The sequence below is a fragment of the Pseudomonas sp. ICMP 3272 genome, assembly GCF_001466905.1.
Lineage (GTDB): Bacteria > Pseudomonadota > Gammaproteobacteria > Pseudomonadales > Pseudomonadaceae > Aquipseudomonas > Aquipseudomonas amygdali.
Genome location: NZ_LKEK01000086.1, coordinates 1 through 57671, shown reverse-complemented (window position 1 = coordinate 57671; position 57671 = coordinate 1). Strand labels below are relative to the sequence as shown.

Genomic DNA, 57671 nt, shown 5'->3' with positions numbered 1-57671 from the left:
TTGACCGGCACAATTTCGCCAGCCCATTGGCCGCCAAGCTGCGATTGCAGTGCGCGCTGATGGCTGAGCAATGCATAACCGTCGACGGCTTCACGGCTCAAGCCGTAACGGTTTGCAAGATTATCCGCCGTAGCGATCATGTCCATTGCCGGTGCCGGGTCGTACAACGCTTCCCAGAGAAAGTCCTTGAACTGCACGGCACCGCCCAGCGGGAAACCGTCGCGATGGGTATAGGCCGCAATCGGGTTGCGCGACATCGATTCGGCAGCAACGCACAGCGCCATCTGCCCGCCTTCGCTCACATGCTGAGCGGCCTGACGCAACAGTTCGAGACCTGTGGCGCAGATGCGTTGCACGCCCAGCGCCGGAACGCTTTGTGCGACGCCGCTGTACAGGCCGATATGCCGGGGCAGCAGGTACGCATCGAAACTGGCTTGCGCCATTGAGCCAGCCAGTACACCGTCGACCTGATCAGGATGAATGGCAGCACGCGCCAGAACCTCACGACCGACCTTTATACCCAGATCGATGGGTGAAATATGCCCCAGAGCGCCGCCCAGATCGACCCACGGCGTACGCACTGCGTCGACAATGGCCACGTCGCTGAACGCCAGGTATTGCCCGCCGCTGCTCATGCCGTCGGCTCGGCACTGAGTTTGTCCGGGGACTGATCACGATAAAGCGCTTCGACTGTTTCTGCCCGCCACTGCAGCACCGCACGCTGGTTGATCGAACCCTTATCGGTGATTTCGCCACGGTCAATAGACGCGGGTTCGTCAAGCAGCACGATCCATTCAAGACGGCTGGCATTGCCATTTGCACCTTGATTCAGGCGGGTCAGCCATTCGCCGAACCACGCACGTACCGGCGCACTGGCCAACACCTGCGCATCAGAAGCCTGTGCATCCAGCCCGGCCAATTGGCGACACTCATGCAACCTTGGAAACACCAGCGCACCCAGGCATTCGCGATCAGGCGCGGTTATGACCACATCCTGCACGTACGGCGAGCCTTCCAGCACTGCACGGTTGCGCATGGGTCCGACACTTACAAACACGCCGGACGACAGTTTGAAGTCCTCGGCAAGACGCCCGTCGAACATCAGGCCCAGCTCGGGCGCCGCAGGATCGGCGAGCTTGATCGCATCGCCGGAGCAATAAAAACCGTTTTCGTCGAACACGTCGGCAGTCTGCTGCGGCGAGCGCCAGTAGCCGGGCATGATGTGCGGACCGCGGAAACGGCCTTCCAGCTTGCCGTCCACCGGCACCAGACACACTTCGCAACCGGGCGCAGGCAAGCCGATATAGCCAGCCATCGACAGCGGTCCGGTGGTGAACGTGCAGGAAGGCGCAGCCTCGGTCATGCCCAACCCGGCCATCATGCGAATCCGTTCGCCACAATGCTGCTCGGCGACACGGTCAAGGCGATCCCAGATACTTTGCGACAGGCCGGCTGCGGCGAAGAAGAACAGTTTCATGCGCGAGAAGAATCGCTCACGCAGTTCGGCGTCCTGCTCCAGCGCGTTGACCAGCTCTTCCCAGCCTTTGGGCACGGTCAGGTAGGCCGTCGGCGAGATTTCCTTGAGGTTGCGCAGGGTTTCGGCAAAGCCCTGAACGGTCGGTTTGCCGTTGTCCAGATAGAACGTGCCACCGTTGTACAGCACGATACCGAGGTTATGGCTGCCGCCGAAGGTGTGATTCCACGGCAGCCAATCGACCAGCACGGGCGGCTCTTCGCCGAACACCGGAAATGTCTGCAGCAGCATTTGCTGATTGGCACACAGCATGCGCTGCGTGGTCACTACGGCCTTGGGCAGTTTGGTCGAGCCCGAGGTGAACAGGAACTTGGCGATACTGTCCGGCCCACTGGCCAGAAAGGCCGCCTCGGCTTCACGCCCGCCCGGCTGATCGAACAGGCTGGCGAAGCTCAGTGGGTGCCTGCCAGCGAGTTGCCCGCGCACAGTGATGATCGGCGTATCCGCTGGAATGACTGCGTCAATGGCGCGCTGAAACGGCGCGGCGTCGCTGACAAATACCAGCCCTGGCTGCAACACTTCGCAAACATGCCGTAGCTTGGCGAAATCCTGGGACATGACTGAATACGCTGGTGATACCGGGCAATAGGGAATACCCGCGTACATGGCACCCAGTGCAAGCTGCAAATGCTCGATGTCGTTACCCGAGAGCAGCGCCAACGGCCGTTCGGCGGACAACCCATACGCCAACAGGCTCTGCGCAATGGCGCGCACGTCTGTGAGCATGTCGGCGTAACTGACCTTGCGCCAGCCGCCACGGCTGTCGCGGGCGGCAATAAAGGTTTGCTGCGGACGGATGCTGGCCCAGTGCACCAATCGGTCGAGCAAGCGATCGGGCAATTGCGCCAGTGGTTCCAGGGCACGCATATGCAAAATGCCCTGCTCTTCCCGCACCTCGATGGGCGGGTGACCGATGGAGACCTGGCGATAGCGTGGTGAGCTATCTTCACTGTGCAGCGTTGATGATCTGATATCGGAACTCACGTGCGTTCTCTCCATCAAGGTACGCAGACACCCAACGGCTTGCAGCGGTTCGGGGCGAGCGTAGCAGCACAGGCTGCAGCCTTGTTATTGTTATGACTGACTTACCGGCGACACGGTTTTTTGCAACAGTTCGGCGACGCCGGCACCGGAGGATTCAGATCGGGTAGTGCCGCGGCCCGTTTTGCAAGGTCACCCAGCGCAACTGGGTAAAATGCTCGACAGAAGCCTTGCCGCCAAAACTGCCGTACCCGCTGGACTTGACCCCGCCAAAGGGCATTTGCGCCTCATCGTGCACAGTCGGTCCGTTGATGTGGCAGATCCCCGACTCGACTCGCTGCGCAAGCGCCAGAGCGCGGCTGGTGTCGCGACTGAAAATCGCCGCCGAGAGGCCGAACTCCGAATCATTGGCCAGCCGCAGCAACGCCTCGTCACCTTCGCCACGGATCACCACAGCCACCGGCCCGAAGGACTCTTCGCGATACAGGCGCATGCTGTCAGTCACGCCATCGAGCAGCGTCGGTTGCAGAATGCTGCCCTGTAACTGCCCGCCAATCACCAGCGTTGCGCCCAGCCCCACGGCGTCGTCGATGAACGCCTTGATGCGCGTGCCAGCCCCGACATCTACCAGCGACCCCAGCACCGACTCACTGTCATCCGGGTTGCCGGCACGCAATGTTTCGATCTTTGCTGTGAGTTTCGCAACAAAGGCATCCGCCACCTTCCGATCAATGATCAACCGTTCGGTGGACATGCAGATCTGGCCCTGATTGAAATAGGCCCCAAACGCGGCCGCTTCCACCGCCGCGTCCAGATCAGCGTCGTCCAGCACCAGAAACGGTGCCTTACCGCCCAGCTCAAGCAGTGCCGGTTTGAGATGGCGTGCCGAAAGCTCACCGACGATACGCCCCACATGGGTCGAACCGGTGAAATTGACTCGACGCACGGCCGGGTTGGCGATCAGACGCTCGACAATCGCCGCAGCATCGGCAGGCGCATTGCTGATCACGTTGACGACACCATCGCCCAGCCCGGCGTCCTGCAATACCTGACCGATCAGCCGATGCACCGCAGGGCTGAGCTCCGATGCCTTGAGCACCACGGTGTTACCGCAGGCAAGCGGCATGGCGATGGCGCGGGTAGCAAGAATCACCGGCGCATTCCACGGTGCGATGCCGAGCACCACGCCGCAGGGTTGGCGCAGCGCCATGGCAAAGCAGCCGGGCACATTGGAGGGAATGACTTCACCGTTAATCTGCGTGGTCATCGACGCGGCTTCGCGCAGCATGTTGGCGGCCAGCTGTACGTTGAAGCCATACCAGTTAGCCATTGCGCCGGTTTCGCCAGCGGCAGCGATAAATTCACCACTGCGCGCCTGCAACTGCTCGGCAGCCTTGAGCAGACGCGCTCGACGCTCGCCGGGTACCAGCGCCGCCCAGGCGGGGAACGCAGCCTGAGCAGCCGCGACTGCCGCATCGGCATCTTCCAGGGTCGCTGCGGCCACACGCGAAACCACTTCGCCTGTCACCGGGTTGCAGCGTTCAAATGTACGTCCATCACGGGCGGGGCACGACTGGCCGCCGATCAGCAGGGGCACGTCCAGCATGATCATTCCTCTTTGTTATTGTTGTTCAAGAGCAGCCTCAAACCTTGAAATACAAGCCTCAAGTCAAAGCCTCACGCTTGTAGCTTGTTACCGCTTATAAGCTTCCAGCCCTGGCTTGATGCTCTTGTCGTCGAGGAATTGCTTCATGCCTTGCTCGCGCCCGCCTTCCTTGTCCAGCAGTCGTGACTGATCGAGTTTGGCATACAGGTAGTCTTCGTTCTGCTCCCAGGTCAGTTCGCGGCAGCGCTTGAAGCCGTGCTTGGCGGCGCGCAGTACCACCGGGTTCTTTTCCAGCAGATTGAGGGCCAGGTCGATGGTCACCTGACGCAGTTGTGCCAGCGGCACGCTCTCATTGACGAGCCCCATTTCAGCGGCTTGCTTACCATCGAAGGTCTTGCCGGTCATGATGTAGTAAAGCGACTGGCGATGACCCACGGTATCGGCCATAGCCTTGCTCACCAGGTTGCCAGGCGGTATACCCCAGTTGATTTCCGACAGCCCGAAGGTCGCTTCATCGGCGCAGATCGCCAGGTCACATGCCACCAGCGGGCTGAAGCCCCCACCGAAACACCAGCCGTTGACCATTGCGATGGTCGGTTTGGCGTACATGCGCAACATCTTCCATTGCCACTGGGAGGCCTCGCGACGGATTTTTTCCTGAAGAATCTCCGGTCCGGCGTCCACCTCACGAAAGTACTCCTTGAGGTCCATGCCGGCAGTCCAGGCCTCGCCCGCACCGGTCAACACCAGAACACCTGCGTCGGGATCCTGCTCGAGTGTTTCCAGCACATCGATCATTTCACGGTTCAGGGTCGGGCTCATGGCATTGCGCTTTTCAGGCCGATTGAGGATGACCCACGCGATGCCTTGCTCGATCTCGACCTTGACGGTTTTCCAGCGACCTTCGTACTTGCTCATGGCGATACTCTCTTGTTCTTGGCTTGACGATAGCTCAAAGCTAAACGGCAAATATAGTTATGTCAATTAACTGTTATAGGTATTAATTAAAAAATCGGCACTCCGCCTGCATACACTGGTCACAGTGACGTATACCCCATAGCTATCGTTCGCTAACCTCGGCAAACTGATCGGCTGATTGACCCACCCCATCAAAAGGACTGCACTTTCAATGGCCAAGCCATCCGACATTGCCGACATTTGCCAGGCCTCCGCACAGGTTGCCGAAGCAGCTTTGCCAACGGATTCTGCGCTGGATGATCTGATCGGTTATGCCATGCGCCGGGCACAGCTCAAGCTGTTCCAGAACCTGATCGGACGTCTTTCCGCCCACGACCTGCGCCCGGCGCAGTTCTCGGCGCTGGCGATCATTGAGCAAAACCCCGGCCTCATGCAGGCGGATCTGGCCAAGGCTCTGGCAATCGAGCCACCCCAGGTCGTCCCCTTGCTGAACAAACTCGAGGAACGCGCGCTGGCCGTGCGGGTTCGTTGCAAGCCGGACAAACGCTCGTATGGCATCTTCCTCAGCAAGAGCGGCGAGACATTGCTGCGCGAACTGAAACAGATCGCCATCGACAGTGACCTCGATTCCACTTCAGCGCTGAATAACCAGGAACGTCAGGACCTTCTCAGGCTGCTGAAAAAGGTTTACCAATCGTAAAAATCCGTCATCGACGGCGATTTTTGCCGTCGATGACGGGCTGATTACCAGAGCGGCAAGCTGTACTGGACAATAAAGCGCGTCTGGTTTTCATCGCGAAAGGCGGCGCCTGCGGGGAAGTCGTTGCGATAGATCGACTTGCGCGCCAGCAGGCCTATATTCTTCAGCGGGCCGCTCTGAACGACGTAGCCCAATTCCATCTGAAACTCACGCTCCTTGCGATCATCGGCATTGAAAGCGGCCAGTTCGATGTTGTCGCCGCGCACATAACGCAGGCGACTGCGTAACCCGACAAGCCCCACGGCAGTGAAGTCATAGTCGTAAATGGCTTGCCAGGTACGCTCCCTGGCATTGAGAAAATCAGAACTCATGGTCATCTCGCTCAACCCCATCAGTTCGGTACCCGACACATAGGGTGTAGCGGTATCGCCGCTCGAATGCATATAGCCAAGGCTGACGCTGTGCCCTCCCCACTTGTAGCCCAGCAGCGCCGACAGGTTCTGGTTATCCACTTCTCCGGCTTTCGCGCTGCCCGTGTCGCTACTGAAAAAGCTGCGCAGATCAGTGGTCAGCACGCCATCGCCGATTGCCATTTTGTGCAATAGTGCGAGCGTGTTCTGAGTATAAAGATCAGCCACCTCAGCGTGATACGCGCGTATGCTGAGCTCCTTGTTGACCTGATAGTCGCCCCCGGCATAAACCATGTGCGATGACGTTGCTGCACCATTGAAGCGTCGGTTCGGCGACGCGATGGTCATCGCCTGATAGTTGCTGGAGTCGCGCTTGTTGACCCGGTCGATATAGCCGGCATTGAAGGTCAAGCCTTCGATGTCCTTTGAAGTCAGCGTCGTGCCCCGAAAGGTCTGTGGCAACAGGCGCGAGGGGCTGGCGAAAGCAAACGGCAGAAAAATCGACACGTCGCCCGTCTTGATTGTGGTTTCGCGGAATTTAAGCTTGCCGGTCAGCGCCAGTCGGGAATACTCGTCAGCAGCCCGTCCGTCGCTGACTGATACCGGCAATAGCTCGGTTCCGCTGCGGTCTGGCGAGGAATCAAGCTTTACACCCACCAGCGTTCGCGCATCAAGACCGAAGCCCACCGGCCCTTCTGTAAAGCCGGATTCGGCGTTGATAATGAACCCCTGTGCCCACTCCCGTGTGGCCGTTTTGGCGCCATCGTCCTTGTAATCACGGTCCATATAGTAATTGCGCAGCGTCAAGGTGCCGTGGCTGTCTTCCAGAAACCCTTGAGCCTGTGCGGGGTCAGGTATAGCGCTGACACCCAGCAGGCCCAGCGCAAGACCGCAATTTTTTCGACGGAAAAAGAGAGTTGACACAGCTCTTGCTGCACCACGAGTGAGCGTTGGCATGTTGGATGTCCACTTATTGTTGTTGTTTTTGGATTCGGTCCGGCGCTGGCCGCCGGCCCGTGGACGGAGAATTGGAGGATTTCGTATCGACGTCAATCCAGAGTGACCGATAATCGAACATTAATAATATTAACTACTTGACTGTTACTCTTTAAATCCCAACCTAACTCAATGTTTTAAAAAGAATAATTCCTGCTTTTATTGAAATTTATGGGCGGATTCATTTTTTAGTTATTTTTGTTACCTTGATCAGCACCTGTCACAACGCCGTCGTCGGCGCTCGGGAACAGGCTTTCTTCACAACAAAAACAACAATGAGGCTTGCCATGAACAGTCCGTTGCGTCGTTCGACGCTGACCATCGTCTTGTGTTTTATCGTCGCACTCATCGAAGGTTTCGACCTGCAGGCTGCCGGGACGGCGGCTGCGGGACTGCGTCAAAGCTTTGCCCTTGACCCGAAAATGATGGGCTGGGTGTTCAGTGCCGGGATCATCGGGCTGCTGCCGGGCGCTTTTTTTGGCGGCTGGATTGCGGATCGCATCGGCCGCAAGAAGATTCTAGTGAGCGCAGTACTGCTGTTTGGGGTCTTCTCGCTGAGCACCGCTTATGTCGAAAGCTTTTCTGCCCTGTTGCTGGTGCGCTTCATGACCGGCCTGGGGCTGGGGGCTGCGCTGCCCAACCTGATCGCCTTGTGCGCCGAAGCTGTCGGCGAACGCCATCGCGGGCTCGCCATCAGCGTCATGTACGCAGGCGTTCCGCTGGGCGGTGCTCTGGCTGCGGTGGTCGCGATGTTTAGCAGCGAGCACTGGCAGACAACTTTCATCATCGGCGGTCTGGTGCCGTTGCTGGTGGTCCCGCTGATGATCATGTTACTGCCCGAATCCAGCGCCTTTAAACAGCAGACCACTGCCAGCGCTGCGCGGCATTCAAGCGCCAGCGCACTGTTTGGCGAAGGCAGAGCCCGCACGACGCTGGCCTTGTGGGTCGGCTACTTTTTTACCCTGACCGTCATGTACATGCTGCTCAACTGGCTGCCGTCGCTGTTGATCGGCCAGGGTTTCAGCAAACCTCAGGCGGGCCTGGTGCAGATGCTGTTCAATATTGGCGGCGCGCTGGGCTCGCTACTGGGCGGGCTGTTGCTGGATCGCTGCAACGGCACCAAGGTCGTGCTGTTCGTCTACGCCGGTTTGCTGGCTGCGTTGGCGGGCGTGGGCGTGTCGGTCGGCATCGTGCCGATGGCAATTGCCGGGTTTGCTGCCGGGGTATTTGTCATGGCTGCGCAACTGGTGCTGTATGCGTTGGCTCCTCCTTCGTACCCGACTTCGGTACGTGCCACCGGTGTCGGCGCTGCGGTAGCCATCGGCCGCCTCGGCTCTGTGGCCGGCCCTTTGGCTGCCGGGCATCTGCTCGGAGCCGGTGCGGGAACTGCTGGCGTACTGTTGGCCACCTCACCCGGCCTGGTGATTGCCGCACTGGCGGCGATCACGGTGCTGTCCAGGTCGGTCGCCCTCGAGAAGCGTGAGCTCAAGGCTGCGGAGTCGAAATGATCTGGTCGCTATGTCCATCGTCATGCACAAGTCTTGAAGAGCCCGAAAACATAGCTGAAATCCCGGCAGTTCTCGTTCCCACGCTCCGCGTGGTAATGCATTTCGTGACGCTCTGCGTCACATTGCAGCCGTGATGCATCATTCAATCCGGCCCGAGATACAGGCAGCACCAAAGCCTGAGACTGCTTCGCCCTTGATACCGCGCAAGGCTGCAGATTTGTGACGCGGAGCGTCACCCAATGCATGCCAACGCGGAGCATTGGCACGATAGTCATCTGGATAACGCCGAGCACTCTGCGTAGCGCCAGGAACTGCACGCTACGCATTGGCCGATAGCTATAAGACGAGTAATGCCTTACAGCTTGTGCAGAAAATTCAGCACCAGCTTGTTGCCTTCGGTGCGGTTTTCCGCGCCCTGTTCGAAGTAGCTGTTGACCGTCAGGACGTTCTCCTTGCTGAAGGCATACAGGAAGCCGGGGCCGATGGCCCAGACTTTTTCCTTGCGGCCACTGACATCATGGCCATCCACCTGGGTGTCCGTGAACTGCTTGAGCCAGTAGCCATTGATACCCAGCGAAAGCTGTTCGGTCACTGCGTATTGCACGGTCAGGTTGGCATGCAGCGCCTGACCTGCCTGAGTGTCGGAGACATTGCCGAACCCGGCTTGCGGGTCGTCGTTCTTGCCGTTCCACAAGTACATGAAACGTCCGCTGGCCGACCATTTTGGGGAAAACCAGTAAGTCGCGGCGTAGTACGGGTTGAACGACCAGAAGTTGCTGCCAGGGTTGATCGAGCGATTGCGATTGTAGGCACCAACCGGGATCGCAATGTCCGCCTCGATACGCTGGGTCAACAGCGGGCTGCCGTCAGCACGAGTGATCGTCGGTAATTGCAGAAACGGGCCGATGATCACATCACCAAACCCTGCGCGCGAACTCAGCACGGTGTTATCCAGACCATCGTCCACGTCGGCATGCGCCAGCGACGTGTTGATTGCGGTAATACCCGGCATCGCGCCATTGGCCAAAGGCTGGCCGACGTAAATCAGCTGCGTGGTCACGGCCAGTACATCCACATCCTGCTTGGGAAGTTGCAGTTTGTCGCCATTCACGTCATTGAAGCGATCGGCCCTGGCGTAGTTAAGGTACTCCTCCAGATACCAGCCTGGCCCTGCCGGAGCTGGCGATCCGTCGTAGAAGCTGGTGTTGCCCAGATTAAGGCCGGGCAAGTCATAGGCATGGACGGTTGATGAAAGGCCGATGATTGATACGGTCGCAACGGTACGCAAGATAGACTTGGGCATCTTGTGATTCCTGTACTTATTGTTGTTGTTTTTCAATATCCCCGACGCCACGAGCGTGTCGTCGGGGTTGCACCGCTTGCAGCCATTACACGTAAGAAGCTGCCAGCCCTCCGTCTACCGGCAAGTTGACACCGTTGATCCAGCGCGATGCGTCGGAACACAAAAACGCAATCACCTCGGCCACCTCGTCGGCCAGCGCAGGACGCTTCATGTGCAAGCCGTCACGGGTAACCCGTTCCTGGCCGACCATGCTGACAAAATCCCCCAGAATAGGTGTGAACACCGGGCCCGGCGCGACGCAGTTGACACGCACCGACTGCTCGCGAAACCACTCTTGCGACTGCTGAAAGCTCCAGACAATCAGCGCCTCCTTGAAGTACTGGTAACAGGTCTCTTGAGCGACCGGATTGGCTGCCAGCCACGCCTGCCCTTCGCTGTAGCTTTCAGTGGCGGCCAGCGCCTTGTGCAACTCCAGCCGTTTAACCCATTGGTCACCAAGTATCGACGATACGTTGACGATACTGCCGCCCGGGGCCATGCGCGGCAGCAAACACTGGGTCAGATGGCGCAGCCCCAGGTAATTGACTCGGGCGACCGCCTGAACCGGCGCAGTGCCGGGCACGCCGGCGATGTTGCACAGGGCGTCGATCTGTCTGGGCAAGCGCTCGACCAGCGCATTGATACTGTCAGGATCAGCCAGGTCCGCCTGGAAGAATCCGTCCACGGTCAGTTGCGGTTCATGACGATCGATGCCAATCACTCTGGCACCTTGAAAGCGCGCCACCCTCGCCAGCTCAGCGCCAATTCCGGAGGACACACCCGTAATGATCAGTGTTTTATTATTCAGGTTCATAGTCACGCGCTCTTATTGTTGTTGGATCACGTTTTGTCGTTGCATCACATCACTATTTACAATAAAGCATGGAAGTCCAGGCACACTCAGAATGGATAGGTCGGCGCCTGATTCTTTACCGTCACCCACTGCCACTGGCTGTACTCCTCCCAGTCTGAAGGGCTGCCTGCGCTGCAGCCGTTGCCCGACGCTCCGCGCCCGCCGAACGAGTTGATGCACTCATCGGCCACGGTCTGGTCATTGATGTGCAGCATGCCGCACCGCAGTCGGTCGCCAATCGCCGTGGCGCGGCCCACATTCGGGGAAATAACGGCAGCGGCCAGACCATATTCAGAGCGATTGGCCAGTTCAATGGCTTCCTCATCGGTGGAAAAGCTGACCACAACGGCCACCGGGCCGAAAATCTCCTCCTCGAAGGCACGCATACCGGGCTTCACGCCGCTGAGCACTGTAGGGCGATAGAACAGGCCCTCATATTCGCCGCCGGTTTCCAGCTGCGCACCGGCTTGCAGGCTGTCGCTGACCACCTGGTGGACGTGCTGCAACTGGCGTTTATTGATCAGCGGCCCCAACGCAGCTTCCCCGCGTGCCGCATTACCGACCGTCAACGCCCGCGCCTTTTCTGCCAGCTTGCGGGTAAGATCGGCGACAATCGATTCGTGAACCAGAATCAGGCCGGTGGCCATGCAGATCTGCCCCTGATGGAGCCAGGCTCCGAACGCTGCATTGCTGGCAGCCAGATCAAGGTCGGCGTCTTCGAGAATGACCAGCGGGTTTTTGCCTCCCAATTCCAGCGACACTTTCTTCAGATTGCGCCCGGCAGCCTCGGCAACCTTGCGTCCGGCCGCAGTTGAACCGGTAAACGTGATCATCTGTACATTGGTGTCGCGGCACAGCGCTTCGCCCGCATCCGCCGCCCCCGGCAACACATGCAACAGCCCTTTGGGCAGCCCTGCTTCCTCGAACAGCCTGGCAATCAGAAAACCGCCACTGATCGGCGTCTGCGGGTCAGGCTTGAGCACCACGGCATTGCCAGCGGCAAGCGCAGGAGCAACCGAGCGCATGGACAGCACCAACGGAAAGTTGAACGGCGAAATCACCCCCACCACACCGTGTGCGACGCGCCGTGCATAAGACAGGCGACCGGCAGCGCTGGGCAGCATCAGACCGTGACCATGAGCCTGCGAAAGCATACCCGCGGCCTGGCGCAGCAACACAATGGCCTCATTCACTTCGTGCTGGCCCTTGTGCAGACTGCCGCCGCTCTCCCGAGCCACATACAAAGCCAGTTCATCGAACGCGCAGACCGCGTGATCAGCGGCCAAGAGAAATATTTCAGCCTTTTCACGAGGTCCCAGCGCCGCCCAGGCAGGCTGGGCAAGCGCAGCTTCCCGACAGGCAACGGCGATATCCGCCGCGTCAGCCATGGCAGTGTTCATCAACAGCTCGCCGGTCGCAGGCTCGATGACAGGCAATAACGGGGATGAGGAAGGAATCCAGTCGCCATTGAATACACATTCGGCTTCAATCGCGCGGTGCAACAGGGGGGTGCTATCAGACGCTGACATATTCAGACTCCGGCTTTTATGGTTGTAATCGCCTGCTCCACTCCAATGGACAGCACGCGCCGTAAACAGGCCTGAGCAAAGCCTGTGCCGGGATTGCAATCAGGTTGTCATATAGTCGCTAAACCGCTCTGGGACAAGGCTTTTCGGCAACCTCATTAACTGAGCAAACATCAAGGACCGGAAATCCTACGCGGCCGAGCTTGTTCATTTGATGAAGTTATGTTTATTAATCGAGTCATGATTTGATCATTTAGACCAATGCCGGGCCGAGGTACAAGAATGAGAATTCCTCACTGCGAGCTTCCCGACCACAGCGTCTCCACTGAGCACTTCCTGCCTCGCGGCGACAGTAGTCAGCCAGACGCCAGTGGCTCGCCCACCGCCGAGGAATTGACCGGTTGCCTGTTCTTCTCGCCTGACGATGGGCGCATCTGGCTCAACGATCAGCGCATGTTGCTGCTGCACACCTCATCGTTCGGCACCTTGCGCCGCGAGATCATCGAGCGTCTGGGGCAGGAGCAGGCACGCGGAATGTTCACCCGCGCCGGTTATCTGTCTGGCGCGCGCGACGCCCGGCTGATTCGCGAACGCTGGCCACTGGCTGATGCCACATCGGCGTTTCGTGCCGGTACGCACTTGCACACGCTGGAAGGCATGACCAAGGTCGAGCCGTTGCACTTCAAGTTCGACGCCGAGTCCGGGTTCTACGAAGGGGAGTTTCTCTGGCACCACTCCTGCGAAGCCGACGAGCATGTTGCGGCATATGGCATCGGGCAAGATTCGGTGTGCTGGACCGAAATCGGCTACGCCACCGGTTTTGTCAGCGGCCTGTTCGGGCAGATGGTGGTCTTCCGCGAAGTGGAGTGCCGCGGCATGGGCCACGCGAACTGCCGGGTCGTTGGCAAGACCGCGGAACAATGGGGCGACGTCGAACGCGACCTGGGCTACCTGAGCGTGGTCAAACCAACTGCCCCTGAACAAACTCCTCCACTGGCAAAAGCGAATCATGACACAAGTCCGCCCACCGGCACCGAGCAGCCGCTGATTGGTGCCAGCGCCGCATTCAACGCCGCCACCCAGGCACTGCAGCGTGTGGCAATGACCCCGGCAACGGTACTGATCAGCGGTGAATCCGGCGTCGGCAAGGAAATGTTCGCTCGCCAGTTGCACCAGCTCAGCCGCCACCGCGAAGGCCCGTTCGTGGCGCTCAACTGCGCAGCCATTCCCGATAACCTGATCGAAGCCGAGCTGTTCGGTGTCGAGCGTGGGGCATACACCGGGGCGACGCACTCAAGGCCCGGGCGTTTCGAGCGCGCCAATGGCGGCACGCTGTTTCTGGATGAAATTACCTCCCTGAGCCTGGCCGGGCAAAGCAAACTGCTGCGTGCCCTGCAGGAGCGGGAGATCGAACGCGTCGGGGGCGGCCACGGTATCAAGGTCAATGTTCGGGTGGTGGCGGCGACCAACGTCGACTTGCGCAAGGCGGTGGCCGATGGCGAGTTCCGCGAGGACCTGTTCTACCGCCTGAATGTTTACCCGATCACCCTGCCCCCATTACGCGAACGCCGTGATGACATTCCGTTGCTGATCAACGCCTTTCTCAAAAGATTCTGTCAGGAGTACGGCAGGACGCCGGCCGGCTTGACCATGCGAGCATTGAAGACGTTGCTGCGTTATGACTTCGCCGGGAATGTGCGCGAGCTGCAGAACCTGATCGAGCGTGGGCTGATTGCCAGCGACGAGGGCCAGGCCATTGATCTGGTGCATATCTTCCGCAACGAGTCGTTACCGGAGGACTCCTACTCGTTGAACCCCGAGGGCACTTTGCGGCAGACCTCTGTTTCAGAAACCCGGCAGTCCTCGACTGCCAGACTGCTGGACACTTTGGGGCAGTCAGGCCAGGCATTCTCCATCGACGACCTCGAACAGCGCCTGATCCACGAAGCGCTGGACGAGAGCGAGGGCAACCTGGCGGCCGCCTCGCGTTTACTGGGCCTGAGTCGCGCCCAGTTTGCCTATCGTCTGAAGAAACAGCAGCCAGGGGGCGCCTAGATCGGCAAGGTGCTCACCACACGCAGGGCAAGCCCTTCGTAGGCATCCAGCGTGATGGTGAACTCGCCCTGATCGGTCAGATCGCCCTCGACCCGCTCGTTGATGATATCGACCACCGGACCCGGCGCGATGCCAGGCAGGTGCAGCGTTTCGACAATAGTCTCTGAGCTGAAGTTGAGCGCGGTGATCTGCGTGCCCTTGCCGGCAGGCAACTCGTGCACCATGACCAACAGCCCTGGATGCTCGACGTCGGGAATCAGAATCTGGCGGCTTGCTGCAATGTCGTAGGCGCGGCGCACAGCAAGAATTTTCTTGAGCTGCGAGGCAAACGAATCGGGTCGCTGGAGCTGACTGACCAGGCTGCCATACAGCGTCTTCGGACGCGGCATGTCACCAGCAGAAAATTCAGCTTCCGGGTCCAGATCCACCAGATCGTAGGCACCCCGATGAATCCAGCGAGTATCACCGTCCTGCATCAGGTGGTCGACCTGCTCGGCCGGCAGCGTCAAGGCGCCGACCAGGTCCCAGCCCGACAAGGCAAACACTCCCGGCTGCATGGCGTTGTACATCACCAGCAGCAGGTGGATGTGCTGGATCTGCTGAATGTCTGCATCGCTGATCGTGCTCAGATCACGAATGCCCAGCGCCGCGGTGATGATGCTGGCCGTCGTGCAGGAGACACCATTGGTGACGAACTTGAGGTTGTACGGCGCGTGTTCACCGGACAACTTCTCGTACATCTCTTCACGGATGTGCTCGCGCAGGATATTGCCCGGGAACGTCTGCCCCTGGTAATGGAAGGTGTCATGGGCGTGCAGCGTCCAGAAATGCACCAGCTCCAGAGTCAGCTCATCGTGGTTCTGCAAGGCATGGATCAGCGATGCCGGATCGATGCCGTACGCATGCACCTGACGCAGCATCAAGCGCAGGAACTCGGTGGTGCCGGTCAACAGTGCATGCTGATAGGCCGGTCGCGTGATGAAGTCGTAGGACAGGTCAGCGCCGCCCTGCCCCATGGACGCGATGTCATCGATGGTCAGGTTGAGTTCCTGGAAGCTGAAACCGCCTGCCTTGCGGATCGCACCGGCCAGTAGCTGGTTACCGGTGATCGACAGCGGGTGGCTTTCCGACCAGGCAGTGCCTTCGGCGCGACGCTCGACACCAAGGAAGCCGTTGGCGTCCAGACGCAGTACTCGCGCGCCCATCACATCAATGGCATGCAGCGCGTCACCGATGATCATCTGCTGCGCGGCAAAACTTGGGTCCAGCCAGTTCAATGAAGGCTGGCCGTCCTTGAAATAATGCAGGTAGACCCAGCGGCGGGCCTTGCCATCGACGCCATGCACCACATCGGTGGCGCTCCAGTCGGTTTCCTTGACGCCAGGCTCGAAGAAAATCACCCGTTGCAACTGACCGACGATGTAATGCTTGTCGCGTAACTGATCGACCACATCGGGCATCAGGTTGACTGCGTCGCGACCGGTCGGCACTTCAGGTAACAGCGGCCAGTCTTCCTCACGGATCTCGACCATGTGGAACAGGCCTGGGTAATCCTCGTACGCCAGCTCGGCAAGACGGAAGTCTGCGCCCTTGCCGGTGTGCGACGGGATGATGTCATCGATGATCACCGCGTTGTGCGCTGCAGCGATGCGCGACAGGCTCAACAGTTGTGCTTCGGTGCCCAGATCAGGGTCGATGCCGAAACTGATGCGGTCGAAGTTGCCATCGATACTCGGAGTCCGCTCGCGGCCTTTCAGCCCGCCGGACAGCTTCAGCGGGCCGTTGTGAATGCCCTGAATGCCGATCTCCGACAGCGCGTGCCACAGGGTTTCATCACCCAGCGCTTCCAGCACCGAACCACCTTCGCGAGTGACGATAGAAGCCGGATAGGCGGTGAACCAGACTGACGCAATGGCGGATGCATCTCTGGGACGTGCAAGGGCGAAAGGACGCTGCCAGAGCCTGCCCTGCCCCGAATAGGTCTTGGCGCGCTGTCTTGCGGCATTAAGCATCGATTGCTCGACCAGCCAGTCCACGTACTGCTTGTCCGGTATCGTCATAGCGTCCAGTCTTCCTCTCGAATCGGCGACCTGAGACGCTCCGCAGGCGGAGCGCCCTGAATGTATTGCTTACGGATATGAGCCCACAGGGCCCGATTCGTTGCATTCATGTCGCGGTCTGACGCTCGCCGACCGTGCTATGACGAAGTTTTGCGGCATCAATAAGGTTGAGGGATGGCAACAGGAGGCTTTTTCAGTGCCTGAATCACCGCATTGGCGGCATTGGAAAGCAGCGAGGCCGGCCGCGCCACCACACTGATGTGCCGCATCACGGTCAGCGGCAGCGGGATCGACTCCAGCTCACGGAAGCGCCCGTTCAGCAACGCCCTGGGCAGAATCGAAATGCAATGGCGCTTGGCGACCAGATCCAGAAGTGTGTCCAGACAGGTCAGTTCGCCGCGTTGACTGAGCCGCACCTGCGCCGATGCCAGTTGCTGGTGCAAACGCTCGACCCCAGGATGCCGCCAGGCCACGTAACGTGACGCCTGCGAAAGCTCGGCGAAGCTTTGCGGCGTTACCTGTTTGCTGCGCGCCGCCACCAGCACGTAATGGTCCGACCAGCAATGATGCTCGAGATAATGCTCATCCAGGACAGTACCGGGCAGGATGAGGATGTCGGCTACTTCCTTTATCAACGCGTCCAGCGAGGGGTGTTGTTCGGAGCGGTGCAGCACGTTCAAGTGAATATCGGGGTAGTGATGGGCGAGAAAGTCCAGCGAGGCGCTCAGGCTGGTCTCGAGGATATGCGAGTGGTAATGAATGGTTACGCTGCCGCTGACCCCATTTTTTTTAGTTGTTCGAGTGTGGCCATGATGTTTCCGAGGGTCTGGTTGATGACCTTGCCTTCAGGGGTGAGGGTGCAGCCCGTACGGCTGCGAATGAACAGGCGTTTTTCAAAAAAATCTTCGACTTCCTTGATGGCATAGCTGATGTTCGACTGGCTGCAGCCCAGAATGGCTGCGGCCTCCGAGAACGAACCGTGCTGGGCAACGGTTTGAACGACTTTGAAGAAATGGGTTTTCATGTGTCCTGCACTCTGGTTTTGCAAAGGTGGGTGCGGCCCTGCCGCTGAGCCGAAGGCTCGGGAATACAGGAAACCCCCGCTGAAACACCGAACTGGCCGGGATATCGGCCGTTCGAATAAATGTCTCAAGCGGGGGTAAAGCGAACGCTGGCTATCAGGTTGAAGGCGTGGCTATGCACATTTCGGATGCACGGCGTCTTCAGGGGTATCCGCAGCGGAACTGAGTGGCTCAGTCGTTCTCGGTCCAGTCGAAATCCATTTGCAGCGCCGTGCGTTCGGCCAATTCACGACTGTGCAGGCGCTCTACCAGGTGAAGGCTCATGTCGATACCGGCGGAGATACCTGCCGATGTCACAAATGAGCCCTCGTCGACCCAGCGCAGGGTGCTGAGCACGTCTACCGAAGGGAACATTTCCTTGAGGTCGTCAATGTCTTCCCAGTGCGTGGTTACTTGCTTGCCTGCCAGCTTGCCGGTCCTGGCCAACAGAAAAGCACCGGTGCACACGGCAGCCACAACGCGCCCGGGTTCTGACTGATCGCTGATCCAGTGAATCACGTCGGGTTTTTCCAGTTCGGCAGTCACGACCCCGCCCGGGACGATCAGGCAGTCGATGGCCGGATGGTCGTTGATCGAAAAGTCCGGATCGACCTTGAGCCCGGCGCGGGCACGCACTGGTGCGGTGCTGCGCCCGATGGTGAACACATTGAACAACTGCCGGTCATCGCGGCTGTTGCGAGCATGCATGCGTGTTGCGGTGGTGAACACTTCGTAGGGGCCAGCGAAGTCGAGAACCTCGACGTCGTCATAAACGTAGATACCGATATTGAGTGGCACGAGTTGGCTCCAGGGCCTGCATGGCAGACCACTTGCATCATATTAAGGTTTAAGCAGTTTCAAGCGGTGACAGGGTGCAGATTACCCAGTAGCATCACGCCAAACTACTGGCTGAAATGCCAATATCCGGTAACATCGCGCCATGAAAAATCATCTCGTTGTCGCACTCATCTACAACCAGTTGTGCACCTTCGAATTTGGCTGCACGGTCGAAGTATTTGCGCTGAAAAGACCTGAACTGGGGGTCAACTGGTACGAATTCGCGACCTTCCCGGTCGACGATGGGCCAATCACCGCCGCCGGGGGCATTACCATCGTGCCAACGCCTGGCGAAGTACTGCTGGAGAATGCCGATACAATCATCGTGCCAGGCTGGCGCGGAGTGGAGTCCGCAGTTCCGCAGCGGCTCATCGAACAGCTCCAGGCTGCTCATGCACGCGGCGCGCGGATCTGCTCGATCTGTACAGGCGCTTTCGTTCTGGCCGCGGCCGGTTTGCTCGACGGGCACAAGGTCACCACCCACTGGCGCTACACCGACCTGCTGGCAACCATGTATCCGGGCCTGACCATTCAACCCAACGAACTGTATGTGGACCAAGGCACTATCGTGACAGCTGCGGGCTCGGCCGCAGGGCTGGACATGATGCTGCACCTGGTGCGCAACGATCACGGCTCGCGCGTTGCCAACATGGTGGCGCAGCGCATGGTCATCCCGCCTCATCGCGAAGGCGGGCAATCGCAATATGCGTCCCGGCAACTGGTGTCGGCCAGCGACGGGCCGATTTCTAACCTGATGGACTGGATCCGCAGCGATCTGCAGCGCCCTCACACCATCAAGGAAATGGCCTCAAGGGCGGCGCTCAGTACCCGCACCTTGCACCGCAGCTTTATGGAAAGTACCGGCCTTACGCCTTACGACTGGCTGCTCGGCGAGCGCATTGCCTACGCCAAGGAATTGCTGGAATCCTCGAAGCTGCGTCTCAACGAAGTGGTGGACCGCGCCGGTTTCGGCTCCGAAGAGTCTTTTCGCCGACACTTCCGCAATCTGGTGGGCATCAGCCCGAGCAGCTATCGCAAGCAGTTTGCCCGGGCGTGACCTCGGGCCTGGCGTAGACCGCATCGACAAGCGTATCGGCAAACTCACCCCACGCGCCCGCAACAGCCGTGTTGGTCAGGACGACCATGCTGAGCGCAGAAACCGGATCAACCCAGTAATGACTGCCATACAAGCCGCACCACGACCAGGTCCCGACACCCTGTTGCTGCCCCCGCACCGCAGCGGGATCGGCAAGGATCATCGGCCCCAGGCCGAACTTCCAGCCAGGCCCCCGACTGGCGATGGTCATGTTTCCAATCGCGTTATTCAGCAAGCGCTCGGTACCGAAGGCGCTCAATAACGGTGCGCCCCCCAGACGCAGGCACTCAAGCAGCCGAAGGTAGTCATCAGCCGTGCCCAGCATGCCTGCCCCGCCAGATTCATATGCACCTGCGTCAAAAGCCCGAGCCGATGACAGCCGCGCCTGTCCGCTGTCGAGCAACAACACATCGTTGTCACCGATACGCTGCGGGCCGTTGACACTGTCCTTGTAGGCGCTGGCCAGCGTTAGTTGCTGGTCGTGCCTGAAGGAAGTCGCATCCATGCGCAAAGGAAGGGTGACCCACTTGGCAACAGCCTCTGACAACGGCATGCCGGTGGCCTGTTCAATCACTGCGCCCAGCACATCAGTGCCCAACGAGTAACCCCAGGCGCTACCCGGCTCAAACAACAGTGGCAGGCGCGCCAACCGGGTCAGGTTTTCCGGTAGATCGAACTGCACCCAATCCAGCCCGTCCGACACCCCTGCCCGCTCATAGGCATTACCGGGCGTTTGTTCGAAGCCGTAGCTCAAGCCGCAAGTGTGCGACAGCAAATGCTGCAGTGTGATGACAGGCTCACGGCCGCTGACCAGCCGTGGGCGAAAGGCTGGCAGCCAGTCCGTTACCGAGGCTTGCAGGTTCAAGGTGCCCAGTTCGCAGAGCCGCAACACCAGCACCGAGGTCAACAGCTTGGTCAGTGACGCCAGACGAAAGCGCGTACTGCGAGCGACCGGAATCTGTTGCTCGCGATCTGCCCAGCCGAGTGCGCTAGCGTAAACCAGGCGTCCCTGCCAGGCCAGCAACAGCACCCCGCCAACGATCCGACGCTGGTCGATGAAGCGTTGCCAGACCTTATCGACACGCTGCACGGCGGGCGCATTCAAGGCAATCATCGCTCACAGGCCTTTCACTGCACGGCTGAAGATCTGCGCATACGCCTCGGCCGAATGACGAATCGGATTGGTGTGCGAGCAGCCGTCGGCAAATGCCATGCGTCCGACCCGCTCGGCGTCGCGAGCATCGATACCGATTTCGCCCAGCGTATGCGCAATGCCGATCTGCTCGCGTAGCGCCAGTAACCAGTCCATTACCCCGGTAAAACCGGGCGTGGGCAACCGCAGGTAAACCGCCAGATCATCCATTTGCTTCAGTAGCACCGAGCGATTGGCCTCCAGCACGTAGGGCAGCAGAATCGCATTCAGCAAGCCATGATGCTGGTCGTAGAGCGCCCCAAGGCTCTGAGCAATCGCGTGTACGCCGCCCAGACCGCGCTGAAACGCGGCGGCACCCAGGCTGGAGGCCACCAGCATCTGCTGCCGCGCCTCCAGGTCCTGACCGTCAGCAACAACCCGAGGCAAATATTCCTTGATCATCTGCATGCCCTTGACCGACACCGCTTCGGCCATCGGGTGCCAAGCCGGTGAACACCAGGATTCCATGCAGTGAGTCAAGGCGTCCGCACCCGTCGCGGCAGTCAGGTGCGTTGGCAGGTTCAGGGTCAGCGTGGCATCCAGAATCGCGATGCGCGGCATCATGCGAATGTGCAGGATGGTGCGCTTGACCTGTGCCTGCTCATCGGTAATCACCGACGCACGCCCCACTTCAGAGCCGGTGCCAGCCGTCGTCGGCAGCGCAACTACCGGCGCAATACCGTCTGGATCGGCGCGCAGGTGGTTCTGACCGATGTCTTCGAAATCCCACAACGGGCGGGTCTGGCCTGACATCAGCGCCACCGCTTTGGCAGCGTCCAGCGCCGAGCCGCCGCCAAACGCGATGACGCCGTCGTAGCCACCGGTTCTGTAGGCGTGCAGGCCCTCGGCGACGTTGGTGCCGGTCGGGTTACCCTTGACTCGGTCAAACAGGCCGCAATGGCCTAATTGGCTGCGGCAATCCTCCACGGCGCTGGCGATCATATCGGTGCTGCCGAGAAAGCTGTCGGTAATCAGTAACGGCCGTTTTATGCCGGTCTTCCGGCAGGCGTCGACCAGTTCATTGACGCGTCCAGCGCCTGCACGGATTGAAGTCGGGTAGTGCCAGTCGTTGCTGTGCATGTACGTAGTCCCTTGCAGGTTATTTCAGTAAAAGAAGTTGGCGGGCAGCAAACCGATCAGCAGGCGCAGACCGAAAGCGATCATGAAAAGACCGGTGACGATATCGATGGCCTTTTTCATCCGTTGATAGCGCACCTGCACGGCAGGGATCGAAAACAACGTGGCCAGCAGCACGAACCAGGAAATTGCCAGCACCGCGATGATCGATACACCCGCAGTGCGCACCCACATCGGCATGCCCGGCGTGGTCACGGTGGTGAACACGCTGGTGTAGAACGCCAACGCCTTGGGATTGGTCAGGTTAGTCAGCAGGCCAAACCGATAGGCGCGGCTCAGGCTACCGATGCCCAGCGCACCGATGTCCCTCGGTTTGGGCTGGCTGCCGGCACTGCGCAGGCTCTTGGCGCCGAGCCATGTCAGGTAAGCGCCGCCCAGCAATTGCAACGTCGGCTGCAGCCACGGCAACTGCTGAAACACAAGCCCTAACCCGGTGGCTGCCAGCAAGGCCCAGAGAATGCTGCCCGAGGCGACCCCCAGCCCGGCACAGATGCCCTGCTGCCGTGACTGGCTGAACGAGAGCTGGGTGATCACCAGGAAGTTCGGGCCGGGACTGATGATCAGCACGATGAACGCCCCCGCCAGCGCGGTCAGTAAAGTGACTTCATACATATCAGTAATTCCTTTTTAATCAATAAGTTAAATAGCTTTATTAAACCTGAGCGTGATGCAACTTGAAGTGTGCTTTCCCAGCGTCTCCAGGCATGACTCGACCGCCCTGCGCGCTTCGATCAGTGCATGGCAGGTCGGGTCAGGCGTGGGCACGTAGTGGTTGTAGAAGGTGCAGCCTTCTACGGCCGGCCCCAGAACCCAGAGCCGCTGCTGCACAGAACCATCGCGGCCAATGGCACGAGCAGACTCATCGGTTTCAATACCGTCGGCAGGCCAAGCGTGCGCAGCGCGAATCAGCCCTTGCTCGTACAAATCACTGATCAGCCCCGGGCCATTGCCCGACAGACCGCCGTGGGCGACCCGCGCGCCAATCATGCTGTCGGGGCGAAAATCGGCCCTTTGCACATCGTCCATCGGCGGCAGGATCGTCACGACGCCAGCCTCGATCAGCGCCAGCAGATCTTCCTGGCGCTCCTTTTGCGGCCCGCCGACCAGCCGGTTGCTCAACCCGGCCCATACGCCATAAAACTCCAGGGTCGACGATTCAGTCAGGCCGTTGCGATCTGCGATCAGGCGCAACAGGTCGCGATAATCTCGCCAGACCTCCAGTGCCTGGCAGATCGGACTGCCTGCCGTGCCCAGGCGACTCAGCGCCAGGTCCCGTTTGATCCAGTCGACGAACCATTGGCCATACGCGCCTTGCGCACCCGACCAGCGTTGGGTCAACAGCCACTGCTCAGGGTCAAATTCACCCCACAGCTCGGCCAGCCGCTCAAACGCTGCCGGTCTGGCGGTTGACTCGCTCAGCAGACGCTGCACCGATGCCAACTGCGCTGGCGCATCGAGCCGGACCCTGGCCTGATAAAACACGGCGCGCATTTCATCCTTGATCAGCGGCAGCACATCGGCCCGAAAATCCAGTCGCCCGCCCTCCTTTTGCTCGCGCAAACGGGCTATGGCGGCAGCGGTGAAGAACAGCCTCGGCAATGCGGGCTGGCTGGAGGCTTGCCATTGCGGCCGTGCATGAAACGGCAGCCCTGTGCGCGAGTACAGGAACACCTTGGGCTCGCGTCCGGACGGCAGATATCTCCAGCCTGCAAAGCCGCTATCGCGCACGTAGCGCCCGCCGCGCCCTTGAGTCAGGTGAGCCAGCGTGTCCATCGCAGTCAGTCCCAGCCCCTCGATGGCCACAGTGTCGCCGACCTCCAGTTGCGCGCCGGTTTCAGAGGCGTGCCCGCTGGTGAGGAACACCGCATCGACATCCATCTTCAGACGTCCAGTGCACAACCTGAAGCCGGGCGTTTCCAATAGTGGCCGACAGGTGATGACCTGCTCGGCGTGATAGCGCACCTGCACGTGCGCCGGGCAGCACTGCAGGAGCAAGCGATAGCTGTCCTGCAAATAGCGCCCGAGCAATGCGCGCGGCAAAAAGTCGCCAAACGCCACCGCTCTGCCCTGCCCGTCCGTGCTGACATGGCCGCGCTCGTCAAGGCGCACATCCTGACTGCGGCACCATTGCAGAAAGGTCGGACCTGGTGGCGCGCAAGCCGGGAATGCGGAAGAAAACGCGGATAACTGGCCGGCCATGGTGTTGAGCATCAGGTAATCCGGCTGCTGCGCATGGTGCAGCCCGCTGCCGGGTGGTTGCGGGTCGAACACTTCGATATTCAAAGGCCGATCGGCATGGCGACTCAGGCCGATCAACTGCTCCAGAATGCTCAAACCACGCGAGCCCAGACCGATAATCGCTACGGTATGCGTCTGCACGGCCATCACCAGCGCTTCGACTCAAAGAAGAACTTCGGCACCGGCAACGCGCTGCCTTCGGCCACTGCCTGGCGATACACGCGCTGGCCTACGGCAAGGTCCAGTACGCCGAGACCGAATGGCGAGAAGATCGAGGCCCGATCCGGGCTCAGTTCCACCTGCCCGGTCATGAGTTGCGCCAGCGTCCCGGTGATGAACGATCGGTCCTGATACTGCTGCACGGCGAGGTCAGGTGAGGTCCGAGCCTTGAGGCAGTGCTCAACGTCATCAAGAATGTTATTGGCCTGCGCGATGACGTCCGGGCCCAGATCACGCAACGAAATGTTCAGCAGCAATTGCCCTGGCCGAAACAGCGGCTCCAGCACATAAGGGCTCGGCGCGGTGGTAGCGAACACCACCACGTCAGCCTGCAAGGCGGTCGGCAAATCGCTTGGCTGACTGTTCAACCGATGTCGACTGGCGGCATGCTGCACCAACGCCGATGCCGAGTCCTCGTGTTGATCGAAGACGTTTATTGCGTCCATCGTCCAGCCATCGCTGACGAACATGTCGAGGATGGTTCGGGCAATGAAACCGGCACCGATGAACGCCATTCGTCCGACGTGGCGCTGATGACGGTTCATCCAGCGCGCACCGAGCACTGCCGAGGCTGCCGTGCGCATGGCGCTGATGCGTGAGGCTTCCAGGCAGGCAAAGGCATAGCCGGTCAGCGGGTCATTGAGGATCAGCACGGCTGAAGCGCGTTGCAGGCCCGTCTCGATATTGTCCGGAAAGCTGGATATCCACTTGATGCCACTGACTGCCTGCTCGCCAGACAGGCTGGCGGGCAAGGCAATGATCCGATTGGCCGGTGCCTCGGGAAAACGCAGAAAGTAACTGTCGGGGTTGATCGTGCGTCCGGCCTCGTGAGCCAGATACGCCGCCTGCACATCCTCGATGCAAGCCAGCGGATCAGCCGCCAGCAGGCGCGCGACCACTTCGCCATCGACCACATGAAACGCCGCCTGCTTCAGGCGCTCGGCAGCCAGCCAGAAGGTTGAACACTGCTCCTGCGCAAGCGAGCTTGCACCTGAAGGCGCTGTCACCGACCCACCGCTTTCGCGAGCAAGCTCGCTCCCACAAGGGCTTGCGCACGCGCAGACAACAGATTCACACACATCCTGTGGGAGCGGGCCTGCACCCGAAGGCGTCGCCACCGACCCACCGGTTTCGCGAGCAAGCTCGCTCCCACAAGGGCTTGCGCACGCGCAGACAACAGATTCACACACATCCTGTGGGAGCGGGCCTGCACCCGAAGGCGTCGCCACCGACCCACCGGTTTCGCGAGCAAGCTCGCTCCCACAAGGGCTTGCGCACGCGCAGACAACAGATTCACACACATCCTGTGGGAGCGAGCTTGCTCGCGAAGGCGTTTTCACGCTTCCCGGAAATGTTGCAGCCTCTGATGAGGAAAGATCCGCCAGGGTCATGTTCAGCACTTCACGGCCAAAACGCTGCTCGACCCACTGGTCATCGTAGAGGGTGTCCAGATAGCGCTCGCCCCAGTCTGGCGACAATGCCACGACCACCGAACCCGGCTCGATGCGCTCGCGCCAGGCATGTACCGCAGCGATTACCGTCGCGGTGGACCCGCCAACCAGCAAGCCCTTGCTGCGCGCCAGAATGCGACACATGGCGACGGTACGGGATTCCGGAACCATCTCCAGCGCGTAAATACCATCAGCCTTGAAGATCGGCGGATGCTGGCTGGTACCCAGCCCCGGTATGAAGCGACGGCTGGCCGGAGTGCCAAAGGTCACCGAACCGACGCTGTCGACGGCAATGATTCTGGTGCTCGGGTGATGCCGCTGAAAATGCTGGACGCAGCCCATCAGCGTGCCGGTGGTCCCGGCACCGACGAACAGATAGTCGACATGACCGAAGTGCTGGCTGATCGAGCGTGCCGTGGTCCGGGCGTGAGCACGCGGGTTGGCCGCATTCTCGTATTGATTGAGCCAGACGTATCGCGGGTCGCTGGCGAGCTTTTCCCTGATCAGCGCTATACGCGTTCCCAGAAACCCGCCGTTGGCATCCGGGGCCTGGACCTGAATCACCTCGGCACCGTAGCTGCGCATCATGCGGATGTTATGGCTGGAGCTGTTGGGGTCGACCACGCAGGTAAAGGGTATCGCCCGCTCAGCGCAGATCATCGCCAGCGCCACGCCAAGGTTGCCCGACGAAGATTCGATCAGAATCGTGTCAGGGCCCAGCAAACCCCGGGTCTGAAGGTCATTGATCAGCCCTACGGCGGTTTTGAGCTTGATCGAGCCAGCCGGGTTGAGTGATTCCATTTTCAGGAAAAAGTCTGCGCCCAGGCCAGACACCTTGAGGAAGGTCTGATCGTGAACGATGTCGCAAAGAGAGTCGTACATAAGAGTCACTTCCACTGTGCCAGCAAAGGTTCGGCTGCCGGTGTTGCAGCCCGCTCAAGCGCATTGGCGATACGCTCGGCGCGCAGCGCCATCAGCGAGAACGACTGGCTATCGCTGATTCCGTGGCTGCGTTCGGAAAGACCGTTGACCCAGATATTCACGTCGCACTCGCCCTGCGTAGCGACGCGGTAATCCCGATCAATCAGCAGGCCGCCATCCAGATCGGCCTTGAGCCATGGCTGCAAGCCACTCAATAACGGTGGTATCAGGTACTGCTGATAACCGGTGCCGAGCACAACGGCGTCGACTTCCAGCACTTGGGTGCGCTGGCTGAAGGTGTCGGTCAACTCGATCCGGTAGCCCTCGGCGCTGTGCTCGATGGCACTGATCAGGCTGTAAGCATGGGTCTGCAGACGCTTGCGTCCGGCGATGGAGTCCTCGTAGATCAGCGAAAACAGCTTCTGACTTTCATCCGGGTCGATCCCGGCGTAGTTGGTCGAACGGCTCCAGTCGAGAAAGCGCTGCCGCGCTGCGGGGCTCAGGCTATGGAAGTAATCAACGTGATCCGGGGCAAACACCCGGTTGGGGAACTGCCCCAGTTGAGTGAGCTTGAAACCGGCAGAGCGATGCACTGAATGCACCTCGATGGCAGGATCGCGACTGACCAGTTCCAGCACCGACTCACTGGCGCTCTGCCCCGAGCCCAGCACCAGCCAGCGCTTGGGCAAGTATTCGCCAAAGGCTTGCAGGCGGGTCAGAAACTGCGAAGTGTGAAACAGCGTCGGGCCAAGCAGCGCCTCGAACGCGTGTGGAATGCGCGGTGCGCTGCCGCTGGACAGCACGACATTGCGCGTCGTGAAGCAGGTTTGCGGCGTGCAGACCCGTACTTCGTGCAAACGACCGTTGCGCAGCACAGGGTCAATCCCGGTGACCGGCGTGTTGAAGCAGGTCTGGCTGTCCACTTGCCTGGACACCCAGGCCAGATAATCCGACCATTCATGGCGACTGGCGGGACGGCCCAGCAGGCCGAAATCGAACATCCGCCCCTGTTCCTTGAGGTACATGGCGAAGGAAAAGCGGCTGCGCGGGTTGCGCGGCGTCACCAGGTCACGAAATACGTGATGGTTGATGTCAGTTCCGGCCAGCAGCAGTTCGCGGTGCCATTGGCTGTCTTGCGCAGCTTCCAGATAGCGAATGGACAGCGAGCCGAGCGGGTCATTGGCCTCCCGTGCGTCTTCAAAAGCACAGGCCAGCGCGATGCCGGCTGGACCAAAGCCGATACAGACGGCGTCCGAGTGCAACGTGTGTGGTGTCGAGTTACCCATGAAGTTCCTGTCCTTAGAGTTGGCGTGAAGCGGTGTTCTTGGTTTTTCTTGCGGCTATCGGCTGACGGGGGTCAGTCCTGTGGGGCCCGGGGTCCAGACACAGGTCATCGCGCCTCGCAGCTCGCCCCGATCAAAGCCGACTGCGCCCAACGGTGTGTTGAAGGTGGTGTGCTGCAACGCGTTCAGCAGTTGCCCGGCGCGAAGACCGCCGTCGGCCAGCTCAGCCAGCACGTAAAGCATCAGCAGGCTTTCGCGAAAGTAGGTGTGTGGCTCGGCAGCGAACAACATTTGGTGCAGCGCGCTGGCATGGCAGCCATTTCCTGGGTTGTCAGGAGTCCCGAAACCGATGACGAACGTCTTGCCACGCTGGTCCTCGGCGCAGCCCAGATACGGCGAGGCAGCGTCGTCAGTCAGTACCAGCGGGCGGTTACTCCCGGCCTGTCGTCGCGCCTGCCAGTGTTCGCGACTGGGCTTGAGGCGGCCGGCAAATACCTCGACATCAGCGTGCTCTGGCTCTTCGACGCGCTGCAATCCAGCGCGTACCAGCGCTTCGCAGATGGCAACGCACAAGGCCTGACCATGAGCGCTGTCATCAGCCTGAACATGCACACGGCGCCATTGACGGCTCGCCAGCCAGCTCACCAGATCTCCCGCCAGTTGACGGTCCGAGGGGCAGAAACGGAATGCGTTGGGGTGCTCAAGCGTCAGGCCATCAATCGTTGCTGCCGGTGTCAGCAGCGCGATACCGGCTTGCCGATACAGCGCCGCGGCGCTGACGGCGGCGTCCGATGAAAAATGGCCAATGATCAGATCCGCTTTCCAGTCGATCATGTGCCGCGCCACTTCGGCCCCGCGAACGGCATTGGCTCCGTCGTCGAGAAAGTGCCATTGCACCCGCGCAAGCCCCGGTACGCAATTGCGCGCCACGGCCAGCGCCCTCATGAAGGTCCGCGCGTGCGGCGTGTCGTGGGGGTCGAACAGTGCGCTGACCCCGACCCGCAGACCCGGCACGGGTGACGCGAGCGGCGTCATGGTTGTATCCCCGCCAGACTGGCAGCGGGCATCTGCCGGCGTGGCGACAACGCCGACCAGCCGAGGCTCGGCCGGTCCTTTCCTGCCAGATGACTGCGCAGTTGCTCGAAAGCGATACCGGCAACACCAGGAGCAAACTTGAACCCCAGTCCCGACATGCCTGCGGCCAGATAAACCGGGCTGTGCTCGGCGCAGAAACCCAGCAGCGGACGACCGTCGGCGCTGTAACTGTCGAAACCCGGCAGCACATCCAACACACGTGGGTGGGTTGCCGAACCGCACAGCCGGACAATGCGCTTGCAGGCGTCTTCGGCATGCCGCGCATCAGGCTGTGCCAGATGCTCTGGCCAGAGGCTGTTATCGCGGGCGCCGCAGCCGGTCTGCACGATATGGCGGGTCAGCGGTATCGCGTAGCTCTGAGTAACCGCATCGATCACCGGCATTGACCAGTCGCTGTCAGTCAGCACCCGGGCAAAGGGGATCGAACGGGCTTCCAGCCCCGCGTGTGGCACCAGATGCTGACTCCAGGCACCCGCAGCCACCACTACCGCCCGACAACGCAAGGTGGCGTCCCCCATGTCGATGTGTACGAGGTCCGCAGCACGACAGTCGATGGCTTTGATCTCGCGATGCTCCAGCAGCAAGCCTTGCTGACGAACCACGTGGCACAGCGCCGCGACAGCCTGACGTACATTGCCGACGCAGGCGCGAGGTTCGAACAGGTTGACCCGCTCAACTGCCGGGCAGTGCGGATAGCGACCGCCATCGAGTTCATGGCCCGCCAGCAGACGCATCGGATAGCGTCCGCTGCCGTGCTGCTCGATAGCCCGGCACAGATTATCCAGCTGGTCCGTGGCGGCCCGGTAGATCACCCCGGTACGTCGCAGTGCGCTGGCGTAAGTGGTCGCGAAAATGCCGTCGTCCATCAGGCTGATTGACCACTCCGCAAGCTCCATCAGCAGCGGATCGCTGTCATACAAGCGAACCAGACCGCCGGAATAAGCGCTCGCCCCCAGGCTGCCGGCTGCGCCCTTGTCGATCAGAGCGACCGACACACCTGCGCTGCACAGCTTCGCCGCGATGCTGGCGCCGGTAATCCCGGCGCCGATGACCGCTATCTCGTAATCGATGAACATGTGGTGCATCCGTTCAGATGGAGTATTCAGCGGCCGAGCCGTTCATGAGCGTGGCGTTGACCCGGGCTTCGGGCAGTCCGAATGCCGATATGATCTGCGCTGACATTTCCGGAATCAGCGCCTTGCCAGCCACTGCGATGAACGCTGCCAGATGGCTGACGGGCCGACCTTCTGCCAGACGTGCGCGAGCAATGGCGATGACGTCAAGCAGCACCTGAGCCATGCCCTTCATCGAGAACTGCGCAGGCTCTGCGGCCCTGCTCCATTGCAGGCGTAATGCTTCCAACAGCCCGGCATCCGCCCCACAGATACCGCTCCACCAGCTGTCATCGCGATGTTTTCCGGCGTCCAGCAACGCGGGGAAAAATTCGCTGAATATCTGCTCCCGCCATGCGCGGAAATGCGTCAGACGAAAATCGCCTTCGCTTTGCTCGGGTGCGATGCTTGCCAGATACAGGCGCGCACTGTCGGCACAGGCTTCACGGGCCAGATCGCCGACCCAGATCGCATGATTGCGGCTGGTCGACAGGTTCAGGCCGTCCAGTTTCAGAAACTGATTGGGCATGAAGCGCTGGCGAACTTTGATATCGCGCAGCGCCGACAGCTGCGCCGGGTAGACGATGGCGTGGCTGAACACGCAGTCAAAACCGAGAAAATGCACCAGCGTGCCCTGTCCCGACTGCCAGTACTGACGGAACAGCTCCGGACGCCCGACACTGTCGGCATATTCACGAAATGCCGCCATATAGCCCGCCAGCCCCATGAACCAGGTGTGGACCCGGCACGAGCCGTCGGCCTGCAGGTCAAGCCCGCCGTCGCCCGGACGGGTTACGCCCCAGTCATGCAAGTGCTCCAGCGTATCGCGTAGCCAGTTGTCGAGCGGCTTGCGCCATTGCTGGCCCAACAGACGATCACGCAAGTGCGGCTTGAAATCAGCCAGCTTCAGAAATGCACGATGGGCCTTTTTCCATTGCGACGGCTGCCTGCACAATTTGCAGTTCAGACTGGTCATCAACTCGGCGTCAGGGGCCTGAGCGCAGTTCTCGCACTGGCTGGCATCAGAATCGGCCCCACAGTAATTGCAGTTGCCTCGGGCAAATGCCTCGTAGCCCCACACATCGCAATCGGGGCAGTACGGCTCGCTGGAATCGCGAAATTCGATCGAGCCCGCTTCACGCAACGCGTTGAACACCTCGCCAACCGCCTCGGCAAACCATGGGTTGTTGTGCGGACGCATCCAGTTGTCGGGTTTGATGTTGATCGCCGCCAGCGACGCTTCGATGCGGTCGGAATTACGCCCGGCCAGCTCGACCGGATCAACGCCCTGCTCCAGTCCTTTGCGCAGCATGTAGGACTGGTAATCGTCGGAATACGACACCAGCACACAGTCGTGACCGCGCTGGCGCTGGACCCGGGTGAACACGTCAGCGGCCAGAAACGGGCCGGCGATATGACCTATGTGCAAATCGCCATTCGGGGTGGGCGGCGTGATGGTCACGATGTACTTACTCATTGAGGCACCCCGTGGTTTCGCTGTGCTGAGCCACGAAAGCATTCACGTAGTTCATGTCCCACCACACCACATAGAAGTGGAAGTCCTCGGCGGAATCATTGATGACGTAATGATTGGTGTGTTTCGGAATCGCGGCGATATCGCCCACGACGAAGTCCATCTGTTTTTCGCCGACCACCAGACGGGCGCTGCCCTTGATGGCAATGAAGATTTCCTGGTCGATCTGGGTATGCGCTTCGCTGCTCGTACCCGGACGAACCACGCACCAGCCGCCAGCGAACGGCATCGGGTAGCCTTCCCAAGGCAACAGGCGACTGCCATCGAGCCCGTACTCATGTACCAATGAGTCGAAGCGGGTTTTACGGTGTATATCGAACTTTTCCATGCTCATTCCCGTACGTTTCAAGTCCGGTAAAGCATGAAATTGTTGCCAATTGTTGGCTATCCGATTGCCGGATAGCTCAGGGTCGAGAAATCGATTTTGCAGATGGCTGGTCACGCAAACACATGCGGGTCATATGTTTTTTGGCAATGACGGGTATCAATAACGCTGATAATTGAATCGAGGGCGGCGGTGTTACCGTTGTAGGCGATGAACGAACATATCTCCCGGCCTCGCGAATCCGCGTCGCGAGGCCAGTGAATCTCTGCTCTGCTTCATCACTCCTTTGGTTAGATCTTTTAAGCCACCCCGCTTGTGCGAGGTGGCTTTTTTTTGCTTAAAGATCGAACCCGTCCACCACGTTACGGCGCTCGTTCTCGCTGCGCATGTCGTAGCTGGCGGTGGTCGAAATATGCGTGTGATGCGCAAGTTTCTGGGCAATCGACAGATCGAACTCTTCGATCACACGAGTGATGAACGAACGTCGAAAATCGTGGGGCATGATGTTCACCCCCACCTGCCGCCCGCGTTGCTTGGCGATGAAGTAAATGGCGTGTTTGGTGATTCTGTCGCGAGTGATATGGCTGCCGCGGCGAATCCGGTTGAACAGGAACGGGTCATCGCCCTGCCCCGGCTGCAGGCACGAGCGGCGCAGTTCCAGCCAGTCGTTCAGCGCTTTGAACGCCCACTCGGGGGCATATTTGATCAACTGTTTGTTACCTTTGCCCAGCACCCGCAGGCTGCGCTCGGCGAAATCGATCTGTGACAGGTCCAGGTTGACCGACTCGGACTTGCGCATCCCCGAGCCGTACAGAATCGCAATGATCGCGGCGTCGCGACGCCCTTGCGGCCTGGGGTCTGCAGCGCAGGCCTCCATCAATTCACGAATCAGCGTGCGGCGGATATTACGGCCCTTGGCCAGACGCGTACCGCTGACCGGCTTGATCGAGCGAATTTTCAATAATTGTTCGTGGCTGATCAGGTCGTGCCGCCAGGCTTCGTTCATCACACCGCGAATAGCGTTCACATACAGCGAGGTGGTATTGGGTGCGTAGTCGTCTTCACGCAGCGTCGCGACCAGTGCGGTCACGTGGCCAGGCTGCAGGGTGTGCCAGGGAATGTCATGAATATCGACGTCAGCCATGCCCAGACGATCTGCCGCGTCCTGCAAAACGTAGGTCATAGTCAGGCGGCTTGAGGGTGCCAGGCGGTCGAGATAGAGGCGCAGTGGCTTGTTGACGTCGGGCAGCGAAGGCTGGCTGACAATGCGTGCGTCCTGATCGGTATAAGGGTCTTGCGGCATGTGGAACGACGCCTTTTCTGGTGCAAGCGCGCGAACAGCTGCGGCGCTCTTCATTCATATTCAGGCAGCCGACTTTAGCACGAGGGCCCTGCTGCGACACCTCTGGCGCGGCTCGTTCAGCTCAGCTGAACGAGCCCTCCCGGCAATCATCGGTAACACCCTGCTGCTTGAACGACGCGCTGCCTGGGATAGCCTTGGCCGACTTTTCCGGCCCTCAAGGCAAGCACGTATCTTGATTCCGCCCCTCGCTAGCAAAGCACATGGCCGTCGCGACGCGGCTGCGCATTTCTGGTTGCTGGCCCATCAGGTCAGTCAGCGCAGCGAGGCCGAACGCCTGGCGAACATTCAGGCAGGCTTTGTGCATGGCTGGATCCGCGCGGTACGCGACGCGCTGGCCCTCGGCCCGCGGCAAATGGAGGCGCTGTTCAATGCATCAATTTCAACGCTGGAACGTCGCCAGCGCCAGAAACAGCCATTGGACCCCGTGGCTTCGGAGCGTCTGGACCGCCTCGCAATGATCGCCAGTCACATCCTTCGCGTGCTTGAAACACCCGAGCGCGCCAGTCGCTGGCTGGTGACACCCAACGCAGCACTTGGCGGTTGCATCCCGTTGCAATTATGCGAAACCGGGCTCGGCACCGCCCGGATGCATCGCGCACTTGAATATGCGCAGTCAGGTGACAAGGGCGAACCCAGCGTTTTTTGACCGACTCAGCGCCCGGTGTCCACCACAACCCGGCCACGGATCTGGCCCGCGATCAATTGCGGCGCGATGTCGATCACTTCACTCAAGCCAACTTCACGACTGATCAGCGGCAGCAGCGCCAGGTCCAGGTCGCTCGCCAGCCTGGACCAGGCTTCCAGCCGGTCAGCCCGCGGGCGAGTAACGCTGTCGATACCAGCCAGAGTGACGCCGCGCAGAATGAACGGTGCAACCGAGCCCGGAAACTCTATACCCTGCGCCAGACCGCAGGCCGCGACTACGCCGCGATAACGAATACCGGCGCACACATTGGCCAGCGTATGACTACCGACAGAGTCGATTGCCGCCGCCCATTGCTCCTTGACCAAAGGTCGCCCCGGCTGCGAAAGGGTCGCCCGGTCGACGACCTGCGCTGCGCCGAGTTGATGCAAATATTCGCTTTCCGAAACACGCCCGGTGGAGGCAATCACCCGATAGCCAAGCCTGGCAAGAATAGCGATGGCGAAACTGCCGACTCCCCCATTGGCACCGGTCACCAGCACATCGCCGTGGTCGGGTGTCAAACCGTGCTTCTCAAGGGCCAGCACGCTGAGCATTGCGGTATACCCCGCCGTGCCAATGGCCATCGCCTGCGCGGGCGTGAAAGCATCCGGCAATGGAATGAGCCATTCGCTCTTGAGCCGCGCCTTCTGTGCCAGACCGCCCCAGTGCCCTTCGCCAACACCCCAGCCATTGAGCAGGACGTTGTCACCCACCTTGTACTCAGGCGTATCGCTGGCTTGCACCGTACCCGCCAGATCAATACCCGGCACCATCGGAAAGCTGCGCACAATAGGGCTTTGGCCGGTGATTGCCAGCGCGTCCTTATAGTTCAGCGTGCTGTGCGACACGTTTATCGTCACGTCACCTGCAGGCAACTGTGCTTCGTCGATATCGGTCAGATTGACGCGATAACCTGCCTCATCCTTGTCGATCAAAATGCCCTTGAACATGTGCGCCTCCAATTTAGACTGATCGTCTTTAAATAGCCCTGAAAAAAAGTCATTGCGGCAAACCACGAAGGTAACCGGCAATAAACGTGTTCAGTGGTGTGTCGCTTTTGACCAGCCGGGCGCGGAGCACCGCCCCTTCCCAGCCGATCCAGAAAAACGCGGCCAATTCATCGCAATCGGCACTTCTAGCCAACTCACCATGCGCCTGTGCGGCCCTGAGGCAGCAGGCCAGCTTCGACTGCCAGTCCAGCAGCGTCTGCTCCAGTACGGCACGAAACCCCTCCGGCAACAGACCGACTTCCTGGCCCAGATTGCCGACCATGCAACCGCGTCGATAATCATGCCGCGCCATGCCGCTCTTGGCGCTTTGGACAAAGCCCACCAGTCGCTCCAGTGGCGAAAGCGCTTCGTCCAGCAGCCAGTGGTCCAACCGCTGTGCAAAATAGCGAGCGTATTCATCCAGTACCGCCCGGCCGAAGGCTTCCTTGCTGGTGAAGTAGTGATAGAACGAGCCTTTGGGAATGCCGATTTCCTTGAGGATGTAATCCAGCCCGGTGGCCGAGAAGCTTTGCTCGGTCAGCACTTCCAGACCGCGGCGCAACAGTGCCTCGCGGGTCTCGAGGTTGTCGCGGTCCACTTTCGGTGGCCGCCCGGGGCGTCTGGTTTTTACAGGCAATTGAGTCATGCAGGAATATTAGACCGATCGTTTTTTATGTCAACCTCGCCGCGCGGTCTATGTTTTGCGCCGGAAATGCCGTTTGCCATTCACGCTATTCTCGCGCTCAATGCCATGTACATGACTGCCCGAATACAAGCCGGAGAAACACATGAGCCAATGGCCGGACACCCGCATTATTGACCTGCTAACTATAGAGCTGCCGGTGCTGCAAGCGCCTATGGCCGGAGCCACCGGATCACAAATGGCTATTGCTGTCGCGAAGGCTGGCGGGCTGGCATCGCTGCCCTGCGCAATGCTGACCCCTGAGCAAATCGAACAGGAAGTCACCACCTTTCGGCAACATACCGGCAATCTGCCCCTGAACCTGAACTTCTTCTGCCATCAGGCTCCGGCCTACGATGCCGAACGCGCCGAGCATTGGAAACAGGCGCTAAAACCCTATTACGAAGAGTTGGGGGCCGATTTCGATGCGCCGACGCCCGTCTCCAACCGTGCCCCTTTCGACAGCGCCACCTGCGATCTGGTCGAGCGCCTGAAGCCGGAGGTGGTGAGCTTCCACTTCGGCCTTCCCGAGCGAGCGCTACTGGAACGGGTCAGAGCCACCGGGGCAAAGATCATTTCCTCGGCGACCACGGTCGAGGAAGCCGTCTGGCTGGAGCAGCATGGCTGCGATGCGGTCATTGCCATGGGCTACGAAGCCGGTGGTCATCGGGGCCTGTTCCTCAGCGATCAACTGCACACTCAGGTCGGCACTCTGGCGCTGGTGCCGCAAATAGTGGACGCCGTGCGCATTCCGGTCATCGCTGCGGGTGGTATTGCAGATGGTCGCGGGGTCGCGGCGGCATTTGTTCTGGGTGCCTCGGCGGTACAGGTAGGTACGGCGTATCTGTTCTGCCCTGAAGCCAGCGTCAGTGCACTGCATCGCCAGGCGCTGCACACTGCAACGGACAGCCAGACTGCGCTGACCAACCTCTTCACCGGGCGTCCGGCGCGCGGCATCGTCAACCGGATCATGCGCGAAGCTGGCCCCGTCAGCCCACTCGCCCCTGCGTTCCCTCTGGCAGGCGGTGCCTTGATGCCGTTGCGCGCACAAGCGGAAAAACAGGGCAGCAGTGACTTTACCAACCTCTGGGCAGGTCAGGCAGTTGGTATCAAACATCAGCTGGGTGCGACCGAGCTGACTCGGCAACTGGCTGAAAACGCGCTGAAAATTCTCTCACTCCGGTAAAACAGTGCTTTCAGAACAACAGGCTATCGCTATATATTTAACTATATAGCGAAACGCCTTTATTTCGACGGCGTGCGTTTTCATCATCAAGGAGCTGTTCCATGCGAACGACCACGCTGCGCGCCATTCTCAAGTTCTCTGCCCTGGCCTTCGCCGTATCAGCTACAGCCAACGCGTTTGCCGACGAGGTGCAGGTCGCCGTCGCAGCCAATTTCACAGCGCCCATTCAGGCGATTGCCACTGACTTTGAGAAGGACACCGGCCACAAGCTTGTTGCCGCGTTTGGCGCTACCGGTCAGTTCTACACACAGATCAAGAATGGTGCCCCTTTCGAGGTGTTCCTGTCGGCCGACGACACCACCCCGGCAAAGCTTGAGCAGGAAGGCGACACCGTCAAGGGCTCGCGTTTCACGTATGCGGTGGGCACCCTGGCGCTGTGGTCGGCCAAGGACGGTTATGTAGACAGCAAGGGCGAAGTGCTCAAGACCAATCAGTATCAACACTTGTCCATCGCCAACCCAAAAGCTGCCCCTTATGGTCTGGCAGCGACGCAAGTGCTGAGCAAACTGGGCCTGACCGACGCGACTAAAGCCAAAATAGTCGAAGGCCAGAGCATTACCCAGGCCTATCAGTTCGTTTCCACCGGCAATGCGGAACTTGGCTTCGTGGCCCTGTCGCAGATCTACAAGGACGGCAAACTGACCAGCGGGTCGGCCTGGATCGTGCCGGACGCCCTGCATGACCCGATCAAGCAAGATGCCGTCATCCTCAACAAGGGCAAGGACAACGCCGCTGCCAAGGCGCTGGTCGAGTACCTGAAAGGCCCGAAAGCCGCCGCCATCATCAAGTCCTTCGGATACCAGCTGTAAATGCCACTGGGAAGTGCCGACATCGCGGCGATCTGGCTGACACTGAAGCTGGCGTCATTGACCACCATCATCCTGTTGATCATCGGCACGCCCATCGCGCTGTGGCTGGCGCGCACTGATTCATGGCTCAAGGGGCCGATTGGCGCGGTCGTCGCCCTGCCCCTGGTTTTGCCGCCGACAGTCATCGGCTTTTATCTGTTGCTGTTGCTTGGCCCCAACGGAGCTGTGGGCCAGCTTACCCAAAGCCTGGGACTGGGCACACTGACTTTCAGCTTTGCCGGACTGGTGATCGGCTCGGTCCTGTACTCGATGCCTTTCGTCGTCCAGCCGCTGCAGAACGCATTTGCAGCCATTGGCACCCGTCCGCTGGAGGTGGCAGCCACATTGAGAGCGGGTCCATGGGACACGTTCTTCCACGTGATTCTGCCGCTGGCAAAACCCGGCTTTATCACTGGGGCGATTCTGGGGTTCGCGCACACGGTCGGCGAGTTCGGCGTGGTGCTGATGATTGGCGGCAACATTCCCGAGAAAACCCGCGTGGTGTCGGTGCAGATTTTCGATCACGTCGAGTCCATGGAGTACCTGCAAGCACACTGGCTGGCCGGAGCGATGCTGGTGTTCTCCTTTCTGGTGCTGTTGGCGCTGTATTCCAGCGGTAAATCCAAAGCAGGATGGAGCTGAGTCATGGCCTCACCGATAGAAGTCCGCCTGCACATGACCTACCCGGATTTCACCGTGCGTACCGACCTGACCCTGCCGGGGTCGGGCATCACAGCACTGTTCGGGCCTTCAGGCTCGGGCAAGACCACATGCCTGCGCTGCATTGCCGGGCTGGAAAAAGCTGGCCAGGGCTTCATTCGTGTTCATGATGAAGTCTGGCAAGACACTGAAAAAGGCGTTTTCCTCGCTCCGCACAAACGGGCGATCGGCTATGTATTTCAGGAAGCCAGCCTGTTCCCGCACCTGTCCGTGCGGGCCAATCTGGAATTCGGCATGAAACGCATCCCGCGTCAGCAGCGCAACATTCAATTGCCGCAGGCCGCTGAACTGCTCGGTATCGACCATCTGCTGGAGCGCAGCCCTGACAAGCTATCCGGTGGGGAGCGTCAGCGCGTGGGCATTGCACGCGCACTGTTGGCCAGCCCGCGCCTGATGCTGCTCGACGAACCTCTGGCGGCACTGGACGCCAGGCGCAAAAGTGAAATCCTGCCGTATCTCGAACGCCTGCATCGGGAGCTGGACATCCCCATGCTGTATGTCAGCCACGCTCAGGATGAGGTTGCACGCCTGGCAGATCATCTGGTGCTGCTTGAAGGCGGCAACGTACTGGCCAGCGGCCCGATTCGCGAAACACTGGCGCGGCTTGACCTGCCACTGGCCATGGGCGGCGATGCAGGCGTGGTCATTGAAGGCACGGTCAGTGCCTATGATCGTCATTACCAGTTACTGAGTGTGACGCTGCCCGACAGCACATTGTGCATGCGCGTCGCACACGCCGAAATGCAGATCGGCACCCTTCTGCGCGTCAAGGTTCAGGCCCGGGATGTCAGCCTGAACCTGCAACCCGACGATCAAAGCAGCATTCTCAACCGCTTGCCGGTCACGGTGGTGGAGGAAGCGCTGGCTGACAACTCGGCACATGTGCTGGTGAAACTGGACGCCGGGGGCACGCCTTTGCTCGCGCGCATCACGCGCTACTCCAGTGACCAGTTGAACCTGCACAGAGGCCAGTCGCTCTGGGCGCAGATCAAGGCGGTTGCCGTACTGGCCTGATGCCCTGAAAAACCGGTCAGTCAGCAAATAAACGGCACCACGGTAAAAGACCGAGGTCAGTGTTTTTAACTGCCTTTGGAAATTAGCCATGCCTGACTCGACTGCCATCAGCCAGCCCGCCAGTGACCTGCATTATGTAGACGACACTCAGCCGGGCCTTACGCGCAAGGTACTGCGCGGCAAATTCGCCTACTTCAACATTGAAGGTGAGCGCATCAAGGACGAGTCGGAGATCAAGCGCATCAACGCGCTGGCAGTCCCGCCCGCCTACACCGATGTGTGGATCTGTGCCGACCCGATGGGCCACCTGCAGGCTACCGGACGTGACGCACGCGGCCGCAAACAATACCGCTACCACCCGCGCTGGCGCGAGATACGCGACCAGGACAAATACTCGCGGCTGATAGAGTTCGGTCATGCGCTGCCCAAGGTTCGCAAGCAGATAGAAGCACAACTCGCGCAGCCGGGCATGGGCCGGGAAAAGGTCATGGCGACGGTCATTTCATTGCTGGATGCGACGCTGATCCGCATCGGCAACAGCCAGTACGCCAAGGAAAACCGCTCATACGGCCTGACCACGCTGCGCAACAAGCATGTCGAGGTCAAGGGCGGCCAGATCCTCTTTGAGTTCCGGGGTAAAAGCGGCGTTGAACACAAGGTCAGCGTCAAGGACCGGCGCTTGGCCAATGTGATCAAGCGTTGCATGGAATTGCCGGGACAAAACCTCTTTCAGTACCTGGACGAAGATGGCGTGCGCCATGCGGTGACGTCATCCGATATCAACGCCTACCTGCAAAGCCTTACCGGCTCGGATTTCACCGCCAAGGATTACCGGACCTGGGCAGCGAGTGCTCTGGCGCTCGCGACGTTGCAGAAACTGCATTGGGAGCCGGAGGCCGACGCCAAGCGGCACATCGTCGACATGGTCAAGGCGGTCTCGAAACAACTGGGAAACACCCCTGCCATCTGCCGAAAATGCTACATCCACCCCGCAGTACTGGAAGGTTTCCTGCTCGGCAACCTGGCCAAACTCCCTCGCTCCCGACAACGCAAAGGCCTGCGCCTGGAGGAAGTCGCCCTGGCGAGCTACCTGCGATTACTGGCTGACAAGGTCGAGGCTGTAGTGAGCGATGCGGTGGTGAAAGAGAGCAAAGCCTGAGCCGCCTGAACGCGGCACGTCAGCCTTTGCTCCAAAAAAATTTCGTAGCCTCATGATTTACCAAGCATTTCCGGCAGGCAAAAAAGCGGCATTCCGAGTCATTTGTGACGCTTTCAAGCTTGCTTCATGGGGGCCGGGTGTATATATTCCCTGCTCTTGGCGCTACCGCCCCGATGGCGAAATTGGTAGACGCAAGGGACTTAAAATCCCTCGTCCTTTGGACGTGCCGGTTCGACCCCGGCTCGGGGCACCACATATAGATCAAGGGCTTACGGGGCATTTTGCTCAGTAGGCCCTTTTTGTGTTGGTCCGCAAAAACAGTCGTGGTCCGCAATTCCAAAAAACTTTTTCTCCGGCGTCCTGCTGACGAACACCACTCCCCAAATCTGAAGCACTCAAGCACTGCACGCCCTCACCGCGATTAGGAGTCACTCCACGTACGTCAAGTACACCAAAAAAGGTCAACGCCACCGTGGTTTCGTTCAGCGAGATTTCGAGGCAATAGCAGATACCAGGCGCGGTCATGTAGATCCCGGCTCTAATGTCTATTTTTCTCTGAATACTCTTGTGCAGATTCGATCGACAACAAATGCCATCGCGATCATCCAGCCGACGAAAAATACTGTCCGTGTGCCGTGATCTATTCCAGGTATCTCAAACCCAAGCCACGCACCTGCAAACATCAGAGGCACAAACAAAACAAGGGCAAGCAATCGTTCTAAAAGCCTGTTCACACTTGAAACTCCACATAAAAAGCGTGAGTCAGTTTGAGCCTCTTCATGTTGCCAGAGCCCAAGGCGCTGACTTCTCGCCCTCGGAAATATGCAAGGCTACTCTTTCAGTTGAAATGGGTCGTAAAACCAAAACCATGAAGACGGTTCAGCAAAGTCCACGTGAGATAGCCTATCGACGGGACGATGGCGAGCGTTTCAGGTATCGCTGCAAACTGGAGAGTGAGCGAGTCATTTGGAGAACATCCCTGAGTGATACCGGCGAATGGGATCGCCGGGGCTTGCTCCGCAGTCTTCACGTCTATCGCTGCACTCCAGTAACCTGAACACCCAAAATGCAAGACGGAAGCCGATCCTGGAAGCACCCGGCGGTTAAACCGCAGACCTTGCAGAATGCCGATTTACTCACCAAAGTCGACATCAAATGCTTGATAAAACGCCATCGGCGACTCTGCAACAATCCAGAGCAGAAGAATGCAATGGTGACCCTTTTTGCCCTCTGGCAACACTGCCGAATCTATTATTGCCGGCTCAAGCTCACCGCGGTGTTTGTCAAAAGGCTGAAGAAGGGAAATTTTTTCGTCAAAAGGGTTCTCTTGAAAGTGATTGCGCGTCAATCGGGTGCTCTCGTCCCATCCATCTTTGGTAATGAACCAACGATAACCACGCGTCACATGAGTCGCTTCATACCTCCAGGTTACGTCAAACGTACTCCCACTTTTCACGCTCAGGCGAGGCCAGCCTTCAGTGTTAAGGATGCCCTTCTTTTTCAGTGCCTCAGTGAGTTCGGTATCGGTGTAATTCAAACAGTCGCGCTCATCAATCCAGCCTGCACTCATTATCAGTCCATCTACTGGCGGGGCAGCACTATCAACATCGCCATCTGGATACTCGTCTCTGCGAGGAAAATCGTGTGCAGGGCCTTCTAATTTATCAGGGAAGTTTTTGCCGCTTTCTATTCCGTGCAGATGCCACTCCAGTACCATGCCCTGATCCATGGCATACGAGCCCCGCGATGCAGGCTCGATAACCCTGCCGTGTCTGGGTTGCTTACTATCAGATTCGCTCATTTCCATATCCCCAATTCTTGAATCAGGCATGCCTTGCCTGTTGCACAATTGAAGACCTGCTTCCATGGGCCGGATAGCTAGCAGTACAGCCAGTAGATTTTTCTGTGAAAACCTGAAACGTGAGGGCTGGTGAACTGCCCAACCCGCCACCGTTGTTGTACGTGCCCGCAGCACTTAAAGCATGAAGTTAATCCGAAATATATTCCCCTCGGGGTCCAGCAAAACCGCCTGATACCAATGGTAATACGTCAGATACGGCGCCTTGATCAATCGCGCACCCAGCGCCACTGCTTGAGGCACCAACCTGTCCACCTCGGATTGCTCATCGACATCAATGTTGAGGAGAAACCGGCAACCGGTGCTACCAGTAAACTCATCCAGCCCCAACAATTCGTAGGCATCGAGTGCATTGAAACCGATGCAGGATTTGCCTGTGTCCAGCCCACGAAAAATAGGCGACCTGATGGCCTCGATTTCACTGAAGCCGAACAGCTTCGAGTAAAAACCGCTTAAACCGATGATGTCCTGCGCGAACACGTTGACGTATGAAAGTGTGCTCATATCAGGCTACCTTGCTGCCGCCGAAGGTCGTCTGTTTGACGAACTTGGCCAGCAAGTGGTCGCCCGAAGTCACCGGCGCGTGCCGTGGCGTGGTGCCAGGCGGCAGGCAACCGGGCAGGCACTCGATCAAGGTGTCGTAGTTGGGTTGATGGAAGAACACCAATGACTGCCGACGGTTGTCCTGCTCACTGCTAATGGGCGGGTTGACCACGCGGTGCAGGGTGGAAATCCACTGGTCGTTGGTCCACTGCATCATCAGGTCGCCGATGTTGACCACAAAACCGTTCTCGACATAGGGCACATCGACCCATTCGCCTTGCTGATTACGTACCTGCAAGCCACCCAGCGCATTGTCGGGGCGCACAATGGTCAGGCTGCCGTAGTCGGTATGCGCGCTGGCGCGCAGCTGGCCGGCCTCGACTTCGGTCTTGATGTCCGGGTAACTCAGGCTGCGGAACATGCTGATATGCCGGTCGATTCTGTCATCAAAAAAGCACTCATCCAGTTCCAATGCCAGGGCAAACAGGCGCATCAACGATTGCGCCAGTTCACTCATCGCCTCGAAATAAGCTTGATACGCCTCTTTGAACCCAGGCAGCAATGCCTCGGCAGGCCAGACATTCGGCGCGAAGTGCGAGCCTGCTTCGGCGTTGTGGTAATAATCTTCGTTCGGCACGTTGCTCGGCCCGATGGAGAAGGATTCCTTCAGATCCCCCGGCGCACTTTCTTCCAGAGAATATGAAAGGCTCTCCTCGGCTATCGCGCTGTACCCACGCACCATTTCCGGGCTGGGACGATCAACCTTGCGTTTTTCCGCCAGCGGCAAATCAAAGAACTGGCGGGTCAAACCGGAGACCTTATCGATAAGTTCTTTGGGAATCTGGTGCTCGGTGATTACCAGAAACCCAATGTCCTTGCACGCTTGATTGACTGCCTGCGCCACGGCTGCCTTGCCGTCCGGTTCTCCTGAAAAATAAGGGGCCAGGTTGATAATGGGCACATAGTGCAGAGTCATACGGCTGCTTCCTCTCGCTGACACGGTGCGGGAAAGTTTCACCGGCAAGGGTGAAGGTCAGCGAGACGAGAGCAGAAAGCATGCCACTGCAAGAATTCACAATTCATACAATCAGTTAGCCGTATCGACCGTTCAAGCCAGATCAAACGGTCTGAAACGGAACGCATGGTTTGAATGCGCACAGATGAAAAACGGCCCAGAACTGCGCACATTTTTCTCCCGTGCGGCTACGCACTTTCAATACGCCGGATGACCTCGGCGGTCGTGGTGACCTCTCCGAACTCATAGGCAATAGTTGTCAGCGATATACGCTGAACGTCTGCGGCTGAAACTGCACCAAAACCGACATCCGGGTAGTCCATTGCAGCATTGGCGTCACTCAGGGCGATAACCTTGTATTCCCGGTGCACGCCGTCCCTGATCGTGGTTTCACAACACACGTTGGTGACCGTACCGCAGACAATGATCGTATCGACATCCCGCGCGCGCAGCACCGTGTCCAGGTCCGTGTTGTGAAAGCCGCTGTAGAACAGCTTGTCGACAATCACATCACCCGACTGGGGCGCGAGCGCTTCGATAACCTCAACGTCCGGATCATGCCGTGCCAGTATCTGATCCACATTCGGGTACAAATCGCGCATGCGCCCGGTGTCCGAACCATCGCCGCGCACGATATGGCGCAGATAAACCACCGTCACCTGAGCAGCCCGCGCGGCCTGCAGCAGCGTCTGGATCGGCTGGACGATATCCGCTGTACTTTTTACGTACAACGCCCCGGTAGGCTCACAAAAGACTTTTTGCATGTCTACAACAATGACCGCCGTTCTGCGCGGGTTGATCGGCCATCGGACAAGGGGTTTGCTCATGGGACTCACCTCGATTGAGCCTGACAGGCTGGGTAGGCTTGCCAAGCAATAATCGTGCTGTATGTCTCGAGGAAATATAGGAAAGAACTGCATATTGATCACGCAGATAAATAGCCTGTGTCTTACACACCGGAACTGCCGTCCTAAACGCATTGAAAACACAAGGAGCATTGAAATGAAGCCAGGCTTCGTAGAGCAAAAAGTGTCAGGCAGGTTTTATCTGAGAACGCATGGCATGTTACTGCTGGCGCTTGCCTTGACGGGATGCGGAACAATCAATACTACGTTCAGACCCGATTCCGTGGCAGGTGAAAAGCTCACTGCCTAGAAATCACATTGTTCATCAATTCCGCGAGTGTATAGCGGGTCTATGCTCGATTCCTGTGAACTGCACGCCGAACCCCAACCGTTCGTTTCCTATCAGATGCGCCCCCATCCGGCATGGGTGCTGCTCGACATGGGCGTGTCCGGAATTGCGGACACCTTGCTGTTGCCCTGGACAATTTATCAGCAAAATGAGTATGGCTATATCAATGCGAGCCGCTTTAAGTAGCCGCTATGAATTTAGTACTAAGAAGCCGAACCGCGATTACTGCAACTTTCACAGAAAGTAATCGCAGACGTTAATCTACGGAATTTTCAAAATCGGAAGCTGGGCTCAGAGCTGTTACCGAGTCACAATACTGAATAGCTACGTCTAGTTCTCGTATTGCGTCGGCAATAGGATCGTATTTTATCTCTTTGAGAGAATTTTTTAATTCATCTCGAGTGTTAGCGAGCAGCTCCCGCGCGAAACCCGGGATGAGGGTGGAGTTTGCAAATGCCTCTTCCACCGCTGCAATATCAAACATTGATTCTTTTAAATCATCAATACTCTCCGTAGCCAACAAAGTCTCTCGGAGTAGATTGCAAAAATCTTTAGCGAACTCCAAGCATATAGCTCTTACATCCTCTATGGGCGCCGGAACTTCAACGATCTTATTGCGAGCGTCTAGGCGAATAATTTTCGTTGCAATGAAATAACGCCCATCAGCCCATCCGTTGATAACTGGATTACCGTCATGGGTTGCGGCGTTTCGGACATTATGCATGAACGAACCGTGTCGAAGAAGTGATATCTTGGACCAGTCCAACTGCTCGTTTGTCACCGTCTTGACTGAATCTTTAAGCGTCTGGATAACGTTCGTAAATGCCGAAAAACCGTAGAGGACTGCACGGTTATTCCCCCTTGAAATCTCATCTCCGCGTGTGAACATCTTAAGCGACTGATCACAGCCATTAATCACAATAGCCAGTTGAAAATGGAGCTCTTTTACTTTGCCAGCAAAATAATTGGCTACAAATCGTCGATGCCGAACAGAAAAATCTTCCATAAATTAACGCCCCTCGTGTTCTGCTACTGTGATGTTGTCCGAGCTTCGTTTGACGCACGTCACGAGTCTTACAAAAGTTAGTCACGATACAGGCCTCTGCCTAGCAATGTAGCCTCCATCCCCGTCGTCGTCATGCCACTTTTGGAGGTAAAAAAAACGGCAACCTCTGGTGTCATTTCTGGCCCGGTACGAGACATGTATCTCAGAGTGGCTCATGTCAGCATCCAGAGAAAAAACCCTAACAGTCCCGGTGTTCAACGGCTCGAGCTGCATGGGGTGCTGAGGCTCACCGCCACTAACAACAACAACGCTTACACAGTCGCAATATCCGCCACTGTTTTCAATCTGGAACTTTTCAAAAAAATCGCCCTGATAAAAATAATCCCCAAGGTGTCTGATCTCAAACAATGGCTCAAACAGGCGCTCCTGATTAGCTAACCCCAAAGCTTGAATTCTATTCATCTCTGTCTGCTGCTGAACGGAGTTTTTTAGCTCTTCTGCCTGAAGCCTCAAAGCATTCGTACTGAGCTTGAGCTCACGGCCTTGCTGGAGAAAACCAAGAACGAGCCACAAAAAAGCGACAGGTCCGAATGTGCCAGCGAGAAAGTCGCCCAGCTCATTTAATTTCAAGCAAAGAAACGCCGTCCAATTAACCGATAACCACCAGCCCATCAGGGCGAGGTAAGCAACTGTCAGAATTGCCCCCCAAAATTCCAACTTTTTCATGCGTTTGCCCTAAGAAAATTTTCGCTACCAATACCTCACTTGAAAGACTCACGCCACCCTTGGAATCATATATGAGCCAGCTCCACCAGATATTGGTAGGCAATTGCATCGACATGATGCGTGCGCTGCCAAATAAAAGCTTACATTATGTGCGTGACCAGCCCGACTTACTAACGTCTGCGTGACTACGGCGAAGAAGACCAGATCGGCCTAGAGGAAACGCCAGCCGAGTGCATCGCTCGCTTGGCCAGCTTGCTCCGCCAAGTGCTATTTTGCTGTCTGACCGTGGGACATGTAAATCCTGTCGATGTCCCAGAATTGTCCCCATTAGGGCTGAAAACAAATCCGCCGCACAATAAAAAAAGCCCCGCGACCAAGTGGGTGCGGGGCTTTCAAATAGTGGAGGCCGAGGTCGGAATCGAACCGGCGTAGGCGGATTTGCAATCCGCTGCATAACCATTTTGCTACTCGGCCTCAAACGAAAGATGCTTCACTTAAACATCAAACGTATTTTCATTTCGCGGGAAACCGGTATTTCTTTGGCTTCCAACCCATTGAATCTAAAGGGTTTTTTTCAATTCCTCGCTCAGGAATGGACGCAATTCTGTACTGGTTCGCATGTCATGTCAAGAACGAGGAGAAAATAATTCGCTCACTGTGCGCAGGTGTAATGGCTAATCAACCTGACGCTCCAGAGGCGCATACGGTTTGAAGAAGCCTGCCCCCATCCAGTGCGGTGTTTTTTCTGTGGTCAATGGCTGGGCGCGCTGGTAGCTGTTAGCGTTTTTTGAATAGCCCTTGTGGTCGTACTCGGCCATGAACGGGTACGGAAAGACCTTGCGGGTACGTCCGCGATTACCGACGTTTTCCTTAACCATCGATGCTGGCAGGGCTTTTGGCAGCGGTCTCTGCCGGTTGCCGGCCTTCTCGGGGCCTGCCTGTCGGGCAACAATGGCATCCGGTGCCTGGCTTTTTTCAACCCAGGCCATGATCGGCGTCAGCAGATCAACCAGACTTGGCCCTTCCCCGCCGCCGCAGTGATAAACACCGGGCAACATATATAGCCGTGAGAACGCCTCGGTGCGTGTCTTGCCCATCTGTGCTTCGACCGCCTCGTGGTACGCCAGAGTGTTGAGCGGCGAGATGTTCGGGTCGGCCCAGCCGTGCCAGAGAATCAGCTTGCCGCCGCGGCTGGCGAATGGTGACAGGTCCGGGTTGGTGGCATCGTATAGCGCATGCAGCGGGCGTAGTTGATCAAAGGTTTTCTTGTCGAAGTTCAGTGCGTTCAGATCGAAATCCGCGCTCGGGTTCTTTTCGAACACCACATTGCGAATGGCCTCCAGTGCAGCCGTTTCGCTGTAGACGGTCTGATCGGCGCTGACCGGTACGAATACGCCTGCCCAGGCCAGTTCCGAGCCAGGCTGCGGCCCGCCCAAGGTCAAATGTTCGCCACTGACAGGGTCTTTCGGCCCCTCGTAAAAACGTCTGACAGCAGCCACTTCTTCTGCACTCAGGCAGTTGGCAGTGTCGGCTGCTGTCTTGCATTGCAGTACGGCGGGGTCGAAGTGGCAGATGCGTGGGTCGGATACAAGGCCATCGATTTGCCCGTCCAGCACATCACATTGGGCGAGTACGGCCTTGTGCAGCAATGGCAGTCGGGAAGCGAGGAGAATCGGCTTGCCGTCTGCCCCTCGGTTGGAGCGGGCCATCCAGCCGTGGTACAGCGTTTTCTGTACCTGAAAGTTGAGCGCAGGAGCCCCGGCGATGATGCCGTCGAAATCGTCCGGGTAACGCTGGGCCTCGATCAGGGCCTCGCGGCCGCCGTCCGAGCAGCCACTGAAGTAGGCGTATTCGGCTTTGCGGCCATAAAACGCGGTAATCAGTTTTTTCGACGCCAGCGCGGTGAGGTGCACGCCACGGTGAGCGAAATCGGCGCGTTTCTGCGGATCGTCGCCAAAATGGTTATCTGCCGCCTGATGCCCCATGTCGGTGGAGGCTACTGCAAATGCACCGGTATCAAGCGGCTTACAGCCATCAGCGGCGCGCACGGTCGAGTTTATGTTGCCACACAGCCCACCGCAGCCGACTTGCAGGTAGCGTTGTGCCCAGGTGCCAGTGGGCAGTTCAAGCCTGAAGTTTATCTGCGGTGCCAATCGGCCTTCCACGGCACACACTGCTACATCGTTGCGCATCGACTCACTGGCCGATAGCACGCGACTGCCCTGCCCGCCGATATCATTGAGGTCCACGCCAGTCAGCGCAGAGCACGCGCTGACTGGCTTGACCACCGCAAGCCGGGCAATGTTGTCGGCAGTTGCAGAGGACGGCGTACGAGCCTGGGCTGGCGTCTGAATGATGAGTGAAGTGACCAGCAGCGACAGAGCGCGGACGTACTTCGGCTGGGAGGGTTTCATGAGAACTCCTGTTCATGAAGGATCAAAACCACAGTGCGAGCACCTAAATGACCGCACTGCAGGTAAGGGTAAAACGTTTAAGCCAGGCAATTATTCAAAGGCTAGTAGAAAAAGTCACCCCGGATTCCATCCGCCGCCCATGACCTTGTAGAGCGTTACCCGGTTGCTCTGCTCGGTGAGGCGAAGGGAAATCAGCTCCTGCTCGGCACTGTACAGCGAGCGCTGGGACTCAAGTGCCTCCAGATAACTCTGCGACCCGCCGCGATACAGGGCATCGGCCAGTTCGTAGCTCCTGCGGCTGGCATCGGTATAGGCCTGTTGTGCGGCAACCCGCTCGTCCAGCGTGCTGCGCACCGCCAGCGCATCGGCCACCTCTTTGAAAGCAGTCTGAATCGTCTGCTGATAGGTCTGGATCTGAATCTGGTTTTCGACCTTGGCCGAGTCAAGCGTGGCCCGATTGGACCCGCCATCGAAAATCGGCACGCTGATGCTCGGCGCAAAGCTCCATGCGCCGGTCCCGGACTTGAACAGACCTGACAGGCTCGAACTGGCAGAACCTGCACTGGCGGTCAGGGTGATGCTGGGGAAGAACGCGGCACGCGCTGCGCCAATGTCGATGTTCGCTGCTTTGAGGCTGTGTTCGGCGCTCAGCACATCCGGACGACGTTGCAGCAGGCTGGAGGGCAATTCGTCCGACACCTGCACCAGTTGCGCCACGGATGCCACGTCGGCAGTGGGCAGAAGCTCTTCCGGCAGATCGCTGCCCACCAGCAGACGCAGGGCGTTGCGGTCCTGAAGAATCTGGCTTTTATATTGCGCCACATCGCCCCTCGCCGATTCGACCGTTGTCTGCGCCTGGGCCACTTCCAGCCCGGAAGAACCGCCCAGCGCATGACTGCTTCTGGTCAGGTCGTAGCTTTGCTGCTGGCTGGCCAGCGTATCCTCGGCCAGTTTCAAAAGCTGGTTGTCGGCAGCCAAGGTGAGCCAGCCGGTCGCCACTTCGGCAATCAGGCTGATCTGCGTGCTGCGCCGGGTTTCGGTCAAGGCCAGGTAATCCTCAAGCGCTTCGTCCTGAAGGTTCTGAATGCGCCCGAACACGTCCAGCTCATAGCTGCTCAAACCCAGCTGCGCGCTGTACTCGTGGCTGATCGACGACTTTCCGGTCATCGAGGTCGATGACGATGTGCGTGTATGCGTGCCGCTGCCGCTGGCATCAATGGTCGGCAGGCTCGCTGCACGCTCGATACGGTATTGAGCCTGGGCTTTCTCGACATTCAGGCTGGCCAGGCGCAGATCACGGTTATTCACCAACGCCAGGGTTTGCAGACGTACCAAACGCTTGTCGGTGAAAAAGTTCTGCCAGTCGATATCCGTGGGCACGCTGCCTGACGCAACAGGTTGGCCCGCCGTCGCCGGCAGCCATTGGTTCGATACAGGCGCTTCGGGGCGTTGATAATCCGGAGCCAGGTTGACGCAGCCTGTGAGCAGCGCCGTGACAGCCAGCGAAGGCCAGAAAAGACGCATCATGCTTCACCTGTAGATGTGGATTGGGCAACCGGAGCATTGCCTGCAGAACGACTGAAGCGGCGACGGACTTCGACGAAGAACAGCGGCACCAGAAAAATACCCAGCACGGTGGCGCTGAACATACCGCCCAGCACGCCAGTGCCGATTGCATTGCGCCCAGCCGAGCCTGCGCCGGTGCTGAGGGCCAGCGGCAGCACACCGAACATGAACGCCAGCGAAGTCATCAGAATCGGACGCAGTCGTTGCCGGGCAGCAATGAGGGTGGCTTCATGCAGGCTTTTTCCCTGTTCCTGAAGGTGCTTGGCGAACTCGACGATCAGAATCGCGTTCTTTGCCGCCAGGCCGACGGTGGTCAACAGCCCGACCTGAAAGTACACGTCATTGCTCAAACCGCTGAGCCGCGTCGCCAGCACCGCGCCTACCACGCCCAGAGGCACCACGAGCATGACCGAAAACGGTACTGACCAGCTTTCATACAAGGCCGCCAGGCAGAGGAACACGAACAGCACTGAAACCGCGTAGAGCATGGGCGCCTGAGAGCCGGACAAACGCAGTTGGTAGGACTGTCCGGTCCACTCGTAACCGATGCCTTCGGGAAGCTGCTTGATGATTGCTTCAACAGCATCCATTGCTGTCCCCGAGCTGACACCTGGCGCAGGATCACCCACCACTTCAAGCGACGAATTGCCGTTGTAGCGTTCCAGCAAGGGCGAGCCGTAGCTCCAGCTGCTGCGGGCAAATGAAGAGAACGGGACCATTTCGTCATTGCTGTTGCGCACGAACCAATGGTTCAGATCGGCTGATTGCATGCGCGAAGCAGCCTCGCCCTGCACGTAGACTTTCTTCACTCGGCCCTGATTGAGAAAGTCATTGATGTAGCTGCCGCCCAGCGCAGTCGACAGGGTCGAATTGATGTCGCTGGTAGACAGGCTCAGTGCACCGGCCTTGCGATCATCGATGGTCACTTTTAACTGCGGAGTGTCGTCCAGGCCGTTGCTGCGCACGCCCAGCATGCTCGAGTCCTTTCTCGCCAGCTCGATAAACTGCTCGCGGGCCGCCACCAGTGCCTCATGCCCCACACCGCCGAGGTCCTTGATCTGCACATCAAACCCCGAACTCTGCCCCAGGCCGCGTACCGCAGGCGGCTGCATGACAAACACGCTGGCGTCGCCAATGCTTGCCAGCGCCAGAGTCGCCCGCTGCGCCACCTGCGCGGCACCCTGCCCCTTGCCGGAACGCTCACTCCAGTCCTTGAGCTTGATGAACGCCCTGGCAGTGTTCTGGCTGTTACCGCCCATCCCCAGCCCGGAGATACTGATCAACGCCTCGACTTCCGGCTGTTTGAGCATGTAAGCCTCGAACTGCCTCATCACCGCCTGCGTACGGCTGTCAGTAGCGCCAACCGGCAGCTGGATCTGCGCCATCAGCGCACCCTGGTCCTCATCCGGCAAAAACGACGTGGGCAGGCTGACATAACCCACAGCCATGGCCACCAGCACCAGCACGTACACCAGCAGAGCCCGTCCACGATGTTTGATCACACCGCTAACGCCTCGCTGGTAACGGTCGGCGCTGCGGTCGAAGGTGCGGTTGAACCAGCCGAAAAAGCCGCCCCGTTGTGCATGCAACTGAGCATCCGAGGCTTTGAGCATCGTTGCGCACAACGCTGGCGTCAGGGTCATTGCAACCAGTACAGAGAGCAGCATGGCCGAAACAATGGTTACCGAGAACTGCCGATAGATGATCCCGGTGGAGCCGCTGAAAAAGGCCATCGGGATGAATACGGCGCTCAGCACCAGCGCAATGCCGATCAGCGCACTGGTAATTTCATCCATTGATTTGCGGGTCGCCTCCAGCGGGCTCAGTTGCTCTTCGCCCATCACCCGCTCGACGTTTTCCACCACCACAATCGCATCGTCGACCAGCAGGCCGATGGCAAGGACCATGGCGAACATGGTCAGGGTGTTGATCGAATAGCCGAACAGCGCCAGCACGCCGAACGTGCCCAGCAGCACCACCGGCACGGTAATCGCCGGAATCAGCGTGGCGCGCAGGTTCTGCATGAACAGAAACATGATCAGCACCACCAGTACGATTGCCTCACCCAGCGACTTCACCACCTCTTTGATCGACAGACTCACGAACGGTGTCGTGTCATAGGCAATCACTGTCTTCAGTTGCATCTGCGTGGGGTAGAACGGCTCCAGTTCCTTGAGTTTGGCCTTGATCGCTTCGCCAACGCTCAGCGCGTTTGCGCCTGACGCCAGTTGAATGCCCATTGCCGCCGCTGGCCTGCCATTGAGCGCCGAGTTGATGTCGTAGCTCTCGCTGCCCAGCTCCACTCGCGCCACATCGCGCAGGAGCACGACAGCGCCGTCACTGGAAGATTTGACAACCACGTTCTCGAACTGCTCAGGCGTCTGCAGCTTGCTGCGGGCGCTGATGGTCGCATTCAGTTGCTGCCCGGCCACCGCAGGCAAGGCACCCAACTGTCCTGCCGAAACTTCGGTGTTCTGCGCCTCCAGCGCCGAGCTGATGTCGGAGGGCATCAGTGCGTACTTTTCCAGCCTGGCCGGGTCCAGCCAGATACGCATGGCGTAACCCGAACCCAGGGTCTGCACGTCGCCGACGCCATCTATACGGCTGAGTTGGTCGAGCAGCGTGCTGGAAATGTAATCACCTATCTGCGTACCCGTGACACTTTCGTTATCGGATGCCAGGGCAACCAGCATCAGAAAATCGGAACTGCCCTTGGTCACCGTCAAACCTTCACTCTGCACGCTTTGCGGCAAACGTGATTCAGCCTGTTGCAGCTTGTTCTGCACCTGCATCTGCGCCACATCAGGGTCGGTGCCTGCGGCGAAGGTCAGGTTGATGCTCGCACTGCCCGCAGAGCTGCTGGAGGCGGACATATAAGTCAGCCGGTCCAGCCCCTTCATCTGCTGCTCGATGACCTGGGTAACCGAGTCTTCGACGGTCTTGGCCGATGCGCCAGTGTAGGTGGCGGAGATCTTTACCGTCGGTGGCGCGATATTGGGGTATTGCTCAAGCGGCAGCTGGCTGATGGACAACCCGCCGGCGAACATGATGCAAATGGCAATGACCCAGGCGAAGATGGGACGATCAATGAAGAAACGAGCCATGTTCAGCGCTCCTTCACGTCAGTGGCAGCGACAGTGCCGCTCGGCGATGGCGAATTCGGGCTGTCGGCGTTCTGAACACTGACTTCGGTGCCCACCGGCGTTTTCTGCCCGCCCTCGACCACCACCTGCTCATTGGCCTTGAGCCCGCTGCTCACCCACCACTGGCTGCCCACTGTGCGGTCGACACTGATCACCCGCTGCTCAATCTTGCCGTCGACCACCAGTAACACGGTGGTCTGGCCGCTGGCACTGCGGCTGACGGCCTTTTGCGGAATCAGGATGGCATTTTGATCCTGCGCCTGCTCCAGCACCGCTACCACGTACATGCCCGGCAGCAACAGCCGCTCGGGGTTGGCAAAGCTGGCACGCAGCGTCACGGTGCCGGTGCCTTCATTGACGCTGACGCCACTGAATTGTAGGCGGCCGTCGTGGTTATAAGTGCTGCCGTCATCCAGCTTAAGGGTGATTCGGGCTTGCCCATCGCCGTTGGTTTGCAGCTTGCCACTGGCCAGGTCGCGCTTGAGACGCAGCAACTCGGTGGTGGACTGCGTGACATCGACGTAAATCGGGTCCAGTTGCTGAACCGTGGTCAGCGCCGTGTCCTGCTGGGCCACCACCAATGCACCGGGGGTGACGGTCGAGGTCTCGATACGGCCACTGATGGGCGCGGTAATACGTGTGTAAGCCAGGTTGATGCGCGCGGTCTGCACATCGGCCTCCGCCACTTTTACCTCCGCCGCAGCGGTCAACAGACTGGCCTCGGCGTCTTCTTTATCCTGCTGGCTGATGGCATCTATCTTTGCCAGTCCAATATCTCGCCTGGCGGTCGCCTGCGCCGATTTGAACGTGGCACGGGACTTGGCGAGCGTGGCCTGTGACTCCGCCAGCGCAGCCTGGTAGGTAGCACTGTCGAGCTGATACAAAGGCTGGCCGGCCTTGACGTCTGCCCCCTCGACGAACAGCCGCTGCTGAACGATGCCACTGACCTGCGGCCGTATCTCGGCGACCATGAACGCTTGAGTGCGCCCCGCCAGCTCGGTGGTCAGCGCCTGGCTGCGCGGCTGGACAGTGATGACCGACACGCTTGGTTTTGGCGTAGCGGGCGGCGGATCATCCGCCGAACAACCGCTCAGAAGACTGATAAGGGCTGCGTAGATGACAAAGGTCACCGTCATCAGGTATTTGGCGAAAATCTTGCTCGACATGTTTGCCTCAGGACGTTGTGGCGAAAGCCTGATGTCAGAGTGCGAGGCAAATGTGCAGGAAAATTGAAGATTGCTGAGCCGACTTGAAACTTGCGGTCACGAAGGCCTAAATGGACGCCGTCTTCAGGGAAAACCCGAGCCTTCATGAAATCGAGCATCTCCACCAAATTATTTGTCGCGGTACTGGCCAGCGTGCTGTCAGTGATCCTGATCATGGGTCTGACTGCGAACTGGAGTTTTGCCCGTGGCTTTCTGGGTTATCTCAACGAGCAGGCCATGCAGCGTATGTCGCCGGTCCTGCCGCGGCTGGCCGTGGCCTATGCTCGCGAAGGCAGTTGGGAGTTCATGCGTGACAACAAGGATCGCTGGTTTGAGGTGATGCGCCCGGAGCCCGCGCAGGACTTCGCCATTCCCGGACTGGCCACACCACCCACTTCCGATCTGACTGGTGCAGTGTTTCGAATCGCCCTGCTGGATGCGCAGAAGAACCTGGTAATGGGGTTTCCGGGCGTACATGACGATGAGTTTATGCGCCCGGTGGAAGTCGCCGGCAAAATCGTGGGCTGGCTGGCCGTCACACCCTTTCAGAGCGTCAGTGAAGCGGGTGGTGAGCGCTTTCAGCAGTACCAGTTGCGCGCCAGCCTGGCGATGGGTGTGCTGTCGCTGCTGCTGGCGGTGCTGATTGCCTGGTGGATTGCCCGCACGCTGCTCGACCCGGTCAAGCGTGTGGCCGCTGCAACCCATCGGCTCGCCGCAGGGGAATACAGCAGCCGCGTGGCGGTTTCCTCCAACGACGAGGTAGGCCAGTTGGCTCGCGACTTCAATCAGCTGGCGTACACCCTGGAGCGCAATGAGAAGATGCGCCGCGAATTCATGGCCGATGTCTCCCATGAGCTGCGCACCCCGCTGTCGGTACTGCGTGGCGAACTGGAAGCCATCGAGGATGGCGTGCGCACACTGGATCAGGCGTCGATGAAGTCCCTGCAGGGCGAAGTCGGCATGCTCAGCAAGCTGGTGGATGATCTGTATGAGCTGTCCCTGGCGGATGTGGGCGCCCTGACCTACCGCAAGGTCGACTGTGATCTGGCGGAGCTGCTGACGAATATCACTGAGATGTTCGAGGAGCGTTGCGCCGCGCGTCAATTGAGTTTGCAGCTGGAACTTGCGACTCACCCCTTGTCGGTACACGCAGACCCAGGCCGCCTGCAACAGTTGATCAGCAACCTGCTGGAAAACTCGGTGCGCTACACCGATGCCGGTGGCACGGTGCAGGTTCGCGCAGCCATGCGCGATGATGAAGTGTGTATCGAAGTCATGGATTCCGGCCCCGGCGTCGATCCAGCACAATTGCCCAGGCTGTTCGAACGCTTCTATCGCGGTGAAACATCGCGTAACCGCGCCAGCGGCGGTGCGGGTCTGGGGCTGGCGATCTGTCACAGCATCGCCCTCGCCCACGGCGGCAGCCTCAGCGCCGACCATTCGCCCACAGGCGGCCTCTGGCTGACCCTGTGCCTGCCTGGACGGCTGCGACCATGACCTCTATGACCACCGAAACGCCGATTCTCATTGTCGAAGACGAACCCAAACTGGCATCGCTGATGCGCGACTACCTGATCGCTGCCGGTTATTCGACCCACTGCCTGAGCAACGGTCTGGAGGTAGTGCCAGCAGTCAGAGCCCAGCCGCCGCAACTGATCCTGCTGGATATCATGCTGCCAGGTCGCGATGGCATGGACATCTGCAGGGAGCTGCGCAGTTTCAGCGCCGTGCCCATTGTCATGGTCACCGCGCTGGTCGAGGAAATCGATCGTTTGCTGGGCCTGGACCTCGGTGCGGATGACTACATCTGCAAACCGTTCAGCCCGCGTGAGATGGTAGCCCGCGTCAAGGCAATACTGCGTCGCACTTCCTCAACCGACCCGCACACGCCCAAGGGTTTGCAGGTGGACGAAGCGCATTATCAAGCCTCGTTCAATGGTGTCAGCCTGGACCTGACCCCGGTTGAGCTGCGTCTGTTGGCCACTTTCGCCCGCTCACCGGGCCGGGTCTTTTCCCGAGACCATCTGCTGGACCGGCTCTACTCGGATCATCGCGTAGTAACCGACCGCACGGTGGACAGCCACATCCGCAACCTGCGTCGCAAACTGGAGCAGGCCTGTCCTGGTCAGGACCCGATTCAGTCGCTTTACGGCGTGGGATACAAGCTCGAGCTTTGACCGTCACAGCGCTGAGCACACGTCATCATCCATGCCGTTCCAAGCACCCAACATCGGACGCGGAGCGTCCAGAACGGCATGCGACGCACGATAGTCGGGATTATCGTTCCGCACGCTCCAGCGTGGGA

General features: G+C 59.1%; 48 protein-coding genes, 2 tRNA genes and 2 pseudogenes (1 of these 52 running past the window's edge). 15 read left to right on the top strand and 37 right to left on the bottom strand.

Annotated elements, in window-relative coordinates:
* The 4 genes from AO068_RS22495 to AO068_RS22480 all read right to left on the bottom strand — a co-directional run.
* Positions 1-635 carry the 5' portion of a thiolase family protein gene (locus AO068_RS22495; protein WP_058409490.1) on the bottom strand. 610 nt of this gene lie to the left of the window's left edge, so 635 of the gene's 1245 nt are visible here — the first part of the coding sequence; it begins with the start codon at positions 633-635; its stop codon lies off the left edge, out of view.
* Positions 632-2518 (bottom strand): feruloyl-CoA synthase, encoded by a 1887-nt coding sequence (locus AO068_RS22490; RefSeq protein WP_058409489.1) that lies wholly within the window; start codon positions 2516-2518, stop codon positions 632-634. The genes AO068_RS22495 and AO068_RS22490 overlap by 4 nt, the downstream gene beginning before the upstream one ends.
* A gap of 154 nt (positions 2519-2672) precedes the next feature.
* On the bottom strand, positions 2673-4121 hold the full coding sequence (locus tag AO068_RS22485) for an aldehyde dehydrogenase (protein WP_058409559.1): 1449 nt from the start codon (positions 4119-4121) through the stop codon (positions 2673-2675).
* A gap of 87 nt (positions 4122-4208) precedes the next feature.
* A complete protein-coding gene (locus AO068_RS22480; protein WP_058409488.1) occupies positions 4209-5039 on the bottom strand; it encodes a p-hydroxycinnamoyl CoA hydratase/lyase in 831 nt (276 codons plus the stop codon).
* Between the two features lie 211 nt (positions 5040-5250).
* Between AO068_RS22480 and AO068_RS22475 the strand changes: the two genes are divergently transcribed.
* Positions 5251-5739, top strand: coding sequence for a MarR family winged helix-turn-helix transcriptional regulator (locus tag AO068_RS22475; protein ID WP_058402865.1), 489 nt, complete (start codon positions 5251-5253; stop codon positions 5737-5739).
* Between the two features lie 44 nt (positions 5740-5783).
* Here AO068_RS22475 and AO068_RS22470 read toward each other — a convergent pair whose 3' ends face one another.
* Positions 5784-7106: an OprD family porin gene (locus tag AO068_RS22470; protein WP_058409487.1), complete on the bottom strand. Its 1323-nt coding sequence runs from the start codon at positions 7104-7106 to the stop codon at positions 5784-5786.
* A gap of 326 nt (positions 7107-7432) precedes the next feature.
* Here AO068_RS22470 and mhpT point away from each other — a divergent pair, with 326 nt between their 5' ends.
* A complete protein-coding gene (mhpT, locus tag AO068_RS22465) occupies positions 7433-8653 on the top strand; it encodes a 3-(3-hydroxy-phenyl)propionate transporter MhpT (protein WP_058409486.1) in 1221 nt (406 codons plus the stop codon).
* 355 nt (positions 8654-9008) lie between these two features.
* Here mhpT and AO068_RS22455 read toward each other — a convergent pair whose 3' ends face one another.
* The 3 genes from AO068_RS22455 to AO068_RS22445 all read right to left on the bottom strand — a co-directional run bounded on the left by AO068_RS22455 (position 9009) and on the right by AO068_RS22445 (position 12377).
* A complete protein-coding gene (locus AO068_RS22455) occupies positions 9009-9956 on the bottom strand; it encodes a SphA family protein (RefSeq protein ID WP_058409484.1) in 948 nt (315 codons plus the stop codon).
* 85 nt (positions 9957-10041) lie between these two features.
* Positions 10042-10809 carry a coniferyl-alcohol dehydrogenase gene (locus AO068_RS22450; protein WP_010212026.1) on the bottom strand — a complete coding sequence of 256 codons (768 nt, stop codon included), beginning with the start codon at positions 10807-10809 and terminating at the stop codon, positions 10042-10044.
* A gap of 86 nt (positions 10810-10895) precedes the next feature.
* A complete protein-coding gene (locus AO068_RS22445; protein WP_058409483.1) occupies positions 10896-12377 on the bottom strand; it encodes a benzaldehyde dehydrogenase in 1482 nt (493 codons plus the stop codon).
* 279 nt (positions 12378-12656) lie between these two features.
* Here AO068_RS22445 and AO068_RS22440 point away from each other — a divergent pair, with 279 nt between their 5' ends.
* Entirely contained in the window at positions 12657-14429 is a 1773-nt protein-coding gene (locus AO068_RS22440; protein ID WP_058409482.1) for a sigma-54-dependent Fis family transcriptional regulator, read from the top strand.
* Here the strand turns inward: AO068_RS22440 and treS are convergent.
* From treS to AO068_RS22420, 4 genes are all read right to left on the bottom strand, one after another.
* Positions 14426-16489 (bottom strand): maltose alpha-D-glucosyltransferase, encoded by a 2064-nt coding sequence (gene treS / locus AO068_RS22435; protein WP_002553446.1) that lies wholly within the window; start codon positions 16487-16489, stop codon positions 14426-14428. The genes AO068_RS22440 and treS overlap by 4 nt on opposite strands.
* Before the next feature lie 158 nt (positions 16490-16647).
* Positions 16648-17217 carry a LysR substrate-binding domain-containing protein gene (locus AO068_RS22430; protein WP_235592545.1) on the bottom strand — a complete coding sequence of 190 codons (570 nt, stop codon included), beginning with the start codon at positions 17215-17217 and terminating at the stop codon, positions 16648-16650.
* A gap of 35 nt (positions 17218-17252) precedes the next feature.
* Positions 17253-17513 (bottom strand): helix-turn-helix domain-containing protein, encoded by a 261-nt coding sequence (locus AO068_RS22425; RefSeq protein ID WP_002553444.1) that lies wholly within the window; start codon positions 17511-17513, stop codon positions 17253-17255.
* A 229-nt stretch (positions 17514-17742) separates the two neighbouring features.
* The gene (locus AO068_RS22420) at positions 17743-18348 is read right to left on the bottom strand and encodes a DJ-1/PfpI family protein (RefSeq protein WP_005734627.1); all 606 of its coding nucleotides are present in this window, start codon (positions 18346-18348) and stop codon (positions 17743-17745) included.
* A 142-nt stretch (positions 18349-18490) separates the two neighbouring features.
* Here AO068_RS22420 and ftrA point away from each other — a divergent pair, with 142 nt between their 5' ends.
* On the top strand, positions 18491-19444 hold the full coding sequence (gene ftrA / locus AO068_RS22415; RefSeq protein ID WP_002553443.1) for a transcriptional regulator FtrA: 954 nt from the start codon (positions 18491-18493) through the stop codon (positions 19442-19444).
* On the opposite strand, the gene AO068_RS22410 is transcribed toward ftrA, so the two are convergent.
* The 11 genes from AO068_RS22410 to AO068_RS22355 all read right to left on the bottom strand — a co-directional run bounded on the left by AO068_RS22410 (position 19404) and on the right by AO068_RS22355 (position 33293).
* Positions 19404-20597, bottom strand: a complete 1194-nt coding sequence (locus AO068_RS22410; protein ID WP_058409481.1) for a serine hydrolase domain-containing protein — start codon at positions 20595-20597, stop codon at positions 19404-19406. The genes ftrA and AO068_RS22410 overlap by 41 nt on opposite strands.
* Before the next feature lie 3 nt (positions 20598-20600).
* Positions 20601-21755, bottom strand: coding sequence for an iron-containing alcohol dehydrogenase (locus AO068_RS22405; RefSeq protein ID WP_058409480.1), 1155 nt, complete (start codon positions 21753-21755; stop codon positions 20601-20603).
* Positions 21756-21779: 24 nt separating this feature from the next.
* On the bottom strand, positions 21780-22424 hold the full coding sequence (locus AO068_RS22400) for a LysE family transporter (RefSeq protein WP_005777086.1): 645 nt from the start codon (positions 22422-22424) through the stop codon (positions 21780-21782).
* Between the two features lie 27 nt (positions 22425-22451).
* Positions 22452-24197 (bottom strand): FAD/NAD(P)-binding protein, encoded by a 1746-nt coding sequence (locus AO068_RS22395; protein WP_058409479.1) that lies wholly within the window; start codon positions 24195-24197, stop codon positions 22452-22454.
* Complete coding sequence (gene sbnB / locus AO068_RS27485) at positions 24197-26602, bottom strand: 2,3-diaminopropionate biosynthesis protein SbnB (protein WP_080394807.1); 2406 nt, start codon at positions 26600-26602, stop codon at positions 24197-24199. The genes AO068_RS22395 and sbnB overlap by 1 nt, the downstream gene beginning before the upstream one ends.
* Before the next feature lie 5 nt (positions 26603-26607).
* Positions 26608-27927 (bottom strand): lysine N(6)-hydroxylase/L-ornithine N(5)-oxygenase family protein, encoded by a 1320-nt coding sequence (locus AO068_RS22380; RefSeq protein ID WP_058409478.1) that lies wholly within the window; start codon positions 27925-27927, stop codon positions 26608-26610.
* 54 nt (positions 27928-27981) lie between these two features.
* On the bottom strand, positions 27982-28959 hold the full coding sequence (locus tag AO068_RS22375) for an ABC transporter substrate-binding protein (protein WP_058402851.1): 978 nt from the start codon (positions 28957-28959) through the stop codon (positions 27982-27984).
* The gene (locus tag AO068_RS22370; protein ID WP_058402850.1) at positions 28956-30095 is read right to left on the bottom strand and encodes an NAD(P)/FAD-dependent oxidoreductase; all 1140 of its coding nucleotides are present in this window, start codon (positions 30093-30095) and stop codon (positions 28956-28958) included. Before AO068_RS22370 ends, AO068_RS22375 begins: the two co-directional genes overlap by 4 nt.
* 13 nt (positions 30096-30108) lie before the next feature.
* Positions 30109-31608: a methionine--tRNA ligase gene (locus tag AO068_RS22365; protein ID WP_058409477.1), complete on the bottom strand. Its 1500-nt coding sequence runs from the start codon at positions 31606-31608 to the stop codon at positions 30109-30111.
* Positions 31601-31993, bottom strand: coding sequence for a cupin domain-containing protein (locus tag AO068_RS22360; protein ID WP_016981567.1), 393 nt, complete (start codon positions 31991-31993; stop codon positions 31601-31603). Before AO068_RS22360 ends, AO068_RS22365 begins: the two co-directional genes overlap by 8 nt.
* A gap of 334 nt (positions 31994-32327) precedes the next feature.
* On the bottom strand, positions 32328-33293 hold the full coding sequence (locus AO068_RS22355) for a site-specific integrase (RefSeq protein ID WP_057413424.1): 966 nt from the start codon (positions 33291-33293) through the stop codon (positions 32328-32330).
* A 232-nt stretch (positions 33294-33525) separates the two neighbouring features.
* Between AO068_RS22355 and AO068_RS22350 the strand changes: the two genes are divergently transcribed.
* Positions 33526-33999 carry an antitoxin Xre-like helix-turn-helix domain-containing protein gene (locus AO068_RS22350; protein ID WP_058402848.1) on the top strand — a complete coding sequence of 158 codons (474 nt, stop codon included), beginning with the start codon at positions 33526-33528 and terminating at the stop codon, positions 33997-33999.
* A 5-nt stretch (positions 34000-34004) separates the two neighbouring features.
* Here the strand turns inward: AO068_RS22350 and acuI are convergent, their stop codons facing one another.
* Both acuI and acuR read right to left on the bottom strand, forming a co-directional pair.
* Positions 34005-34988 (bottom strand): acrylyl-CoA reductase (NADPH), encoded by a 984-nt coding sequence (gene acuI / locus AO068_RS22345; RefSeq protein ID WP_058402847.1) that lies wholly within the window; start codon positions 34986-34988, stop codon positions 34005-34007.
* Between the two features lie 49 nt (positions 34989-35037).
* Positions 35038-35673: an acrylate utilization transcriptional regulator AcuR gene (gene acuR / locus AO068_RS22340; protein ID WP_016981564.1), complete on the bottom strand. Its 636-nt coding sequence runs from the start codon at positions 35671-35673 to the stop codon at positions 35038-35040.
* Positions 35674-35815: 142 nt separating this feature from the next.
* On the opposite strand from acuR, the gene AO068_RS22335 reads away from it, so the two are divergent.
* The 6 genes from AO068_RS22335 to AO068_RS22310 all read left to right on the top strand — a co-directional run bounded on the left by AO068_RS22335 (position 35816) and on the right by AO068_RS22310 (position 40949).
* A complete protein-coding gene (locus tag AO068_RS22335) occupies positions 35816-36895 on the top strand; it encodes an NAD(P)H-dependent flavin oxidoreductase (protein ID WP_058409476.1) in 1080 nt (359 codons plus the stop codon).
* A gap of 101 nt (positions 36896-36996) precedes the next feature.
* Positions 36997-37764, top strand: coding sequence for a molybdate ABC transporter substrate-binding protein (gene modA / locus AO068_RS22330; RefSeq protein WP_058409475.1), 768 nt, complete (start codon positions 36997-36999; stop codon positions 37762-37764).
* Positions 37765-38445: a molybdate ABC transporter permease subunit gene (modB, locus tag AO068_RS22325; RefSeq protein WP_058409474.1), complete on the top strand. Its 681-nt coding sequence runs from the start codon at positions 37765-37767 to the stop codon at positions 38443-38445.
* A 3-nt stretch (positions 38446-38448) separates the two neighbouring features.
* Complete coding sequence (modC, locus tag AO068_RS22320; RefSeq protein ID WP_058409473.1) at positions 38449-39537, top strand: molybdenum ABC transporter ATP-binding protein; 1089 nt, start codon at positions 38449-38451, stop codon at positions 39535-39537.
* An 88-nt stretch (positions 39538-39625) separates the two neighbouring features.
* Positions 39626-40696, top strand: a complete 1071-nt coding sequence (locus tag AO068_RS22315; protein ID WP_058402843.1) for a DNA topoisomerase IB — start codon at positions 39626-39628, stop codon at positions 40694-40696.
* A 167-nt stretch (positions 40697-40863) separates the two neighbouring features.
* Positions 40864-40949: transfer RNA gene (locus AO068_RS22310), tRNA-Leu, on the top strand.
* A 292-nt stretch (positions 40950-41241) separates the two neighbouring features.
* On the opposite strand, the gene AO068_RS29355 is transcribed toward AO068_RS22310, so the two are convergent.
* The 5 genes from AO068_RS29355 to AO068_RS22290 all read right to left on the bottom strand — a co-directional run bounded on the left by AO068_RS29355 (position 41242) and on the right by AO068_RS22290 (position 44939).
* Positions 41242-41430, bottom strand: a complete 189-nt coding sequence (locus tag AO068_RS29355; RefSeq protein WP_080394808.1) for a hypothetical protein — start codon at positions 41428-41430, stop codon at positions 41242-41244.
* 398 nt (positions 41431-41828) lie between these two features.
* The gene (locus tag AO068_RS22305) at positions 41829-42503 is read right to left on the bottom strand and encodes a lytic polysaccharide monooxygenase auxiliary activity family 9 protein (protein WP_057402516.1); all 675 of its coding nucleotides are present in this window, start codon (positions 42501-42503) and stop codon (positions 41829-41831) included.
* Between the two features lie 168 nt (positions 42504-42671).
* Entirely contained in the window at positions 42672-43058 is a 387-nt protein-coding gene (locus tag AO068_RS22300) for a VOC family protein (RefSeq protein ID WP_002553400.1), read from the bottom strand.
* A 1-nt stretch (position 43059) separates the two neighbouring features.
* Entirely contained in the window at positions 43060-44073 is a 1014-nt protein-coding gene (locus AO068_RS22295; protein ID WP_044323259.1) for an isopenicillin N synthase family dioxygenase, read from the bottom strand.
* A 227-nt stretch (positions 44074-44300) separates the two neighbouring features.
* Positions 44301-44939 carry an isochorismatase family cysteine hydrolase gene (locus tag AO068_RS22290; RefSeq protein WP_058409472.1) on the bottom strand — a complete coding sequence of 213 codons (639 nt, stop codon included), beginning with the start codon at positions 44937-44939 and terminating at the stop codon, positions 44301-44303.
* A 175-nt stretch (positions 44940-45114) separates the two neighbouring features.
* Between AO068_RS22290 and AO068_RS29525 the strand changes: the two are divergent.
* A pseudogene (locus AO068_RS29525) lies at positions 45115-45492 on the top strand (YceK/YidQ family lipoprotein).
* 70 nt (positions 45493-45562) lie between these two features.
* On the opposite strand, the gene AO068_RS22280 reads toward AO068_RS29525, so the two are convergent.
* Both AO068_RS22280 and AO068_RS29345 read right to left on the bottom strand, forming a co-directional pair.
* Positions 45563-46312, bottom strand: a complete 750-nt coding sequence (locus AO068_RS22280; RefSeq protein ID WP_058409470.1) for a hypothetical protein — start codon at positions 46310-46312, stop codon at positions 45563-45565.
* Positions 46313-46393: 81 nt separating this feature from the next.
* Positions 46394-47038, bottom strand: a complete 645-nt coding sequence (locus AO068_RS29345) for a hypothetical protein (RefSeq protein WP_058409469.1) — start codon at positions 47036-47038, stop codon at positions 46394-46396.
* 113 nt (positions 47039-47151) lie between these two features.
* Here AO068_RS29345 and AO068_RS29340 point away from each other — a divergent pair.
* A pseudogene (locus AO068_RS29340) lies at positions 47152-47305 on the top strand (DNA-methyltransferase); the annotation flags it as partial.
* A gap of 133 nt (positions 47306-47438) precedes the next feature.
* Here AO068_RS29340 and AO068_RS22270 read toward each other — a convergent pair.
* The 5 genes from AO068_RS22270 to AO068_RS22250 all read right to left on the bottom strand — a co-directional run bounded on the left by AO068_RS22270 (position 47439) and on the right by AO068_RS22250 (position 55327).
* A tRNA-Cys gene (locus AO068_RS22270) sits at positions 47439-47512 on the bottom strand.
* A 200-nt stretch (positions 47513-47712) separates the two neighbouring features.
* On the bottom strand, positions 47713-49452 hold the full coding sequence (locus AO068_RS22265; RefSeq protein WP_058409468.1) for a tannase/feruloyl esterase family alpha/beta hydrolase: 1740 nt from the start codon (positions 49450-49452) through the stop codon (positions 47713-47715).
* A gap of 114 nt (positions 49453-49566) precedes the next feature.
* Entirely contained in the window at positions 49567-50976 is a 1410-nt protein-coding gene (locus AO068_RS22260; RefSeq protein WP_058409467.1) for an efflux transporter outer membrane subunit, read from the bottom strand.
* A complete protein-coding gene (locus tag AO068_RS22255; RefSeq protein WP_058409466.1) occupies positions 50976-54122 on the bottom strand; it encodes an efflux RND transporter permease subunit in 3147 nt (1048 codons plus the stop codon). The genes AO068_RS22260 and AO068_RS22255 overlap by 1 nt, the downstream gene beginning before the upstream one ends.
* Before the next feature lie 2 nt (positions 54123-54124).
* Positions 54125-55327, bottom strand: a complete 1203-nt coding sequence (locus tag AO068_RS22250) for an efflux RND transporter periplasmic adaptor subunit (RefSeq protein WP_058409465.1) — start codon at positions 55325-55327, stop codon at positions 54125-54127.
* A gap of 144 nt (positions 55328-55471) precedes the next feature.
* On the opposite strand from AO068_RS22250, the gene baeS reads away from it, so the two are divergent.
* Together baeS and AO068_RS22240 are read left to right on the top strand one after the other, a co-directional pair.
* The gene (baeS, locus tag AO068_RS22245; RefSeq protein WP_058409464.1) at positions 55472-56863 is read left to right on the top strand and encodes a sensor histidine kinase efflux regulator BaeS; all 1392 of its coding nucleotides are present in this window, start codon (positions 55472-55474) and stop codon (positions 56861-56863) included.
* A gap of 5 nt (positions 56864-56868) precedes the next feature.
* Complete coding sequence (locus AO068_RS22240; protein WP_058409556.1) at positions 56869-57543, top strand: response regulator; 675 nt, start codon at positions 56869-56871, stop codon at positions 57541-57543.
* Positions 57544-57671 lie beyond the last annotated feature (128 nt).

Excerpts from the sequence above, each read along its gene's own strand:
- AO068_RS22485 (WP_058409559.1), bottom strand. The coding sequence starts at position 4,121 with ATGCTGGACGTGCCCCTGCTGATCGGCGGCCAGTCGTGCCCCGCCCGT.
- AO068_RS22480 (WP_058409488.1), bottom strand. The coding sequence starts at position 5,039 with ATGAGCAAGTACGAAGGTCGCTGGAAAACCGTCAAGGTCGAGATCGAG.
- AO068_RS22475 (WP_058402865.1), top strand. The coding sequence starts at position 5,251 with ATGGCCAAGCCATCCGACATTGCCGACATTTGCCAGGCCTCCGCACAG.
- AO068_RS22470 (WP_058409487.1), bottom strand. The coding sequence starts at position 7,106 with ATGCCAACGCTCACTCGTGGTGCAGCAAGAGCTGTGTCAACTCTCTTT.
- mhpT (WP_058409486.1), top strand. The coding sequence starts at position 7,433 with ATGAACAGTCCGTTGCGTCGTTCGACGCTGACCATCGTCTTGTGTTTT.
- AO068_RS22455 (WP_058409484.1), bottom strand. The coding sequence starts at position 9,956 with ATGCCCAAGTCTATCTTGCGTACCGTTGCGACCGTATCAATCATCGGC.
- AO068_RS22450 (WP_010212026.1), bottom strand. The coding sequence starts at position 10,809 with ATGAACCTGAATAATAAAACACTGATCATTACGGGTGTGTCCTCCGGA.
- AO068_RS22445 (WP_058409483.1), bottom strand. The coding sequence starts at position 12,377 with ATGTCAGCGTCTGATAGCACCCCCCTGTTGCACCGCGCGATTGAAGCC.
- AO068_RS22440 (WP_058409482.1), top strand. The coding sequence starts at position 12,657 with ATGAGAATTCCTCACTGCGAGCTTCCCGACCACAGCGTCTCCACTGAG.
- treS (WP_002553446.1), bottom strand. The coding sequence starts at position 16,489 with ATGACGATACCGGACAAGCAGTACGTGGACTGGCTGGTCGAGCAATCG.
- AO068_RS22425 (WP_002553444.1), bottom strand. The coding sequence starts at position 17,513 with ATGAAAACCCATTTCTTCAAAGTCGTTCAAACCGTTGCCCAGCACGGT.
- ftrA (WP_002553443.1), top strand. The coding sequence starts at position 18,491 with ATGAAAAATCATCTCGTTGTCGCACTCATCTACAACCAGTTGTGCACC.
- AO068_RS22410 (WP_058409481.1), bottom strand. The coding sequence starts at position 20,597 with ATGATTGCCTTGAATGCGCCCGCCGTGCAGCGTGTCGATAAGGTCTGG.
- AO068_RS22405 (WP_058409480.1), bottom strand. The coding sequence starts at position 21,755 with ATGCACAGCAACGACTGGCACTACCCGACTTCAATCCGTGCAGGCGCT.
- AO068_RS22400 (WP_005777086.1), bottom strand. The coding sequence starts at position 22,424 with ATGTATGAAGTCACTTTACTGACCGCGCTGGCGGGGGCGTTCATCGTG.
- AO068_RS22395 (WP_058409479.1), bottom strand. The coding sequence starts at position 24,197 with ATGGCCGTGCAGACGCATACCGTAGCGATTATCGGTCTGGGCTCGCGT.
- sbnB (WP_080394807.1), bottom strand. The coding sequence starts at position 26,602 with ATGTACGACTCTCTTTGCGACATCGTTCACGATCAGACCTTCCTCAAG.
- AO068_RS22380 (WP_058409478.1), bottom strand. The coding sequence starts at position 27,927 with ATGGGTAACTCGACACCACACACGTTGCACTCGGACGCCGTCTGTATC.
- AO068_RS22375 (WP_058402851.1), bottom strand. The coding sequence starts at position 28,959 with ATGACGCCGCTCGCGTCACCCGTGCCGGGTCTGCGGGTCGGGGTCAGC.
- AO068_RS22370 (WP_058402850.1), bottom strand. The coding sequence starts at position 30,095 with ATGTTCATCGATTACGAGATAGCGGTCATCGGCGCCGGGATTACCGGC.
- AO068_RS22365 (WP_058409477.1), bottom strand. The coding sequence starts at position 31,608 with ATGAGTAAGTACATCGTGACCATCACGCCGCCCACCCCGAATGGCGAT.
- AO068_RS22360 (WP_016981567.1), bottom strand. The coding sequence starts at position 31,993 with ATGGAAAAGTTCGATATACACCGTAAAACCCGCTTCGACTCATTGGTA.
- AO068_RS22355 (WP_057413424.1), bottom strand. The coding sequence starts at position 33,293 with ATGCCGCAAGACCCTTATACCGATCAGGACGCACGCATTGTCAGCCAG.
- acuI (WP_058402847.1), bottom strand. The coding sequence starts at position 34,988 with ATGTTCAAGGGCATTTTGATCGACAAGGATGAGGCAGGTTATCGCGTC.
- acuR (WP_016981564.1), bottom strand. The coding sequence starts at position 35,673 with ATGACTCAATTGCCTGTAAAAACCAGACGCCCCGGGCGGCCACCGAAA.
- AO068_RS22335 (WP_058409476.1), top strand. The coding sequence starts at position 35,816 with ATGAGCCAATGGCCGGACACCCGCATTATTGACCTGCTAACTATAGAG.
- modA (WP_058409475.1), top strand. The coding sequence starts at position 36,997 with ATGCGAACGACCACGCTGCGCGCCATTCTCAAGTTCTCTGCCCTGGCC.
- modB (WP_058409474.1), top strand. The coding sequence starts at position 37,765 with ATGCCACTGGGAAGTGCCGACATCGCGGCGATCTGGCTGACACTGAAG.
- modC (WP_058409473.1), top strand. The coding sequence starts at position 38,449 with ATGGCCTCACCGATAGAAGTCCGCCTGCACATGACCTACCCGGATTTC.
- AO068_RS22315 (WP_058402843.1), top strand. The coding sequence starts at position 39,626 with ATGCCTGACTCGACTGCCATCAGCCAGCCCGCCAGTGACCTGCATTAT.
- AO068_RS22305 (WP_057402516.1), bottom strand. The coding sequence starts at position 42,503 with ATGGAAATGAGCGAATCTGATAGTAAGCAACCCAGACACGGCAGGGTT.
- AO068_RS22300 (WP_002553400.1), bottom strand. The coding sequence starts at position 43,058 with ATGAGCACACTTTCATACGTCAACGTGTTCGCGCAGGACATCATCGGT.
- AO068_RS22295 (WP_044323259.1), bottom strand. The coding sequence starts at position 44,073 with ATGACTCTGCACTATGTGCCCATTATCAACCTGGCCCCTTATTTTTCA.
- AO068_RS22290 (WP_058409472.1), bottom strand. The coding sequence starts at position 44,939 with ATGAGCAAACCCCTTGTCCGATGGCCGATCAACCCGCGCAGAACGGCG.
- AO068_RS22280 (WP_058409470.1), bottom strand. The coding sequence starts at position 46,312 with ATGGAAGATTTTTCTGTTCGGCATCGACGATTTGTAGCCAATTATTTT.
- AO068_RS29345 (WP_058409469.1), bottom strand. The coding sequence starts at position 47,038 with ATGAAAAAGTTGGAATTTTGGGGGGCAATTCTGACAGTTGCTTACCTC.
- AO068_RS22265 (WP_058409468.1), bottom strand. The coding sequence starts at position 49,452 with ATGAAACCCTCCCAGCCGAAGTACGTCCGCGCTCTGTCGCTGCTGGTC.
- AO068_RS22260 (WP_058409467.1), bottom strand. The coding sequence starts at position 50,976 with ATGCGTCTTTTCTGGCCTTCGCTGGCTGTCACGGCGCTGCTCACAGGC.
- AO068_RS22255 (WP_058409466.1), bottom strand. The coding sequence starts at position 54,122 with ATGGCTCGTTTCTTCATTGATCGTCCCATCTTCGCCTGGGTCATTGCC.
- AO068_RS22250 (WP_058409465.1), bottom strand. The coding sequence starts at position 55,327 with ATGTCGAGCAAGATTTTCGCCAAATACCTGATGACGGTGACCTTTGTC.
- baeS (WP_058409464.1), top strand. The coding sequence starts at position 55,472 with ATGAAATCGAGCATCTCCACCAAATTATTTGTCGCGGTACTGGCCAGC.
- AO068_RS22240 (WP_058409556.1), top strand. The coding sequence starts at position 56,869 with ATGACCACCGAAACGCCGATTCTCATTGTCGAAGACGAACCCAAACTG.